Genomic DNA, 57,671 nt, shown 5'->3' with positions numbered 1-57,671 from the left:
TTTTATGCTTGACGATATGTTTGCCTTTAAAGCTGACATCGCAGTATTATTAAATATTACACCCGACCATTTGGATCGTTATGATTACAAAATGGAAAATTATGCCGCATCAAAGATGCGTATTGTTCAAAATCAACAGGCAAGTGATTATTTTATCTATTGTGCCGATGATGAAGAAACTTTAAATGCTTTAAAACTCATCACCATAGAAGCTACTTCTTATCCTTTTTCCATCCAACAAACGGTCGAAAAAGGTGCGTATCTAAAAGGGGAGGAGATGATGATTAATATTAACCCAGAAAACCCATTTACCATGTCAATTACAGAATTAGCCCTTCAAGGCAAGCATAATATCTACAATTCCATGGCATCTGGAATTGTAGCCAGAATTCTCGATATACGCAACCTGACCATTAGGGAGAGCATGCGTGATATGCTCAACATTGAGCACCGTTTAGAACATGTAGCAAGAATCTCGGGTGTGGAGTATATCAATGATTCTAAGGCAACCAATGTCAATTCTACCTGGTATGCTTTAGAAAGCATGAGTACCCCGGTGGTGTTAATTTTAGGGGGTGTTGATAAGGGCAATGATTATAATATGCTAAAAGACCTGGTACATAATAAAGTAAAAGCAATTGTTTGCTTAGGCAAAAATAACAAAGCCATTCATGAGGCCTTTGAAAATGATGTTGATCTGATTGTTAATACATTTTCCGCTCAGGAGGCGGTGCAAGTTGCTTATCACCTGGCAAAAAAAGGAGACACGGTATTATTATCACCAGCCTGCGCAAGTTTCGACCTGTTTAGCAGTTATGAAGATCGGGGAAATCAATTTAAAATGGCCGTAAAAGAATTATAATCAGTTATGACAGCGATAAATGCACTTCTGGAAAAAACTAAAGGCGACAGATGGATCTGGTTGATCATTATTCTGCTGTCTTTAATTTCTATCCTTGCCGTTTATAGTGCAACAGGTACGCTGGCTTATAAACACGGAGAGGCGGTAGAGAAATTATTGCTGACCAAACATGTCATTTTTGTGATCATGGGGATCGGTATGATTTATGTATCGCATTTACTGGATTATAAGTATTATGCTGGGATTTCTAAAGTCCTCATGATTGTCACCATCCCTTTATTGTTATATACCTTGCTTTTTGGTGCCAGCTTAAATGAGGCTTCGAGATGGGTGAAAATCCCGATCATAGGCTTAACCTTTCAAACTTCTGATTTAGCGAAATTAGCGCTCATTACTTTTTTAGCGCGGATGCTAACACGGAAACAAGAGCATATTAAAGACGTGAAGAGTGCTTTCGTACCCATAATGGGTTCTGTGCTTGCCGTATTTATTCTCATTGCACTGGCTAACTTATCTACTGCATTGATGCTTTTTGGCGTTAGTATTCTTTTGTTAATCATCGGCAGGATTAGCATCAAACAAATTGCCATAGTTTGTGCAGGAGGCTTTGTGTTGTTGTTACTTGTGGTATTCTTGGGTCCGCGTCGAGACACTTATAAGTCGAGGATCAATTCCTTTCTGCACCCAGAATTGCAACATTCCGATAAAACTTATCAGGCAGATCAGGCAAAAATTGCCTTGGCCTCAGGTGGCGTGTTTGGACAGGGGCCAGGAAACAGCATACAGCGTAACTTTTTACCACATCCTTATTCCGACTTTATTTTCGCGATTATCGTGGAAGAATATGGCTTAGTAGGGGCACTGGTCATCATCATATTGTACCTGGTGTTGCTCTATCGATGCGTCAGGATCGTTACTCAAAGTCCAAAAGCCTTTGGCGCCCTGCTGGCGGCAGGATTAAGCTTTAGTTTAACCATACAGGCGTTTGCTAATATGGCCGTAGCCGTAGGCTTAGGGCCGGTAACTGGTGTTCCATTACCCTTAGTGAGTATGGGTGGAACCTCAATGATTTTTACCAGTATTGCTTTTGGTATTATATTAAGTGTAAGTCGTGATGTAGAAGAAAACAGTAAAAAAGTGATTATAGGAGAAATACCTGTTAACGCATAATTATAGAACTATGAGATCAACAAGAGTTATCATTTCCGGAGGCGGTACTGGTGGGCATATTTTCCCGGCCATTGCCATTGCTAACGCTTTAAAGCGCAGGGAGCCGACGTGTGAAATTTTATTTGTTGGTGCTACAGGCAGAATGGAGATGGAAAAGGTTCCTGCTGCAGGCTACCAAATTGTTGGTTTAAACATTAGTGGTATACAAAGAGGTTCAATAGTAAAAAACCTTGCTTTACCGTTTAAAGTGCTATCGAGTGTTCGAAAAGCGAGTGCCTTGATCAGCCAGTTCCGGCCAGATGTAGTAGTTGGTGTAGGTGGTTATGCATCAGGACCCTTACTGTACGCGGCTTCGCTAAAAAATATCCCTTACCTTATTCAGGAGCAAAATTCATATGCCGGTATCACCAACAAGTGGTTAGGTAAAAAAGCAGCTAAAATATGTGTGGCTTTTGACAATATGGATCAGTTTTTTCCTGCCGATCGCATTCTTAAAACAGGAAACCCGGTAAGGAAAGACGTGGTGGAAGTAGAAAATAAGCACTTTGCAGGTGCCGAGTTGTTGAAACTCGATCCCTTAAAGAAAACCATTTTAATAACAGGTGGTAGTTTGGGGGCTGGCACCTTAAATAAAAGTATTGAAAAACACCTTGATTCCATACTTGCACAAGACGTACAAGTGGTATGGCAAACTGGAAAATATTACTACCAGGGGATTGTGGATAGGCTTGGTGTAGATTACCATCCCAATGTGCGTATTCTGGAATTTTTGCATCGAATGGATCTGGCCTATGCCGCTGCAGATGTCATTATTTCCAGGGCAGGTGCAGGCACTATTGCAGAGCTTTGCCTGATTAAAAAACCTGTTATTCTGGTGCCTTCGCCTAATGTTGCCGAAGACCACCAGACTAAAAATGCCCTGGCTCTGGCTAAAAACGATGCCGCATTAATGATTGCCGACCGCTCGGCTGAAGATACATTGGTTGAAAGTGCGTTAAACCTGTTGAAGGATACAGCACGATGCGAAACGCTTTCGGCTAATATTGGTAAGATGGGTCTTCCGCAAGCGGATGAGCTGATCGCTACAGAAGTGTTTAATTTAGCAGATAAGGTAAGGATATAATGGAACTGGAAGCAATAAAAAAGGTTTATTTCATTGGTATCGGTGGTATCGGTATGAGTGCACTTGCCCGTTATTTTGCAAAGCGTGGATGCCTTGTTTCTGGCTATGATAAAACACAGACACATTTAACACTGGCTTTAGCAGCAGAAGGTATTACTATTACTTATCTCGACGAGGTTTCGGCTATACATCTTGAGTTTCTGGAGCCAGCTGCCGATTTACTTGTTGTTTATACCCCAGCCATTCCTCAACAGGCTCAGATCCTAAATTATTTTAGGAACGATGGATACAATTTAAAAAAACGGTCTGAAGTTTTAGGCATTATCAGTAAAGGGCAGTTTTGCATTGCTGTGGCTGGAACCCATGGTAAAACAACCACCTCTTCAATTATTGCACATCTGCTTACACACAGTGGTTATGGCTGTACCGCTTTTTTAGGTGGTATTGCCAGCAATTACAACAGTAACTTCCTTTTAGGTGATAATCAGGTTGTCGTAGTTGAAGCTGATGAGTACGATCGTTCCTTTCTCACCCTGCACCCTTCCATTTCGATAATCACGTCAATGGACGCCGATCATTTAGATATATATGGAGATGCAGAACAATTAACGGAGTCATTCCAGCTTTTTGCCAGACAATTGAAAGTTGATGGCACTTTGTTTGTTAAGGCAGGGTTACCTGTACTACATAGTTTATCTTATGGGCTGCAAAGTGATGCGCAGTACCAGGCTAAAAACATCAGGGTAGTAGATGCAAACTTTGTTTTTGACTACGAGGATGCACATAAAGAAATTAAAGACCTTTGCTTGCTATTACCCGGTAAGCATAATATAGAAAACGCTGTTGCCGCTATTGCAGTGGCTTTAACACTTGGTATTTCTACAGAAAAAATAAAAGAGGCAGTAGCTACTTTTAAAGGTATAAAGAGAAGGTTTGAATACCAGGTAAAAACGGCAGAACACATCTATATCGATGATTATGCCCACCATCCGGAAGAATTAAAAGCTTGTTTTGATGCCGTCCGTCAACTGTATCCTGATAAGACACTCACGGTTATTTTTCAACCTCATTTGTATACACGGACAAGAGATTTTGCAACAGGTTTTGCAGAGGTGCTCAGTACGGTTGATGAATTATTATTGCTCGATATTTATCCTGCAAGAGAATTGCCACTGGAAGGCATAGATTCAGCCTTTTTGCTGGCCAAAATAACGTTAAAAAATGCTGCGGTATTCAGTAAGGAAGCCGCATTGGAAAACATAAAAAATAAAAAGCCTGCCTTGTTATTAACAGTGGGGGCTGGAGATATAGACACATTGGTACAACCGCTAAAACAACTTTTAGGTCATGCTTAAAGAGATCAACTGGAAATTTGTGATGAAGACCGCCGCCTGGTTATGCAGCCTGGTTGGTGTTGTTGTGCTCATGAGTTTCATCAGTGTGAACAAACAGGCAACTAAATGTACGGAAATCAAAATATTGATTCCAGGTGCGGATAATTTTGTGGAACGTGAAGAAGTAGATGCCATGCTGAAGCTGCACCATGGACAGCTGGTTGGCCGTAATCTTAAGGATATTAATCTGAACGAATTGGAAGATAAAATTCGCGCAAATCCCTATATAGAGGAAGCAAAAATTTATGCAGATATGAATGGTGAGATCCATATTGAGATCAGTCAGCGGAAACCCATTTTAAGGGTGATCAATGCTGGACAACAGGATTTCTATATCGACAGTAAAGGCTTTAAAATGCCTGTTTCTACTAATTTTACTGCCAATGTTTTGGTGGCAAATGGAAGCATAAGGGAGCCATTTAACGGTCGCCTGGACACCCTAAGCACTAAAATGGGTAGGGATTTGTTTAAAACGGCAAGTTTTATTAAAGCGGATACGTTGTGGACGGCACAAATTGAACAGATGTATGTGAATGACCGCCTGGATATTGAATTGGTGCCCCGGGTTGGTAACCAGCGAATTGTTTTAGGAAATGCCGATTCACTGGAAGTTAAAATGTATAACTTACTTACTTTTTACAAAAAGGCGATGCCTAAAGTAGGATGGGATACTTACAAGACAATAAATATTAAATACACAAACCAGATTGTTTGTGAAAGAACTAAACCGGACTCTATCCTTGTCTACGGATATATGGAAGCACTTCCGGTACCAGTTTCCAGTGCAGGGGACATCTACAAAAAAGTGGATACTTTTGCGCGGGATGCAAATAAACACGACTTAGAAAATTAAAAATATACTCAATATCAACAATATAGTTATGGGCAAAGAAAAATCTACCGTTCAGTCTCCAATCGTAGTTGGACTGGATATCGGCACTACAAAGATCTGTGTCATTGTGGGGCGCAGAACAACACATGGTAAGATTGAAGTTTTAGGCATAGGAAAAGCGGAATCTGCAGGGGTAACCCGTGGAGTAGTTTCCAACATTCAAAAAACCGTTCAAGGTATTACCCAAGCCGTGGAGGTAGCCAGCGGACAATCTAATGTGGAGATCCGTGTGGTTAATGTAGGTATCGCCGGTCAGCACATCAAAAGCTTGCAACACCGCGGAATACTTACCCGCAGGGAGCTTACCCACGAAATTGGTAAAAAAGACATTGACAAATTAATTGATGATATGTTCAAACTGGTTATGCCCCCAGGAGAAGAAATCATCCATGTTTTGCCGCAGGAATTTACCATTGATAATGAACCAGGTGTTAAAGATCCGATCGGTATGGCGGGTGTTCGTTTAGAAGCGAATTTCCACATTATCTCTGGTCAGGTTACTGCTGTTAAAAACATCATGAGGTGTGTAACGCATGCTGGTTTAACCACGCAAGAATTAATTTTAGAACCCCTGGCTTCTTCAGAATCTGTATTGAGTGATGAAGAGAAAGAAGCAGGTATCGCTTTAGTTGATATAGGTGGTGGTACAACAGATATTGCAATTTTCCATGAAGGTATTATTCGCCATACGGCTGTTATTCCTTTTGGTGGTAACAGTGTAACTGAAGATATCCGCGAAGGTTGTTCTGTGATGAGAAACCAGGCGGAGTTGTTAAAAACCAGATTCGGTTCAGCACTTGCCGAAGAAAATAAAGAAAACGAAATCATTTGTGTACCTGGCTTAAGAGGCAGGGAACCGAAAGAGATTTCTGTAAAAAACCTAGCTTATGTGATCCAGGCCCGTATGGAAGAAATCATTGAGCATGTTTATTACGAAATCAAATCATCTGGTTATGAAAAAAAATTGATCGGTGGTGTAGTAATTACCGGGGGTGGCGCGTTATTAAAACATTTGGCCCAATTAGTGGAGTATGTTACTGGATTAGATTGCCGCGTGGGTTATCCTAATGAACATTTGTCAAAATACGAAGATATGCCTAAAACCATATACGACGATTTGAAAAGCCCAATGTATGCAACCAGTGTAGGATTGTTAATTAAAGGAATCCAAAAAGCTGAAGAGCTTGCTGAAGAAATGAAACAACCTGGTGTTTATGTTGAAAAACCACAGGAGGTAAAGGAAAAAGCAAAACGTAGCGGTACAGGTTTGTTTGATAAGTTATTGGCAAAAACGAAAGACTTTATCAAAGACGACATGAATGTTAGTGACGAAGATTATATAAAACCGTAATATTTATTCACAATAAGCAACTTTTCCACATTCTCAACAAATGTTGAAAACTATTGTTGAAAATTGGTAATATTACATTGAGTAGATGAACAGCTAAGGCAAATTTATAAACAACTGATTCATAAAGATATGCAGTTCGAAATGTTAAAAGATAAGTCATCCATCATCAAGGTAATTGGTGTTGGTGGCGGTGGAGGTAATGCGGTTAACCATATGTACCGACAAGGAATTACCGGGGTAGACTTTATTATTTGTAATACAGATGCTCAGGCATTGGAGTTCAGTCCTATTCCTAATAAAGTACAATTGGGCGCAAGCTTAACTGAAGGGATGGGCGCTGGCTCTATACCGGAAGTAGGTAAAAACTCTGCTATAGAAAATATAGACGACATCAAACAGATGTTGGGTAGTACCACAAAAATGTTGTTCATCACTGCAGGGATGGGTGGAGGTACCGGAACCGGTGCCAGTCCAATTATCGCGCAGGCAGCTAAAGAATTAGATATCCTTACTGTTGCTATTATTACTACGCCATTCTCTTTCGAGGGAAAACGTCGTAAAATGCAAGCTGAGGATGGTCTTGATGAATTAAAAAAATACGTTGATTCTTATCTGGTGATTTCTAATGATAGATTACGTGAGATTTTTGGTAACCTGACTTTAGGTTCGGCATTTGCTCAGGCAGATGACATTTTGACTACTGCAGCTAAAGGCATTGCAGAAATTATTACTGTGCCAGGTTACATCAACGTGGATTTTAAAGATGTGCGCACGGTTATGAAAGACAGCGGTGTCTGCATCATGGGAAGTTTTGCCTGTGATGGCGAAGACAGGGCGCTGAATGCTGTAGAGGGTGCACTAGCTTCTCCATTATTAAAAGATAACGAAATTGAAGGTGCCCGTTACATTTTACTAAACATCAGCTCAGGCTTACGTGAAGTAACTATGGATGAGGTAACCATCATTACAGATTACATACAGGATAAAGCAGGTTTGTCTGCAGATTTGATCTGGGGTAATTGCATTGACGAAAATCTAGAAGATAAATTATCAGTAACCATTATTGCTACGGGTTTCCAAACTATGGAACAAAGGGTTCACGAGAAAAAGAATGTGAAGAAAATTTCACTCTTAACTCCGGAAGAAGCTCCATTAGTAAAACCAATTGAAGCAGTAAATTCTTTTATTCAAACCAAACCAGAGGTTTATACCAATGAACCGGTGATGAAATCGAACGAAGGTAAAAAACAGTCTGATTTATTTGCTGACTTGTCTAACGGAAGCAAATCCCGCCGTACTGAAGACGCTGAAAATAATATTATCCGCCATACTTTAGTTGAAGAGGAAATACAACCCGAATCCACTAATGAAAAAGGTTTTGAGTTTGAAATTAAATTGGCGGAAACAGACTACGTTTTTGATACTCCTAAGACCAGTTTTAATTCCGCTCCTGTAGATCAACAGCCAGCTGAGCCGCAACAAGAGATTGGGTTAGACGATGATAAAAATGATGATTCTATTGAAGATCAACTTAAAAAATCTAAAGAAAGAATTTTAAGATTGAAAGATTTAAGCATGAAACTGCGCACCACCAATGGTTTGCAAGAGCTTGAAAACGAACCTGCTTACAAACGCAAACAAATGCAATTGCAACAGGTGCAACATTCTTCAGAATCGCAGGTGTCCAGATTTACGTTAAGCAACGATGAAGACGGAACAACTGAAATTAGACCAAATAATTCATTTCTACACGATAATGTGGACTAATCTAATATAATGTGATATAAAAGCCTTAGCAATACTTGTTGCTAAGGCTTTTGTCATACTAGAACATTTGCGTTTTATAACATAATCAGGTATTCTTCCTTATTGGATATCAGTCATAAAACCTTAAATTTGCACAAAATAAGTTAACTTAATAACATATAAAATTGGATATTTTTGAAAAGATAGCAACGCATATGGGCCCACTTGGGCAGCATCAAAAATGGTCTCATGGCTATTTTTCTTTCCCAAAATTAGAAGGTGAGATTGCACCTCACATGAACTTCCGTGGGAAAGAGCATTTGGTATGGAGTCTGAATAATTACCTGGGTTTAGCTAATCACCCTGAAGTAAGAAAAGCAGATGAGGCCGGTGCCGCAGAATTTGGCATGGCCTACCCGATGGGTGCAAGAATGATGTCTGGTAATACAAAATACCATGAACAACTAGAACAAGAACTGGCTTCCTTTGTAGGTAAGCCAGATGCATTTCTATTAAATTATGGATACCAAGGTATGGTATCTATTATCGATTGCCTGGTGGACCGTAATGACGTGATAGTTTATGATGGTGAATGTCATGCCTGTATCATTGATGGTTTGCGCCTACACATGGGTAAACGTTTCGTCTATAAACATAATGACATTGAAAGTGCCCGTAAACAACTGGAACGCGCCTCTAAACTGGTTGAACAAAGTGGTGGTGGAATCTTATTGATTACTGAAGGAGTTTTTGGTATGTCGGGTGCACAGGGAAAATTAAAAGAACTGGTAGACCTAAAAAAAGACTTTAATTTCAGGTTGCTGATTGATGATGCACATGGTTTTGGAACCATGGGTGCAACAGGAGCAGGTACTCACGAAGCCCAGGGTTGTATTGAAGGGGTGGATATTTATTTTGGTACCTTCGCAAAAGCTATGGCTGGCATTGGTGCTTTCGTAGCGTCTACAGAACAGATCACTAATTTCTTTCGTTATAACATGCGTTCACAAACTTTTGCCAAGGCTTTACCTATGCCAATGGTAATTGGGTTGCTTAAACGCCTGGAATTGCTTATTGGTAAACCTGAGCTAAGAGAGAACCTTTGGAAGATTGCCACCGCTTTACAAACAGGTTTGAAAGCACGTGGATTTGATATAGGCATTACCGATACGGTGGTTACCCCAGTGTTTTTAAAGGGTGAATTGCTTGAAGCAACAGCATTGACCATGGATCTTCGTGAGAACTACAGTATCTTTTGTTCTATTGTGGTGTATCCGGTTATTCCTAAGGGCTTAATAGAGTTAAGGTTAATTCCTACTGCTGTGCATACAATTGCCGATGTTGAACGTACACTAGAGGCATTCAGCGCAATTGCTGAACGTTTAGACAGTGGTTATTATAAAGAAAATAAATCCGAAGTACAAGCTTAGGTTCATTACCTAAAAAACGCCCTTCAAACACGTTTGAAGGGCGTTTTTGTTTTAAAGATTTTAATTAACTGTCTGAAACACAAATAAATGCTTCAAATATTAGTGTGGTGTGATGTGAATAACCACTGTTTTGTTGAGAAAAACCACTCTAAAGGCGTTTTTTTATTCGCCTAAAAATTTTTTTATTAAAATAAACATCCTACTTTAGTAATAGTATTAACCAAACTCTAAAACCCTAAAGAATTTTAAAATGGCAAAGATCGAGAAATTCAATGAATTAAAAGACTTAATCAATGGTCTGGAAGCAGATGCTGACAAGTTTTACAACAAAGCAAACAGCGCTGCTGGTACCCGTGTAAGAAAAGGGTTACAAGATGTTAAAAACCTTGCCCAGGCGATCCGTTTAGAAATCCAGGCCGCTAAAAACAAAGAAGCTTAGTAACCGCATGTTTCATAAAAAAAGACCGTCAATTTTGAGGGTCTTTTTTTATGCTTTATCTTCTGCATAGGCGTTCGGTCCATTTCATTTCTGTAATTCAGGCTTTACAGGTTCTGATCTTATTCCAACTGCTTATCACTAGTTATTTTGACTAAGGCGATGTTGCTAGGCATCAGCGAAAAAAACTAGTTTAAGCTTTTTACCTGTTCAATGATTTGTGTCTCCAGTTCGGTAGATACCGATACCAATGGTAGCCTCACCGCATCGCCGCAAACCCCGAGTTGTTTTAAAGCGGCTTTTACGCCTGCAGGGTTTCCTTCAGCAAAGATCATTCTGGTCAGTTCTACTAAATTAAGATGTAAAGGAGCTGCGGTAGTATAATCACCCTTTAAACATAACCTGATCATGTCAGAAAATTTTTGAGGTAGCGCATTTCCGATCACAGAAATCACACCCACGGCACCTAAGGCAATCATAGGTAGCGCTGCAGGGTCATCACCCGAGATCAAAAGAAAGTCTGCTGGTTTATCACGTAGAATTTCATTAAACTGATCGAAATTAGCTGAAGCTTCTTTGATAGCGATAATGTTTTCGAAATCTGTAGCTAATCGGCAGGTGGTTGCAGCTGTCATATTGCTTGCGGTCCTGCCGGGTACGTTATATAAGATAACCGGTAATGCACTGGCTTCACTTACTGCTTTATAGTGCTGATAAATGCCTTCCTGTGTTGGTTTATTGTAATATGGACTTGCCGATAGGATAGCGTCGTAACCATTGTTTTCAAAGGCTTTAATTTCTGCTACTAATTCAGCAGTGTTGTTGCCTCCGAGGCCTGCAACTAAAGGTACCCTTCCATTATTAATCTCTGCTGTATAGGCCCAAATCTTCTTCTTTTCTTCCTTATTGAGTGTTGATGCTTCGCCTGTTGTACCTAATGACACGAGGTATTCTACCTGTCCATTAATCTGGTAGTTAATCAGGTTTTTTAACCCGTCATAATCTACTGATCCATCTGCATTAAAAGGCGTAACAAGTGCTACACCGGTTCCATGAAATTTTTTCATTTTAAATTTTTATTTCAACATCTCTAATAAATCATCCGCTGAGATCAGAGGAATATTCAATTTTTTCGCTTTCTCCAATTTAGCCGGACCCATGTTATCGCCTGCAACCAGGTAACCTAATTTTGCAGATATACTGCTCAATAATTTACCACCATTACTTTCGATAAGCTCTTTTAAATCTTCTCTATTGAATTGTTCAAAAACGCCCGAAATTACAAATGTTTTTCCAGTTAACTTATCACTTTCCAGTGTAATTGCAATTTCTTTTGCCATAAACTGCAGACCATACGCTTTTAGGCGTTCAATTTGATGTAAATGTTCCGGCTTGCTGAAATATTCGCGGATACTCTCCGCGATACGTTGCCCAATTTCATCAATTGTGGTGAGTTCTTCTACAGTTGCTGTTGCCAGGCGATCTATACTGCCGGTGCCATAGGCAAGTTTACGTGCAACGGTTTCACCAACGTAACGGATACCGAGGCCAAATAACACTTTTTCAAAAGGCATCTGCTTGGATAGTTCTATGCCTTTAAGCATATTTTCGATAGATTTTTCGCCAAAACGATCGATGGTTTTTAAAGCCTCGGCTTGGTTTTTTAAGGTATATAGGTCACTTATGTGACGAATGAGACCCCGCTGATAAAATGTTTCTATGGTTTCGTCGCCTAAGCCATCGATGTTCATCGCCTTGCGGCTGATAAAGTGCTGGATTTTACCGACAATTTGTGGTGGGCAACCCTCATCGTTAGGACAGTAAAAGGCAACTTCTCCTTCTTTACGGATTAAATTGGTATTGCACTCCGGACAAGTAAGAGGATAAATAACAGGCAGCGCGTCAGTTTTCCTTTTTTCCAGGTTAACGTTGATAATCTTAGGGATTATTTCACCGCCTTTTTCAACAAATACCGTGTCGCCCAGGTGCAGGTCAAGGCGTTCAATTTCGTTGGCATTGTGCAGGGTGGCTCTTTTGACCGTCGTGCCAGCTAATTGTACCGGTTTTAAATTTGCAACAGGCGTTACTGCTCCTGTACGACCAACCTGGTAAGTTACTTTTTCAAGTACAGTTTCGACCTCCTGAGCTTTATATTTATAAGATATCGCCCAGCGTGGTGATTTGGAGGTGAAACCTAATTCCTGCTGTTGCGAATAACTATTTACTTTAATTACGATACCATCAATATCATAACTTAATTTATAACGTTCATTCTCCCAGTGTTTAATAAAGGCAAATACCTCGTCCATTGAAGAGGCCAGGATATTGTGCTCACTGATGTGGAAGCCCCAGGTTATTAGGGTCTGCAAACTTTCCCAATGGGTTTTAAATAATGTCTTGTCGGTATTTAGCGCATATAAAAAGCAATCGAGGGGGCGTTTGGCCACTTCTCTGGAATCCTGCATTTTTACAGTGCCGGCGGCGAAGTTCCGAGGGTTGGCGTAGGTAATTTCCCCAATTTCTTCACGTTCCCTATTCAACTTTTCAAAAGCAGCACGATGCATTAATATTTCACCGCGTATCTCAAAGAGTTCAGGTGCAGCGTTAGTTCTCAGGTGATGGGGAATATTATTAATTGTTTTCACATTGCTGGTTACATCATCACCTTTGCGGCCATCGCCACGTGTAACTGCACGAACTAGCTTATTGTGTTCATAGGTGAGGCTGATGGACAACCCATCAAACTTCAATTCACAAACATATTCAAAATTGTCGCCCAGCGCTTTACGCACGCGATCGTCAAAATCACGAAGGTCCTGCTCATTGTAGGTGTTACCCAAAGACAGCATAGGCCACTTGTGGTTAACCGTTTTAAACGTTTTGGTAATGTCGCCACCAACCTTTAAGGTAGGGGAGTCCGGATCGGCAAACTCAGGGTATTCCTTTTCAAGTTTGGCAAGTGCTTCTAGTTTTTTATCAAACTCGTAATCTGCAATGGTGGGCATTGCAAGTACATAATAGTTGTACGTATGCTGATTAAGTTCGATAACCAGGGCATCCATCGTGTCTTTAATAGCAGATTTTGACATAACAGCGAAGATACAAAAAGATGCTGATCTTGTTTAACAGGTACGGATAGGTAAGGCCAAACTGCCCTCAATTTCTCTGAAAATATCAAGGTAATCCTTCTCGATGGTATTTTTATAAGAGATTAGACCGGCAGTGAGAAGCTGTAACTGTGCGTCTGTAAAAGGATCATTCCACAGTCGCATGCAAATGCGGTTTAATGCGTAGGTGATATTTTCAATTTTCTGGTAGCTCAATAAATACCTGCTGGTAATAAAGCTGTTAAGGAATTGAAGAAAATGATCGAGGTCGAGGATACCGGCTTTCGTCAAAAATGATTGCAGCGCCTCACTGTTAGCCTGCTGAAGCTGTTCATAAAACCGGTTTATGTTAATAAGTCCGTGTACAGTGAGCAAGTGATCCAATACCAATTCCAGTCCGATGTGGGCTAAAAAGAAAGGTTTAACTGGGCCAGAATGCATGGCCGGCATGATGAATTGTTTAAGTATGGCTGTTTGAGAATTAAAGAAATTAGAACAGTGAAACAAACGATCTACTTCCAGATGTCTGTTCCAGCCCCGTAAAATAGACGACTCTTCTGGATGGTCTACAAATAAATGTTCTTCTTTTTGCGGGTTAAGATTCCAGTCCTTATGTGCGTTTTTAATAAAATCAGGCAAAACAATCCCTATGACCAGATGGCTATCCAGCTCTTTTCTCTCGAAGTAATAATGGGATAAGAAGTTCATCGGATTAAAAATACTGAAAATGTTTCGAAAGTAAAGCTATCAGTTATTGAATTTAAAGGAAAAGCGAAGTTCAACCAGCTTTTTCTATCTTTGCCACAAAAGCAGTAAAAATGACCAATTTTGTAGAGGAGTTACGTTGGAGGGGCATGTTACACGATATCATGCCTAATACCGAAGAGAAATTAAATGAAGGCATGACATCGGGTTATATTGGATTCGATCCAACGGCAGATTCACTCCATGTAGGTCATTTAACCCAGATCATGACGCTTATCCATTTTCAGCGTGCAGGACATAAGCCTTATGCTTTAGTCGGTGGAGCAACTGGTATGGTTGGCGACCCATCGGGTAAATCTGCGGAGCGTAATTTGTTAACTACAGAATCTTTAGCACACAATTTATCAGGGATTAAGGCACAGTTGAGTAAGTTTTTAACTTTCGGAGAAGCAAGTAACGATGCGGTGATGGTTAATAATGCTGATTGGTTTCAGCATTTTAGTTTCCTTGATTTCATTAGAGATGTGGGTAAACACATTACCGTTAACTATATGATGGCCAAAGACAGCGTAAAAAAACGGCTGGATGGCGAAGGTGGTGCAGGTTTATCTTTCACCGAGTTTAGTTACCAGCTGATTCAGGGATATGATTTCTACTATTTGTGGAAGAACCACAATTGCATGGTGCAAATGGGTGGATCGGATCAATGGGGAAACATTGTTACAGGAACGGAGTTAATACGCCGGAAGGAAAGTGGTACGGCCTATGCCATTACTACCCAATTGATTAAAAAAGCGGATGGTACTAAGTTTGGAAAAACAGAAAGTGGCGCAGTGTGGCTGGATGCCGTGAAAACATCACCGTATAAATATTATCAGTTCTGGTTGAATGCGACAGATGATGATGTTAAAAAATGGATCAGAATTTTTACCTTAAAAACCAGGGAAGAAATTGAAGCATTAGAGGCTGCGCATGAGCAGGCACCACATTTACGTGTGTTGCAGAAAGCGCTTGCTGAAGATATTACAGTAAGGACGCACTCAGAAGCAGCGTTGGAAACAGCCATTAAAACATCGGAATTTTTGTTCGGTAATGGTTCCTTAGCTTTCTTTTCCACCTTGACAAACGAGCAGGTGTTGGAAATTTTTGAGGGCATTCCACAATTTAAAATCGACAAAACAGAACTGGCCGCTGGAATTGATGCATCGACCTTGTTGGCTGAAAAAACCAATGTATTTGCTTCTAAAGGTGAAGCTAAAAAGTTAATTCTAGGAGGGGGTGTTTCTTTAAATAAAGAAAAAATAGCTGCACCAACTACAATATATAATACAGGTAGTCTGTTGAATAATAAGTACCTGATTGTTCAGAAAGGTAAGAAGAATTACTTCCTGATCGAAGCAGAATAATTTTGAACATACTAAAATGCGCTTAAATTCATTTTAGTGTGTTTTATTCTCATTATTGCTTGTTAATCATTCCCCATTTGCGTACAATGCTGTTTACGTTCTGTATTTCACCATACGCATCAGCAAGTTTCATACAACTTATCAGGCACTTAATACCTTAGTTTCTCTATTAAAGTCCTTTACTCTGTCGACTAGCTTGACTTAAGTATGAAGAAAGCTAAATAGCTTTTGAATTATTTTATCTCACAAAGCAATAATTTGTAAACTTTCATTATTTAATAAAATATTTATCAAAATTCATGATTGCATTTGGTTAATTACATGTAAATTTGGTATTAAGATAATGTTATTTAATAATTGGTAAAATAATTTCTATTTTATTGTTTAAGGACTGCTAATATGAAGTAAATGATTAAACACTACATGTATGAGAAACAAAATACTAATTGTCGAAAAAGAAGTACTGATGCTTTATTTTTTAAAACATCGGTTAAGAAAAGAAGACTTTGATGTGGATATCGCGGTTGATGGACGAGAAGCGATGTTATTGATTAGTCAAAATCAATATGATGCCGTCATTGTCGATTTAACATTGCCTTTCATGTCTGGATTTGAACTGATTTTTAAAATCCGGACAAGTGAGAATAATTTTGCCACACCTATATTAGTTTTGTCGGCATTAAGTGATGAAAACGCTATTGTAGATGCCATGGGTGTTGGGGCAAATGAGTTTCTTAAAAAGCCATTTGCTACAAAAGTATTATTAGCTGTGGTAAATAAAATGGTATCAGGGTATAATTTAATGCCCCAGGTTTATGGCAACTGAAATATCGTTATTAGAACAGCTCCACGAGCGTTATCTTCATTATCCTTATTTTATCCAGATCGCTGTAGTGGGGATTCACCTGTTTATCATTTTTATTGTATTGATACAGCTAGTTTTGCTCTTCAAACGGTTGTTTAACTCCTCTTTTGAACAACGTAAAAACAATTACCTGGAACAGATTATCCAGGAGCTTGTTGGTAATTTAATGATACAAGACGTAGTTGCCGAGCAGGATGTGCAGGCAATTGTGGGGCGCTTGAAATATATGGCCAAAAAGGATCCACTATATAACCAACTGCTTATTGATACCCTGGTTTATTATCACCGCAATATGACAGGAACAACTGCAACGTTGTTATCTGCAATTTACCAGAGAATGGATCTAGAAAAAAGTTCAGTGGCTAAACTGCAAAATAACCCATGGTATATTCAAGTTAACGGACTTCAGGAACTTCAGGAAATGACACCGTCTTTTAAATCTCTTAACTATATACATGGATTTTTAGACAGTGAAAATAATGATTTGCGTATTGTAGCACAGGCTGCTCATATCAATTTGAATCAGGAACACCCTTTTAGTTTTCTGGAAAAGGCACAGCAACCGCTTTTAGATTGGCATCAGGTATTATTGTTTGACCTTATTTGCAATAATGATAAGTTACAGGTTCCTGACTTTAGTGCGAACTTAAAGTCAAGAAACCAATCTGTTATCATTTTTAGTATTAAACTGATAGAATATTATCAGCAACTGCATGCAATCCCTACACTTATGGAAATCATGGATCATCCGGAACCAAAAATTAAGGAAGCTGTTATTGGTGCTTTGGGGAAGCTAGATGCGGAAGATGGTGAGCAAAAGATGATAGCCATCTATTCACAACAGTGCTTATCTGTTAAGCTTAAGATTCTGAAAGCTGTTGGAGATATCGCAAGTGGCAAAAGCTTGACATTTCTATATGTTCAATTTTTAAAGGCTAATAACTACCATTTAATGAAAACTGCAGGAAGAGCTTTAGCCAGATACCCTGCGTTTGATCGGGAAGCTTTTCTGAATAGATCTGATGATATATTACCTTTTCGGAAGAAAATTATTCTGCATTATTCCAATACGCTAATCAGAAATTAAACGGTAAATAATTAATCTATGAGAGAGTTTTACGAAATTTTTATTTTTTATTATGCCTCCATTTTAATGCTCTCGTACTCTTTATTGATTATATTTTCAATTATTGAGATTCGACAGTATATGTTGAGAAAAAGCAACAAAGATTTGCGGTCGCTATTGACCTCTCCTCATGCGCCCGGCATAACAGTGATCGCACCGGCTTTTAATGAAGCAAAAACGATCATCGACAACGTATATTCTTTATTATCCCTTAATTATCCAAAGTTTGAAGTGGTGATTGTTAATGACGGCAGTTCTGATCATACGCTTGAGAAAATGGTACTGGAGTTTGACTTGGTGAAAACCGATTATGCTTACCATGAACACATAAAAACGAGTATAATCAGGGGTATTTATCGCTCTTTAAATCCTGCTTTTTTTAATCTTTTGGTTGTCGATAAGGTAAATCGTAAGAGCAAGGCTGATGCCTCAAATGCCGGAATAAATGTTTCCTCTTACCCCTATTTTTTAGCTACTGATGTTGATTGTGTACTTCATAAAGACACTTTATTGAAACTAATTAAGCCCATAATTGATGATAAAAACAAAGTCATTGCTACTGGGGCTGCTATTCGTCTGGCCAACTCCTGTGATATAGAAAATGGGTTTTTAATAAAGGCGAAGGTGCCTCAAAAAATTTTACCCCTATTTCAAGAATTGGAATACATTCGGTCTTTTTTAATCGGCAGGATGGCGCTGAGTAAAATTCATGGATTAACCTTAGTATCGGGTGCATTGGGGATGTTTGACAAAGATATCGCAATTAAAGCCGGTGCATATGATCCCCTTTCTTTAGGTGAAGATATGGAATTAGTAACCCGGATGAGGATATATATGCATGATATCAACACTAAGTATAAAGTAAAATATATACCAGAATCATTGTGCTGGACGGAGGCACCCGCAACTTTAAAAGTGTATAGTCAACAACGCACAAGATGGGCTGGTGGATTAGCCCAAAATTTATGGCGACACAAGCGTATTATGTTTAATGTAAAATACGGGGTATTCGGGATGATTTCTTTTCCGTATTTATTTTTTTCTGAATGGCTTGCACCCATTATCGAATTACTTGGCATTATGTTTTACATCTATTGCATAATAACTGGGCGTGTAAATTGGGAATATGCACTTATTCTACTGGTCTATGTTTACAGTTTCTGTGTTACGATGAGCATTTTTTCAGTTTTATGGGATGAGATTATATTTCGACAATACAGTTCTAAATGGGCAATTGTACAATTATGTCTTACCGCATTCCTGGAGCCCATATTTTATCATCCATTAGTCATCACTTTTGCTTTAAAAGGGGTGATTTATTCCTTAACAGGTATACAGCTTTCCTGGGGGAACATGAAGCGCGAAGGTTTCAGAAATATTTCTACGACATCAACGTCTACCCTAAATAATTAATGACATGAATGGTAAAAGGTATATGCTTTACTTGTTATTACTGGTGTCATCTTTCAACACTAAGGCTCAACAGGTTGATGTAGATGAACTCTTCAAACAGGCAATTCACGAAACGAATGCGGTAGGAAATTATAAAAATGCTATGATGCTCGTTAAAAAAGGGCTGGAGATCAGTCCTGAATATTTAGATATCAGGGTACTACTTGGTAGACTTTATTGGCTTAGTGGCGAAAATGATAGTGCCCGTATAGAATTTAATCGCGTGCTCCGCACGTCGCCAGGTCAGATTGATGCTTTAGGTTATCTGGAAAGGATGGCCAGGGAAGAAAAAGCCATAAAGATAAGTGGCTTACGCAACCGTTTCACATTAGTGGCTAATCCAACTTACTTTGACCGAAGGGGTAAAGAAAACTGGAAGTTATTGAATGCTTCCTTAGGAAGAAAATTTAAATTCGGAACGGTGATTGCCCGTCTTAATTATGCAGACCGTGCTTATGCAACAGGTTACCAGTTTGAAATAGAAGCCTACCCTAAACTTACAGAAGGGCTTTATTCATTTGTTAATGTGGCGTATTCAGGAGCTTCCATTTTTCAAACCCTACGGTCGGCCTATTCCTTTCACAGCAGTTTTCCAAAAGGGTGGGAAGGTGAGGTTGGTATGCGCTATATGTATAGCTCAAGTTCGATGTTCAGTTTTGGAGGATCTGTGGGTAAATATTTAGGCAGTTATTGGTTTAACCTCAAGGTTTTCCTCACCCCACAATCTGGAGTGGTTTCTCATTCTTATGCCTTAACCACCAGGTATTTTCTAAATACTGGTGATGATTATATTACTTTAATTGCTGCTACTGGGGTATCACCAGATGACCGCACAAGGGATTTTCAATTTGAAGAACGGGTTAACCTGAATTCTGGGCGTATAGCTTTTGGGTATCAACGCTTGGTAAGGTCTAGAAATGTTGTTGGAATTTTGGCCACATGGAGCAGAGAAGAATATATAGTCAATAGTCCGGAAAATGAACTTGATTTTTCACTGACTTTCCAACATCGCTTTTAAAAGGAGGACGTTATGGCATCGATCAATCATCTACATTGGATTTTTTGTTCATTGGTTTTCACGCTGCTGCGAGAAGAACCTGTGGTATTGGTTTCAGAAGGGAAATCTGAATATAAAATTGTGATTGCTTCTGCACCAACGGAAATTGACAAACTAGCAGCCAGCGTTTTTCAAAAGTACATTAGGCAAATGTCTGGTGCTGAGCTTCAAATTGTTCCTGATAGTACAAAAATATCTGAATTTGAAGTGCAAATAGGCAAATCCAATAGAACGGCAAAAGAAGATGTAGAAGATTTAACCCCTGATGGGCTCCTGATAAAAACTCGAAATAGGTCGCTCATTCTAACCGGGGGGACAGCAAAAGGGGTATTATTCAGTGTTTATGCTTTTTTAGAAAAATACTTAGGTTGTAGAAAGTATGATATCGGATTACCCTATATTCCTGAACGGTCGTCGATCACACTTGCCAAAAACCTGGAGCTGAAAGAAAATCCGACCTTGCAATACCGGGACGTTTTTTATCCGCAGACCCTGGATGTGGAATATCGGAATTGGCATAAGCTTCATACTTTAGATGACTCCTGGGGCTTATGGGGGCATACGTTTAACCTGCTTGTACCTGCAATCGAGTATTTCGCTAACCATCCCGAATATTATGCATGGGTTGACGGAGAAAGAAAACCAACACAACTTTGTTTAAGTAATTCTGAAGTATTTGCTATTTTAACAGCTAATCTACGCCTTAAGATAGAGAACAACCCCGGGTTAACCTATTGGTCTGTGAGTCAGAATGATGGTGTTGGATATTGTGAATGTAAACAATGCGCGCGCGTAGATAAAAGACAAGGCGGACCGCAAGGGTCCATTATAAAATTTGTAAATAAGGTAGCTGCTGATTTTCCAGACAAGATCATATCAACACTTGCGTATGGTTATTCGCAAAAAGCACCTAAACACCTAAAGCCGGTTTCAAATGTAAACGTTTTATTTAGCAGCATAGTGAGTAACCGCAATGAGCCCATTGCAACAGACCCACGTTCTGAATCGTTTCGAAAAGATCTGAAAGATTGGACACGACTAACCAAAAACCTTATCATTTGGGATTATGTGATACAATTCACAAACCAGGTAAGCCCTTTCCCTAACCTCAGGGTGTTGAAGCCAAATATGGAGTTATTCAAAAATGCAGGAGTTTATGGTGTCTTCAGTCAAGGAAGTGGTTATGGAGAGGCTGAATTCTCTGTATTAAGGTCTTACTTACTTGCTAAATTGAGCTGGGATTCACAATTGAATGCTACCGAGATCGTTGACGATTTTGTAGGTAATTATTATGGTGAGGCAGCGCCATTTATCCATTCTTACATAGACCTGATACACCAGGAACAAAAAATGTCTAGCAGGGTGTTAGGTATTTATGGCAGTCCGGTGCGAGAGCATCTTTCCTATCTGCGTCCGGAGCTTATTGCCTTATATAATAAAATATTCGATGAAGGAGAAGCTGTTGTAGCAACGAATGCTATTTTATTAGAAAGAGTACGTATTGCACGTCTTCCATTACAATATGCAGAATTGCAGCTGTCGAAATTTTATGGAATTGGTGAACATGGTGTTTTCTTGATGGAAGGTAACAGGTGGGAGGTTAAGCCTGGGTACCAAGAGAAAGTTAACCACTTTACCAACTTGGCCATCCGGGCAAATATTAAAGAAATTTCAGAATCAGGGTTAAGTCCGGCCAACTATCAGAAAGAATGGAAACAGGTTTTTAAAGACGGGCCGAAATTGCATCAGGCCCTACACGCAGAGGTGAAAGCCGTTATACCTTTCAGCGACGAATATGTGAATAAAGGAACAGCAACATTAACGGACGGAAGCAGGGGGTATGGCGACCACGAATACAATTGGCTGGGCTGGGTTGGGGGCAATATGGAAGTGGTGGTTAATTTAGGGAAAGAAATGGTGATTAATCAGGTTGGATTAAGTTTTCTTGACGACCAGCGGCACTTGGCTTTTGTTCCAGAAGTTATAGAAGTCAGCTTTTCTATTGATGGTCAGCACTTCCAGGATCTTAAAACGGTACATACCGCACTGGAGGAGCATCCAATAAAATCTATTAAGGATATTAATATCGCTTTACCGGAAAGGACTAAAGCTAGATTTGTTAAAGTTTTCGCTAAAAATGTTGACAGAATACCTTCATGGATAGTAAACAATGGGAGAAGTGCCTGGATTTTTATTGATGAAATTATGGTTAATTAATATCGAGTTATGTATAGTACTTTAAGTGAAAAACTACTCCGTTCATCCACTCTGTATTTCAGGTGGCTAACCGCATTAGTCATTACGTTTTTGGCCATGCGGGTTGTTGAAATGTTTTTGGCGATCGACATAGACAACATGCCCGATAATATTCTGCTCATATTAAAGTATGCAATGCTATCAGATTTGCTTTTTATTTTAAAAATGCAGCCAGCTCTGTTTTTGATTTTCTTTTTTTTATCAGGCTTAAAATCATCTTATTGGTATTATGGTTTTTTCGGATCCATATTGATCTTGGCTTATGGAATTTTACTCAAGTATTTTCAAACTGCTATGGTGCCGCTTGGCGCCGACATGTTTGGCTACTCTGTAACAACTTTAGAAGAAATCGTGACTAGCAGTGTTCAGTTAGACTATACATTGTTCATGTTCTTTATGTTTCCTTTATTGGTTTACTGGAGTTTATATAAAGTTTTCTTTTTTTATCAATGGGGGCAACCAATTGATACAGCTGTAATATTTAGTATTGGTATTGCTTTGCTCTGGTCGGGCCAGTCTATAACTCCGAAAGCGAACGATCTAAAAAATGAGTTTTTATACCAGATGACACAAAATAAGGCAGCTTTTTTCATAAGCGAAGTAAACAAATACCTGTATTCTAAAGCCATTGATTATTTCGGGGTAGAAAGCGGTCATCAGATTATTGTCGCTGAACCTGAAACAGGCTTTCAATATGTAAATGCCGAGTATCCGTTTTTACGAAAGGAAGAGGCAACTGATGTACTTGGCAATTTCTTTTATTCCGATCCGAAAGTATTGCCAAACCTCGTATTTATTCAGGTAGAAGGTTTAGGTAGGGCGTTTAGTGGACCTCAATCCTATCTAGGTAGCTTTACTCCTTTTTTAGATAGTCTCGCTGAAAAAAGCTTATACTTTTCTAATTTTCTTTCTGCGCAGGGAAGAACCTTCAGTTCTTTAGCGTCCATTTTGGCATCTTTGCCTTTCGCTGAAACAGGTTTTAATGACCTAAGCGCTAAAATGCCTAAGTTTTATTCATTGGTAAATATCTTGAGTAACTATGGATATTCAAGCGCGTATTATGGCGGTTTTGAAATGAATTTTGATTTTCAGGGTGAGTTTATGAAAAACGCGGGTGTTCATTCCATTGTAAGCGCCGACGATTTTGATGCTAAAATAACAATGGCTTCCTCCATCGGACATGCAGATGAGGAACTCATCAATGTGGTTTTGAATGATCCACGACCTCCTTCTCCACCTCACATTAAATATATTCAAACTTTAAGTATGCACAACCCTTATACCATTCCAAACCAGGCATATTACCTTAACCTATTTGAAACGCATATGGAGAAGTTGGGTTTTAGCGAAAAGAAGAAAAAAGAATACAGAGGATATCAGGACATCTATGCAACGATCCTATATACAGATAAAGCCATTGAACGCTTTTTTAAAGAATCTATGAATCGTCCTGAATTTAAGCATACCATATTTGTGATTACTGGCGATCACCGATTGCCTGAGATACCACTATCCACAAATATAGACCGATATCATGTTCCTCTTCTTATTTATTCGCCAATGCTTAAGCGGGTTACTCAAATCAAGTCAATATCTTCTCATTTAGATATTGCCCCCTCATTAGTTGCATATTTAAGAACTAACTATCATTTAAAAACGCCAGAACATGTTACTTGGGTAGGCTCAGGTCTGGATACCGTAATAACCTTTAGAAACACTCATAGTTATCCTTTAAAACAAGGTAAGACCGTTTTACATACGTATATCTCAGGATTAAGCTTTCTTGATAATGGAAAGTTGTTTACACTTAGTGATAATATGAATGTTGACCCCTCTGAAGATGAACTCCTCTTGAAGGATGTAAACAAACAATTTTTGAGCTATAAAGAAAAAAACAACAATTTTGTAAAAACCCTAAAACTTGTGCCAGATAGTAATTTTATTAGCTTTAATAACAGTTTATTAGGACAAAACCTGGATTAATTTATTGCACTAACAGGTTACATCCTCTGATGTCGGCCTGGTCGAATCGGCCTAATACTTCAAATGAATTATCTGGATATTTCTTGCCTAGATCTTGAGTGGCAATAAAGGAACAAGAATTCACATTGGCCAGATCAATCACGTTGATTCCACCGGTTTGAGTAGTACTAATCAGACTTAAGGGGTCATTGGTATCCCTTAATACAATTTTCATCCATGGAGGGCAATTAAAAATTCCCTCGCCATAAGAATAAGCTTGTGATAATAATTCGGTCATGCCATACTCGCTATGGATGGACGAAACTCCAAAGCCTGCTTTTAGTACCATATGCAATTCTTCTCTAACCATTTCCTTCCGTTTTCCTTTCATTCCACCGGTTTCCATGACCACTAATTCCGGGTAATGGAGTTGATGAGCTTCTATAAAATCAAGTAAGGCATAGGTTACACCAATAAGGACCGTCTTTTGTTTAGCAACCTGTAATTTCTTTAATATGTTAAACAACTCATCGTGGTTATGAAGGAAATAACCGCTCAAAGGATGCTGACTCTGGGCGATTAGTTCATCTACCATATAAATCAATGAAGAGCCATCTCTTTCTAAATAGGAAGGCAACAAAGCCAATAAACAAGTATCGGCGATATTGCCATAAAACTGTTGGTAAGCCAGTTTAAAGCTATCCTGATATAAGTTTACATCTGTAACAAAATGCCTGCTTTGTGCCATGCCCGTCGTACCGGAACTGCTGAATACTATTTCAGGTTGCCTTGAATCGGCAATGACCTCATGACTTTTAAAAAATGCAATAGGCAGATAAGGGATATCCGCTGTCTGTTTAACCTGTGCAGGATCTATGCCCAAGTGGTACAGATAGGTCTGGTATACAGCACAGTGGGTTGATTGGTGTTTGAATATAGCTAAAGCATGTTCTTCAAAAGCTTTATCGCTGTTGATGGAAAAGATAGGATGATGTGCGTTCACCCCACAAAAATACGTAACAAGATTTAGTTTATGCGTTACTTTTATCAACTCGTAAAACTTCACTGGGATTGAGCTGCGGTTTCCTGGTATGATCAGCTTGCATGGACTTGCGGAAATGATAACCGCAAAATCCGCTGATGGCGGAAACAAAGCCTCCAAGAATACCCGTCAGAAATAAAATTGGTAACCATGACTTTACCATGAGCATCTCCCCAACCCGATTTGCCAGTAAGTGGTCGTTAGGGATGGACTTAAATAAAGCCATGCCGAACCAAAGTAATAATATGGCCAGGAAAGGATGCCAAATAGCAATTTTACCAGTTTTAGCCCATAATGCGCAAGTCACAAAAGATATAAGTCCAACGATCCACCAGGGGGCAAAAAGTTGTAAAAAAAACGATACGAGGAGAATGATCAGGAATACCATAGTTATTTGTTGGTGATTTTTAAGTTAGCAATTATTTTAGCAGAAGCATCTTTAGGTGATTGCATGTAATACAGGTCGTAAAGTTCACCCTTGGCCCAGGTGGCTGTCATATTATCATAAAATGGACTACCCGGGTTTCCTGATTGTCCGCCTGGAAAAACACCGTGACCTTTTGGGGTTTTCCCGAGCTCGATCACCATTCTCCAGCTAGGTCCATTGGTTTCGCTTAACGCATTGATGGTGCTTCTAGCGCCACCAACCCTTAATGTTTTTGTGCCGAAGCCAGGTATTTTAGCCAAATGAGGAATATGAGTGCTTTTTAAATTTGCCCAAGCCCATTTTTCACCAATAGAACCATATTTTCTTTCCAAACTATCACAAGCGTATTTAAATGATTCGTTGACCAGCCCTGCTAAATCTTCTTTCGCAGGGGTATTCACATTATCAAACCATGTTGAACCTGGTTCTTTTAGAATAAGCTGTATGGTGCGGTCGCGAGAAGGGTAGCGCATGGGTACCGTTGCCACAGTAAAATCATCATTCCAGATGTTGAAAAACAATCGTTTTGACCATAAATCAAATACACTGGCTGCAATTTCATCTGCCTCAAAATACTTATTCCATTTTTTGACCAGGTTAAGGGCTTCTTTTTGTGTAGCATTTAAATTTGCAGTATTAACATGTGGCAGTATACCCGGAAGTAGGTTCTCTGCAAAAAGGCTGTAACTATCCATCAGCATCACTTTCATGCTATCAACGGAAACCTTAGACATGCCTCCAAGTAAATCATTTATGCGTTTACCACGTTCATATGAGCTGAACTCCCAGTTAATGTAATAAGGATAAGTTTGATCTGTTGAGCTTTGGTTGGCTGAACTCACAAAATTACGAGGTGGATTCTTAAGAGTTGGATTATGATCTGCTGGAATCCAGCCCTGCCAGTCACTTTTTGAGTCTGTACCATCCAATAAAAATTTACCTTGATTTTTCCATTTTAGCGGGAATTTACCATTCGGTGTTATGGCTATATCGTTGTCGACAGATGCAAATACAAAGTTTTGTGCAGGGGCAGTATAGTAGGTCAGGGCTTTACGGTAATCATCATAGTTTTTCCCCCGGTTTAAATGATAGAAAGTCATCAGTTCATTAGATTGGTCGTGCGCAATCCAGCGAAGGGCATGTCCCACGGGCACATTGTTCGCCATTCGTAATTTCTCCGGTTTCTGAAAGTACACCACTGGCCCATGGTGTGTGTAAACCACGGTGTCGGTATAGGTTTTACCACCACGTACTTTAATAATTTCTAGTCTCTTGTTGGTTTTTTTCCATTGGTTGTCATGCCAGTAAAGTTTACGATCGTTATGCTGGAACTTAATCTGATAATAATCCAAAACGTCGGCTGCCACATTGGTTACACCCCAGGCAATATGTTGGTTAAAACCAATGGTAATTCCCGGCGCACCAGGTAATGATACTCCGTATGCATTTATACCTGGGGCATGTAGTTGAATCTGGTACCAGATTGACGGTAAAGTTAAATCTAAATGTGGGTCATTGGCCAGTATCGGAAAACCCGACGCCGTTTTTTCACCTGAAATTGCCCAATTATTACTGCCTATGCCATCATCTTTTTGTTTAGTTGCTATATTTCCAGTGACCATTTGGTTGAAGCCAAGTGGGGCAGGAGGTATTGGCAAAGGTTTAAAATTCCATGCAGTGCCTTTCGGAATAATTGGGTCTTCAAGCGTAGGGTAATCAGGGAAGAGGTTTTTAGTAGTTTCAGGACCAAATTTCTTCAAGATATTGCTCATGTAAAATTCATCGGAGCCCATGGCAAGTACAGCAGACATTTGTTTAAGTAGCAAGGCACATTTCAAAGGCGTCCAGTCTTCAGGACTGAAATCAAGGATTTTATACTCAATGGGTAAAGAGGCTTTGGTAAGGGAGTGGATATAAGCATTAATCCCTGCAGTATACGCCATAATCATTTCTTTCGATTTAGGATCCTGCATCATACCTTCCAGAGACTTCTCAGCACCAAACAGCATACCCATCCTTCGTTGATGCTGGTCAATGGTGATGGCCTGCTCGCCTACTACCTCTGCAATGCGACCAGCCGCAAAGCGGGTTTGAAAATCCATTTGCCATAAACGGTGCATTGCGGTTACATAACCCTGCGCATAATATACATCGTGGTCATTTTGAGCGAACACATGAGGTATCATACGGTCGTCGAATACGATATCAACATTTTCCTTTGTGCCTTTTAACACAAGCTGGCGATTTAATGGTAAAGATGAAGATTCTGCATTTTGCCAAAACCCAGTGAAGGGATTAAGGAATTTAAGTACAGGAGGTGTCTGTCCAAATTTTGTATTAAAAACATAAATAAGTAACAAAGGTATAAGGACACAGAGGAGGGCTTTAATTTTATTCATTGTAATAGGATATAATTAAAAGGAGGTGTGTGTTTGATGATAACAAGATATAAATTTTGTTTTAAAACAGATGTGACAAATACTATTTGCTGGTTTGATTTATTGTATTAAATTTATAAGAGTAAACCAAATAGAAATTAACGTATGATAAAAAAAATTACTAATGCAGTTTTGGTGCTGGTCATGTTTTGTGCAACAATTTTATCTGCACAGGCTCAAAGCACAATTGTTAGTGGAACAGTTATCGATAAACTAACTAGAGAGCCTATACCAGGTGTAGGCATTACTGTAAAAGGCACGACTTCCGGTACCGCCACAGATCAGAATGGGCGATATACATTTAGCACGACAGAAAAAACGCCATTTACCATTGTTGCTTCCTATGTTGGCCATACATCCCTGGAAAGGGTAATTTCAGGAAACAACGCGCAGGCAGACTTTGAGTTAGAAGGAACTGCTATACTCGGACAGGAAGTAGTCATTTCTGCATCCAGAACACCTGAGCGAATTTTGGAGTCGCCGGTAACAATTGAGCGGATGAGTGCTGCCTCTATCCGGGAAACACCTGCAGCATCCTTTTACGATGCCATCAATAATATGAAAGGTGTGGAAATGAGTACACAAAGTTTAACTTTTAAATCAATTAATACCAGGGGATTTAACTCTAATGGAAATACCCGCTTCAATCAGTTTGTGGATGGTATGGATAACCAGGCACCCGGTTTAAATTTTTCTGTAGGAAATATCGTAGGCTTATCTGAACTGGATGTTGACAATGTAGAACTTTTACCAGGTGCTTCTTCTGCACTTTATGGTGCTGGAGGCATTAATGGAACACTATTAATGACTTCAAAAAATCCATATGATTTCCAGGGCGTAAGTTTTCAGTATAAAACTGGTATTAACCATGTGAACGATGATAACAGTTCGGTACAACCCTTTAATCAAATGGACGTCCGGGTGGCAAAAGCATGGAATAATAAGTTTGGTTTTAAAACCTCCTTCTCCTTTTTGCAGGCAAAAGACTGGTTTGCTAATGACGACCGTAATTTTGACCGGACGGCCCGGCAGTTGAAAGGTGGCGACAGGAATTCAGACCCCAATTATGATGGTGTGAATGTATATGGTGATGAGATTAGTCAAAATATGATTAATGTAAGTCAAAGTGTAGCCTCACAAACGGTTGCTGGAATCCTAGCTGCAACAGGTGGCGCATTAAACATTAGAGATGTGCTTAACAATACTTTCGGCTCAGGGCCGGGATTACCTTCCGCAGCACAGCAAGCGGCATTTTTAGGTGGATTACCAGCTGCCTTACGTCCAACAGTTCAAAATTACCTTCCCTTTTATTTCGGCTTAAAAAATAACCTGATACCTAATCAATTTGTGTCAAGAACTGGATACGCAGAGCGCGATTTAGTAGATTATGATACTAAATCTCTTAAAACCTCTACCTCCATAAATTACCGTTTTTCCAAAACACTGGAAGCCATCGCACAAGTGAACTGGGGAACTGGAACATCAGTTTATACGGGTACAGATCGTTACTCACTTCGAAATTTCAGTATTGGGCAATATAAACTGGAATTAAAAGGACAGGATTTCTTTGTAAGGGCTTATACCACTCAGGAACGTTCTGGAGAAGCTTACAATGCAACGATTTTAGGAACTTTTATTAATGAGGCCTGGAAGCCATCTACTACATGGTTCCCACAATACATCGCTAATTATCTCGGCGCCCGCGTAGCAGGACAGCCAGATGAGGCGGCACAGGTTTTCGCGCGCTCACAAGCAGATGTAGGCCGGTTGTTACCGGGTTCTGCCGGATTTGAAACGGCTAAGGAGGTGATTACTTCCAAACCTATTGGTCCACAGAATGGTGCTAAATTCAATGATAAAACGAACTTGTACCATTATGAGGGCATGTATAACTTGAGTAACGCCTTTAACAATATAGTAGAATTTCAGGTAGGAGCCTCTTATCGTAACTACTTCTTACATTCTGACGGGACAATTTTTGATGATGCTACAAGAGATATTGTTATCAATGAATATGGTGCTTTTGCACAATTAGGAAAACGCATGTTTGATGACAAGTTTAAATTAACGGTTGCAGGCAGATATGATAAAAGTGAAAACTTTGAAGGACGATTTACCCCAAGAGTAACTGGAGTACTTACCGTAGCGCCAAATAATAATGTCAGGGTATCTTATCAAACAGGTTACCGCAATCCGACAACACAAGATCAGTATATTGATTTAGCAGTAGGTGGGGGCTCTACCCGTTTAATTGGTGGTTTGCCAGAGTTGGTGGAAAAATATGGCTTATTAACTAACAGGCCAGTAACCAGTCCTAGTTACCGCGCATTTTTGGCGTCGGCCGCAGCGGGCGCACCGAATCCGGCTTTATTAGAAACATATAATCTTGATCCAAGGGGTATCAGGCCAGAAAGTGTGCAGTCTTTTGAATTAGGTTATAAAGGATTGCTTGGATCAAAATTATTAATTGATACTTATGGTTATTATAGTATTTACAAGGACTTTATTGGCGGAATCGATTTATACCAAAATCCTATTCCTAATGCAACTGCAACCCCGCCTACAACCACAACGAAATATAGCGTACCCATTAACCTGGCCGATCAGTTGAAATCCTATGGTGCCGCTTTTGGATTAGATTACCTGTTTGGTAAATTTAATGCAAGTGGCAACATTTCCTGGAATAAAATTGGCGACCTACCAGAAAACTTCATTAATAGCTTTAACACGCCTGAGATTAGGTATAATCTAGGGCTTGGCAGTAAAGAGATTATAAAGAACTTTGGCTTTAATGTACAATATCGCTGGCAGGATAAGTTTATGTGGAATTCTACCTTTTCCAGTGGGGAAGTACCTGCTTACAGTACCTTCGATGCACAAGTTAATTTGAAAATTCCATCTGTGAATTCAATTTTTAAATTAGGAGGATCAAACGTACTGAATAAGTATTATAGCACCTCTTTTGGAAACCCCGAGGTAGGAGCAATTTACTATGTGGCTTTTGCTTTCAACCCATAATTAAAAGAACTTCATCATATGGCCGGACATCGCAAGGTGAACCGGCCATTTTTTTTGTGGTATTAAACTAATATAGTGGGTCATTTCTTTAATGAACCGTTGAGGTTTTTACAAAGATTAAAGTTTGAAAATGAGTAATACCTGTTAAATTTGCCATATGATCATTAGAGAAAAAGAGCATTGGATTAGCATGATTTTCATATGGAAAGGCTCTGTTTTACCAAAATTGCTTTTTCGATTAATATTATTGTTTTTGATGGCCATTGCGATTATGGTCTTTAATGGTGCTATTTTCGACATTAAGATACAGCTGAATCCTGCTCCTTTTACATTGTTTGGTATCGCTTTAGCCATATTTTTAGGCTTTAAAAATAGCACCAGCTACGATCGTTTTTGGGAAGCCCGTAAATTGTGGGGAGCCCTGGTTTTTACCGCCCGATCCTTAACAAGGCAGGTGCAGAGCTTAAGTTATTACGACAAAAATAGTAAAGAGGTAATCCATTTCGCAGACCTTATCATTGTGTTCGCCTATGTTTTTAAGCATCAGTTAAGGTTTACTGATCCTTATCAGGATATTGAAAAACGTTTAGGAACGGAACTGGCCGATCAGCTTAAACCGGTCATCTATAAGCCGGTCATGTTATTAAAAGAAATGGGAAACTGGATTAAAACAGCCAGATTAGAAGGTAAGCTGGATTCAATTTCTGCTGCTAACATTGATGCCAACCTTAATGAACTATCACATATTCTTACCGGTTGTGAACGGATAGCCAATACACCCATTCCATATACCTACAAAGTCTTGCTACACAGAACTGTCTATATTTATTGTTTTTTATTGCCATTTGGCTTCGTCGACAGCCTTGGCTGGATGATGCCGTTAATTATTACGTTTATTGCTTATACCTTCGTCGCACTGGAAGCAGTAGCTGATGAACTAGAAGATCCCTTTGGATTGGAACCCAATGACCTGGCTTTAAATTCTATGTGCCATGTGATTGAAGATTCGCTTCTGGAATTAACAGATCGTGAAGTTGTCGTGAGGCTTCCTCCAGTTGGTTACATCAGGGATTAATAAAAGTATCTGCGTTTTTTTGGCTATTATCTACTTATCTTTTGCTATTTCTATTATATTTAACACATTAGCTGTATAATTACACGATCTCCACATTGCTAAAATTTATCTACAGGATTTCATGGAAGAAGAAAACGAAAAAGAATTAATAGGTCAGGAAAATATTCAGGAAATAGTTGAAGATACCATCCAGCACTTAAATAACCCAGTTAACATTCTAAAACCGATTGTAAAGCGTTATTTATCTGCCGTAACTAAATATGAAAAAGAGGGTAATAAATTTTACTTTTCTGATGGGGAAGCTCGCGTTGAAATACGCGTAGTGAGTGATGAAATCATCAGGGTAAGACTTGCACCACATGGGGTGTTTTTAGATGACTTTTCTTATGCCGTACCGGTAATTGACCAAAAAGTAAGCACCTTCAACCTAGCCGAACAGGAAGATAGTTACGCTATCTCTACCAACACCATCACTTGTAACATCAGGAAGAAAGATTTTCACATCTCCTTCGTGGAGAATAACACCCACATGGTGATGAGTGAGGATGACGCACCTATGCATTGGGAAGAAAATAAGGACTTCGGGGGTTATCATGTGTTCGCTACAAAAAGGTGCATGCCAGACGAGAATTTTTACGGACTAGGTGATAAATCGGGCAATTTAAACCTGCGTGGCCGACGATTCCAGAATTGGAACACTGATGCTTATTCCTTTGGCTGGGACCAGGATCCTTTGTATAGAACCATCCCGTTTTATACGGGCCTGCATCAAGAGTCAGCGTATGGAATATTCTTTGATAATACTTTCCGTTCCCATTTCGATTTTGGAAAAGAAGATCATACTAAAACTAGCTTTTGGTCTGATGGCGGCGAATTGCAATATTATTATATCCACGGGCCACATGTCATGGACGTGGTTAAACGTTACCAAAGTTTAACAGGTACCCATCCGATGCCCCCTAAATGGGCTTTGGGCTATCACCAGTGTCGATGGAGCTATTATCCGGAAAGCAAAGTAAAAGAAATTGCAGAAGGTTTCCGATCCAGGAATATCCCTTGTGATGCCATTTACCTGGATATCGATTATATGGATGGTTACCGCTGTTTTACCTGGAACAAAAAACATTTCCCAGATCCAAAACGGATGATCCGCGAGTTATCTGCCATTGGTTTTAAAACGGTGGTCATGATTGACCCAGGAATAAAGGTTGACGATAATTACTGGGTGTTTAAAGAAGGTAAAGAGAATAATTATTTCTGTCGCCGTAGCGATGATTATTATATGGAAGGCCATGTATGGCCTGGAAGATGCCAGTTCCCCGATTTCACCAATCCTAAAGTAAGGGAATGGTGGGGTGGCCTGTACAAAGAGCTAGTAGATATGGGTGTTGCAGGTGTTTGGAACGACATGAACGAGCCTGCGGTATTTGGCTCTGGCACATTCCCTAATGATGTACGTCATCATTTTGACGGCCGCCGTGGATCTCATCGCAAGGCACACAATGTATATGGCATGCAAATGATGCGGTCAACCTACGATGGCCTAAAAAAACTGATGCGTAATAAAAGACCATTTACCATAACCAGGGCAGGTTACGCCGGTATGCAGCGTTATGGCAGCGTATGGACCGGCGATAATGTGGCTACTTGGGAACATTTAAGAATGGGTAATATACAATGTCAACGCATGGCCATGTCGGGCGTTCCTTTTTGTGGAACAGATATTGGTGGATTTAGTGGCGAGCCTGATGGGGAGTTATTTACCCGCTGGATACAATTAGGTACATTCTCACCTTTTATGCGGGCACATTCTGCAGGTGATACTGCTGCCCGGGAACCCTGGAGCTTTGATGAACCATTTACCAGCATTAACCGTACATTCATCGAGCTGCGGTACCGTCTATTACCTTACTTATACTCTGTTTTTTGGGAACACCATCGTTATGGCTTTCCAATCCTGCGTCCAATGGTGATGCTGGAACAACATGAGTTGAAAAACCATTACCGTGAAGATGAGTTTACTTTTGGCGATAAGATATTGGTATGTCCAGTATTAGAACAAGGTGCCATTTCAAGAATGGTATACCTGCCGGTTGGTCAATGGTATAACTACTGGACCAATGAACTATTATCAGGTGGTAGTGAACAACATATCGAAGCGTCGATAGAAACCATGCCTTTATTTATTAAAGCCGGTTCTGTTATCCCTGAATATCCGGTGATGCAGTATGTAGGCGAGAAAAATATACAAGAGGTCATGTTAAACGTATATTATGCTGATTATGAAGTAAACTCTTTCTTCTTCGAAGATCATGGAGATACCTATGCTTTTGAGCAGGGAATTTACTCTGAAAAGAAATTCATCGTTAAAGGTGATGCACATTCGCTTTTAATTGAACAAAGTACTGAAGGATTGTATACTAACACTTATGATTGGTATCAGCATAAGGTTATTGGTATACCTTTTCAAGTAAGAAAAATCACAATTGATGAACGGGAAGTTCCAGAATTTCGTGTAGATGAAATGGGTATACTCTATTTCAAAACCAGCAGAAGCTTCAACGAAATCCGAATTTATGCCAGTTAAATAACCTGTTTTATTTATTAACCCCCTAAACCTGAAAACGCACATGCCTAAACAAGTTCTATTTGAAAAACAACATGCTGCTGTGTGGGTACACAGTTTGTTCACAGACTTTGATACCTCCTTGTTTATTTCAGGAAAGCACTTCCGTTTATACGAAAAATTGGGTGCAAAGCTCATGAAGGTAAATCAAACGGAAGGTGCATTTTTTGGCGTTTGGGCGCCTAATGCCCTACAGGTTTCTGTTGTTGGTGATTTTAACGCATGGGATAAAAATGCCCATGTTTTGTACAAACGCCTGGATGAATCAGGTATTTGGGAAGGTTTTGTTCCTAAATTAACAAAAGGAGAGGTATATAAATATGCAATAATAGGTTTTGACGGAAGTGAAATCGAAAAGGGCGATCCTTTCGCCCGTAAATGGGAACATCCGCCGCAAACAGCTTCAATTATTTGGGATACGGATTACGACTGGAAAGATAAAGCCTGGCTTAAGAAAAGACCAAAAGTAAATGCTGTTAATCAACCTGTATCGGTTTATGAGCTGCACCTGGGTTCTTGGCAGCGTGATCCTAGCAATCCTGAAAGGGTACTCACGTATAAGGAAATTGCAAATTCACTTGTTCCTTATGTACTTGAAATGGGCTTTACCCATGTGGAGTTCATGCCCATCATGGAGTATCCTTACTTCCCTTCCTGGGGTTACCAGATTACGGGTTATTTTGCGGCCAGCTCCAGACATGGTACACCACAGGAGTTGATGTACTTAATTGAGCAATTGCATAAAAGCAATATTGCAGTAATTTTAGATTGGGTGCCTTCACATTTCCCTGGTGATGCTCACGGACTTTATAAATTTGACGGAACACATTTATTTGAGCATGCTGATATGCGCAAAGGTTTTCATCCTGATTGGAAATCTTATATCTTTAATTACGACAGAAACGAAGTACGTTCATTTTTGGTAAGTAATGCTTTGTATTGGCTAGATCTGTTTCATGCTGATGGGCTAAGGGTTGATGCCGTAGCCTCCATGTTATACTTCGATTTTTCCCGCAGAACAGAAGATGCAGGAACAAATGCTTATGGTGGCAGAGAGAATCTTGGTGCCATACAATTTCTTAAAGACCTTAATACAGCCATTCAGGAAAACTTTGATGGGGTGCTCACCATTGCCGAAGAAAGTAGTACTTACCCGGGTGTAACCCATCCGGTAAAAGACGGCGGACTTGGTTTTAGCATGAAATGGATGATGGGCTGGATGAACGACACCCTGAAATATTTCAAGCATGATCCTATCGACCGTAAGCATTATCATCATCAGCTCACCTTTAGTATTACCTATGCTTTTACGGAGCATTTTATGATGCCATTTTCGCACGACGAAGTGGTACATGGTAAATCCTCGATGATTTATAAAATGCCTGGAGATGAATGGCAGAAGTTTGCTAATTTAAGGGTATTGTATACTTATCTGTTTACGCAGCCCGGAAGCAAACTGCTCTTTATGGGTAATGAAATTGCTCAAAATGGCGAATGGAACTTTACCCGGTCACTAGACTGGGACTTGCTAAAATATCCCTCACACAAAGGGTTGCAGACGACCGTAAAGGCTTTAAATCATTTATACAAGACAGAGCCTGCCTTATATGCTAATAATTATTCTTATGAAAGCTTTGAATGGATCAATGCTGACGATGAGCAACATTCTATTTACATTTACATCAGAAGGGGATTAAAAGCTAAGGATACCTTAATAGTAGTCTTAAACCTTACTCCAGTTTACCGCGAAAATTACCGTGTGGGCCTTCCTTTCAAAGCGAAATGGAAAGAAATCTTTAATACTGATGCTACCCTATTTTATGGTAGTGGAAAGGTCAACGACAATGCTTATGTAACTGAGCAGGAGGCTTGTCATTACCGTGAATACTCCATTAATATGAACATCCCACCATTGGGGGCTGTGGTACTGAAAACAAGTTAGTTTTAGAACACAATTAAACCAAATGTTATGAAAAAATTGCTTTTAGGAATTATAGTTTCCTTGTTTTATTTTAACGCAGCTGCACAAACGCCGGCCACGTTAATGCCGGGCTTTAAATTCTACACCGAAAATAACGCTGGGTTCACTAAAGCCGATATTCCAGCTGGACGTCAGAACCTGATCATCTTTTTTGATGGTACCTGTGGCCATTGTCAAACCACCATGACCATGTTATCAAAACGAAGCAAAGAGATGCAGCATATTAACATCTATTTGATCTCGCTAGATGAATTTCGCACCATAAACTATTTTGTAGATCGCTATGGCAAGCCTTTCCTGAGTATGAAAAATGTAAAATTGCTGCAGGATAAAGACCGTATTTTTATTCCCTTATTTAAACCCATAAAATATCCATCCATATTCCTTTATTCTGCAGATAAAAGGCTTAAAATATACTCTTCTGATGAGCAGGATATTCCAAAAATTATGAGCTTGCTAAAAAAATAGCTGTTGTTTATTTAGTTATATTGTGTTATCTTTAAGAATCAAGTCCCATAACGGCTTGATTTTTTTTATTAATGGAAAATTTAAGGAAATATTATTTAGCTAGTTTGTTTCGCTTTGCGTTTAAGTCGCAACGTGCATACTTGTCGTATAATACTACGAATAAGGACCATTCGAGATTTGGATTTTCATTTCAAACGACCAGCAAGGACTTTCTAGTTTAAGCCCCATTCCACATCGCTCCAGGTTTGGGGCTACAGATCATCATTTTCTTTTATTGTTTAGTAATACGGGTAGGACTATAAGCTTTCGTATAAAACTTATTTCTATAGCGCTAAAAATAGCAGGAAATGGCCTCCAACACAGCCGGAATCTTCATAAATATTAAACTTAATTTATTTTAAAAACATGGAAAACACTCAGTTAATAATTCCACAAAAAGAGTATGATCTACTCATGAATCATTTAAAACTCAGCAGTAAACTTTCTGATTTCAATAAGAAAAAGCTGAATAATGAATTAAAAACCGCAAAGATTGTTAAGAGAGACACTTTGCCAGATGATGTTATTGTAATTGATTCGCTAGTCACCATACAGGACGTAAAAAGCGGACAGGAGTTTTCATTCCACTTGGTACAACCTGAAGAAGCAAACATGAAAGTACATAAACTATCTGTTTTAGCACCTATTGGTATTGCTTTATTAGGCTATTCGAGTGATGCCTTAGTGGATTGGGAAATGCCGGATGGCGTTAAACAATTCAAAGTTAAACAAGTGACCAGACATCAGAATGACAGCAAAGTCACTAGCTAATTATGCCTATAAAAAGAAAGGGATGCCGCATCCACGCACATCCCTTTTCTAACCAAATATAAACCTGTATGAACGGGTTTTACTTTAAATTTGCATAGTATTCTACGAATTTCACTAAAGCTGAAGAATAGCCCCATTCGTTGTCATACCAAGAAACCACTTTTACGAAGTTATCATTTAAAGCAATACCTGCTTCTGCATCAAATATCGATGCATGATCATCTCCAATAAAGTCAGAAGAAACTACTGCATCTTCCGTATATCCTAATACACCTTTCAAGTACCCTTCTGAGGCATCTTTCATGGCTTTTTTAATCTCTTCATAAGTAGCCGCTTTTTCTAAGCGAACTGTTAAATCAACAACAGACACGTCAGCAACCGGAACACGGAAAGCCATACCTGTTAACTTACCTTTCAACTCAGGAATAACTTTCGTTACTGCTTTTGCAGCTCCTGTAGAAGAAGGGATAATGTTTGAGAAACCACCACGGCCACCTCTCCAGTCTTTTGCAGACGGGCTATCAACTGTTTTCTGAGTTGCAGTAACGGCGTGAACAGTACTCATCAGACCTTCAACAATTCCAAAGTTATCATGTAAAACTTTAGCAATTGGTGCTAAACAATTTGTGGTACATGAAGCATTAGAAACAATTTTTTGATCTACTGTCAATTTATCATGATTTACACCCATAACGTAAGTAGGAATCGAATCATCTTTTGCCGGAGCAGAAAGAACAACTTTTTTCGCACCTGCAGTTAAATGTTTTGCAGCATCCGCTTCTGTAAGGAATAAACCTGTTGATTCAATAACAAGTTCTACGCCAACTTCATCCCATTTCAAGTTTGCAGGATCTCTTTCTGCTGTAATGCGGATGGTTTTTCCGTTAACTACTAAATGTCCGTTTTCAACTTCTACAGTACCATCGAAACGACCGTGAGTCGAGTCGTATTTTAACATATAAGCCATATAGTCTGGCTCAACAAGGTCGTTTATAGCAACAATATCTAAACCTTTTTTCAATGCAGCTCTAAAAACAAGTCTGCCGATACGGCCAAAGCCGTTTATTCCAATTTTGCTCATATTATTAATATATTATTAATTTGAATAGTAATTAAGTAAATTATATATTGGTTCTTTAGTTATCGTTGTTATTTTGAATCCGTGTTTTTCGGCTATACTCCTTAGTCTATCTTGAAAATGCCCGGCTACTATACCCACAAAGTGTATTTCTTTGCCAGGATGTAATTTTATAGTCGGTAACAGATAAAGTTGCGTATATATTTCAAACGCTTCATCAACCATTTTTTGTATAAAACTGTGTGTCCGATTCTCAATAAAGAAATCGAAAAACGAACTTAGGTATTGCTGCGCCAGTGGCTTTTTATAAATTCTGTCCAGAATAGCAGGCCGGTCAAGGTTATGTTTTGTTTCCAGCTGTGCACGTAAATCAAGTGGAAGCTTCTCTGTTAAAAAATACGTCAACAGTTTTTTCCCCAGGTAATTCGAAGATCCTTCATCGCCAAGGATAAAGCCCAGTCCGAAATTATTGTCTTCCATTTGTTTGCCATCAAAGTAAGCACAATGTGCTCCACTTCCCAATATGCCTACAATTCCTTTATCAGTATAACAGGCTGAAATTGCTGCGCCATACAAATCATCGTTAACAATAATTTTACTGTTTTTAAAAAATAAGGACAAAGTAGCTGCCAGTTCTTCTTTTTTACCTGGTGTACTAGCTCCAGCAGCAAAAACGTACATCTTTTTGATGCTCTCTGCATGATTAATCAAGACCGTCTTTTTGTTAAGCATATGCAAAATAGACTTCTGATCATTAAAATAAGGGTTTATACCAGGCATGCTGCATTCTGCGATGTTTTTACCATCTTTTGCCAATTTCCAAAATGCAGTTTTAGAACCGCTGTATACGACCGCTATCATAAATTATATCGACAATACTTTTGTCATTTCTAAAAGATCACTTTCTAATTTGAAGTTATGGTTATTTAACGCATCTTCAATGGGCATCGACTTAATTTCATTTCCGCGAAGACCTACCATTTGGCGGGTGTTTCCTTTTAACAATTCGTTTACTGCTGCATAGCCTAAACGACTTCCTAAAATGCGGTCAAAGCTACTTGGACTACCACCACGTTGTAAGTGTCCAAGAATAGTCACTTTAGTATCGTAATGATCAAAACGTTCTTTTACCTGTTTGGCAATATCATATGCACCACCAGCTTTATGTCCTTCTGATACAATCACAATACTGGAAGATTTTTTGGTGCTGGCCCCTAACATTAACTGTGCAATTAACTCGTCAGTGCTGGTAAATCGTTCTGGTAACAATACCGCTTCAGCACCACTAGCTACAGCACTTCTCAATGCAATACAACCAGAATCGCGGCCCATTACTTCAATGAAAAATAACCTGTCGTGCGAATCTGCAGTATCTCTGATTTTATCAATCGCCTCAATAACGGTGTTAATGGCTGTATCGTAGCCTAAAGTAAAATCTGAACCATAAAGATCATTGTCTATGGTTCCGGGTATACCCATTACTTTTATGTCATATTTACGCGAAAAATTGCGGGCGCCGGTAAAAGTACCATCACCACCAATTACAATTAATCCATCAATATCTCTAGCCTTTAAATTTTGGAAAGCAGTTTCCATGCCTTCTTCTGTCTTGAATTCCAGACAGCGGGCTGTTTTTAATATTGTACCTCCTAAGTGTATAATATTACTCACTGAACGAGGACCCATTGGGATAATGTTGTCGTTGATAAGTCCTTGGTAGCCTTGTAGTACGCCAAACATATTAATCCCATTGTAAATGCCGGTGCGAACTACAGCTCTAATGCATGCATTCATTCCTGGAGCATCTCCTCCAGAAGTAAGTACAGCTATATTTTTTATATTTGGTTTCATGTTTATGATACGAATATAGTGTGTATTACTTACACTAAGTAATTTATTTGTGTTTTTTTTACGTAATATTGCATTAATCCTATTTTATCGCCTCAAATTTAAATGTTTAACGACTTGGAAGAACATCTACCACATTTTAATTCAACCTTCTCCATTGATTGTGTTGTTTTTGGTTTCGATGAAGGAGAATTAAAGATTCTTCTCATAGAAAGAAACGAAGAGCCATTCAAGGACTGGTATGCTTTGCCTGGAAATATTGTCGGACCTGACGAAAGTTTAGATCAGTCTGCCACCAGGATTCTTAAAGAGCTCACTGGTTTGGGCGATATCTTTATGGAACAATATTATACCTTTGGTGATGTAAACCGACATCCACAGGGTAGGGTAGTGAGTATCGCTTACTATGCCTTGTTACGCTTAGGTGGCGATAAAGCATTAAAACCTTTAACCAGTTATGCAAAAAAAGCATTCTGGAAAAATGTTAATGACTTACCTAAACTTGCTTTCGATCATCAACAGATTTTTGATAAAGGTCTGGAGAAAATCAAACGGCGAATCAAACACCAGCCTATAGCTTTCGAACTCTTGCCAGAAAAATTTACCCTTACCCAACTTCAAAATGTATATGAGTTAATTTTAGGAAAAAAGCTTGACAAGCGGAATTTTAGAAAGAAGATGCTCAGTTTTGGCGTACTTAAAGAACTTGATGAGAAGCAAAAAGGGGTGTCCTTTCGTGCGGCTATGTTATACAAGTTTGATAAAAGAAAATACGCCAAGTTGTTTGGTAAAGAAATATCGTTTTAATCTTTCTAAAACTTGAAACTATAAAAAAGCCGAAAACCATTCGTTTTCGGCTTTTTCTATTTTAGGTAATTTTGCAGCTTATTTTCTTGATTTTTTAAGGTGATAATCAACCAGGTCATCTATAGGAGAGCGGATCAATTTACCAACTCCCATTTCATAACGATCGGCAACAATACTTAGAATGTCCCTGTAGCTATAACCTACCGAGCCCACAACGTTAAGCGTATAATTTTTGTAGTTAGGGTAGTGAACAACCAGGTTATCAAAAAACGCGGTAAAAGCATATTCAATGGTGCTGAAAGTATAATCTTCGTAACTGTCTTTATAATCATATAAAAACTTACTGAAACTTGCACAAAAACGGTTGGGTAAGGGTTTGTTATAGATATGATCGAATATATCTTCGTTTGTTAAAGCAAAATTGTCATAAAAGCTTTCTCTCAGGCCTTTAGGCATGTAACCTTTCATGTAATCACTTAGTATGCGTTTCCCGATATAACATCCGCTACCTTCATCACCTAGGAAATAACCCAGAGAATCGATGTTCAAAGTAATGTCTTTTCCATCATACAAACAACTGTTGGTTCCTGTACCTAAAATCGCTGCAAACCCAGGCTCATCGCCTAACAGTGCACGGCAGGATGCCAATAAATCATGACCAATGTTAATGACTGCATTAGGAAAAACCTGTTGCATGGCATCTTCTACAATCTTTCTTTTTGAATCGGTAGAGCAACCCGCTCCGTAATAATGCACTTCTAAAAGTTTATCAGCCTCAATATGATCAGGAAGCGTCTTTTTAAGCGAGCCTACGATATAACTAGTATCCGAAAAGTAGGGATTATATCCTTCTGTATTAAAATGAATCTTTCTACCTGCTTCATTAATTAAACACCAATTGGTTTTGGTTGAACCACCATCTGCAATAACTATCATCTTAATTTGTTTTTTTCGGGATAAATGTAAATAATATTAACCCTTTTGAGTTGTTATTTTTCATAAATATTTAATATTTTAATTAAGCTAATCTTGATTCATACCGTCCATGGACGTCTGAAACCTGATCATTTTTAGGTTCAAATTCAACCCTTTTAGGGTTATTGTTAATTAAACACTAAGCCTAAATTACATTTGTTATTTTAAAATCCAAATTTTACAAATTTATTTATTGTGGACTTACTTACCCAAATAGGCATATACCAAAGCGGTTTTCGGTTTTTATTGCCTATTGAGCCTTTGGAGAGGGGTTTTAATTAAAATAAAGTAAGTGTGCAGTCACTTTTTATTTTTTGTAATAATTTAGCAGACCTTTCCTGATTGCCTATAAAAAAGCTAATATTTGTAATTATAACCTCAAATTTATGCTTATAAATATAGACCTAAGAAGTGATACCGTAACCAGGCCCACAGCTGGTATGCTCGATGCCATGATGACTGCAAAAGTTGGTGATGATGTTTTCGGCGAAGACGAGACGGTTCATGCATTGGAAACAAAACTTGCTCACTTGTTAAATATGGAGGCAGGCTTATTTTGTCCCTCCGGAACCATGACCAACCAGCTTGCCATTAAATGTTTCACTCAGCCGATGGACGAAGTGATTTGCGACCAAACCGCACATGTTTATCGTTATGAAGGTGGTGGTATTGCCTATCATTCCCTGGCCTCTGTACGCTTGTTGCATGGCCAGCGCGGCATTTTAACAGCAGACATGATCGAGGAGGAGATCAACGAAGAAAACATTCATTACCCTCACACTAGTTTAGTGGTTCTTGAAAATACAGTAAACAAGGGTGGAGGTGCCTGTTACACACTCGATCAGATAGAGCCCATTCATACCTTATGTAACATTAAAGGGCTAAAACTGCACCTTGATGGTGCCAGGTTATTTAATGCACTTGTGGCAACAGGCGATGAGGCCAAACACTATGGCCAATACTTCGACGGTATTTCCATCTGTTTATCAAAAGGTCTAGGTGCACCCGTAGGGTCAGTCTTGCTTGGTTCCAAAGAAACTATCCGAAAAGCCAGGAAACTGCGTAAAGTGTTTGGCGGCGGCATGAGGCAGGCCGGATTTCTGGCTGCTGCGGGGATCTACGCACTCGATCACCATGTAGAACGCCTGGCACAAGACCACCAGCATGCCAGAGCCATCGCTGAAGTATTAAATCGTGTATCTTATGTAAATTTGGTAATGCCCGTAGAAACCAATATTATTGTGTTTGAGGTGGCAGCTGGTTTTACTGCCCAGAACATCACTGATGCGCTTTGTAAAAAAGGCATTTTATGTAGTCCAACCGGGCCAAAAACTGTTAGATTTGTTACGCATTTGGATGTTTCTCCAGAAATGATCGATCGTGCGATCGAAATATTGATCCATTTACAGCCTTAATACCAGTTCATCATGCCTGATCTGAGGATCAAGTGAGGAACAATATAAAACAATGTGCATAAGCATGAAAAAAATATTAATCGCAAATCGAGGTGAAATTGCTTTACGCATTATGCGCTCGGCAAAAGAAATGGGTATTAAAACGGTTGCCGTTTATTCTGAAGCTGATCGTGAAGCGCTACATGTTCGTTATGCCGATGAAGCAATTTACATTGGCCCGGCACCTTCCAGCCAAAGTTACCTAATGGGCGAAAACATTATTGCCGCCTGTATAGCTACAGGAGCCGAAGCTATTCACCCTGGATATGGGTTTCTATCAGAAAATGCTGCATTTGCTAAACAGGTACAAGCGGCCGGTTTAATCCTGATCGGACCAACACCTGAGGCCATGGAAATCATGGGGAATAAATTATCAGCGAAAGCTGCAGCTTTAAAACACAAAATTCCCATGGTACCTGGTACCGAAGAGGCCATTACTGATGTGGAAGAAGCTAAACGCCGTGCAGTAGAAGTAGGTTTCCCTATTTTAATCAAAGCAGCGGCTGGTGGTGGTGGTAAGGGCATGCGCATTGTGAATCGGGTAGAAGAGTTTATGGAGCAAATGGAACTTGCCGTAAGCGAAGCCATATCTGCCTTTGGAGATGGTGCCGTATTTATCGAGCGCTACGTTTCTTCACCAAGGCACATCGAAATCCAGGTACTTGGCGATACCCACGGCAATATTGTACACCTGTTCGAAAGAGAATGTTCTATTCAGCGTCGTCACCAAAAGGTGATCGAGGAAGCGCCTTCCAGCATATTAACCGAAGAAATCAGGAAAGAAATGGGGGCCTGCGCCGTAGCCGTTGCCCGTGCAGTTAACTATGTAGGTGCAGGAACAGTCGAATTTATTCTTGATGAAAACCTGAATTTCTTTTTCCTGGAAATGAATACCCGCTTGCAAGTGGAGCATCCGGTTACCGAATTAATTACCGGACTGGATTTAGTAAAGGAGCAAATTAAAATTGCCAGGGGTGAGGCATTAGCCTATACCCAGGACGACCTGAAAATTAATGGCCATGCCATGGAATTAAGGGTGTATGCCGAAGACCCTTTAAACAACTTTCTGCCAGATATTGGTACCCTGCAAACCTATAAAACGCCTAAAGGTAACGGCGTGCGTGTAGACGATGGTTTTGAGCAGGGAATGGAAATACCAATTTATTACGATCCCATGATTGCCAAACTGATTACCTTTGGTAAAGACCGGGATGAGGCCATTGCCAGAATGGTAAGGGCTATTGATGAATATGAAATTACAGGTATCCAGACAACACTGGGATTTGGCAAATTTGTGATGACACATGATGTGTTTATTTCCGGGCAATTTGATACACATTTCGTCAGCAAATACTTTCACAGCGACAGCCTCGAAAGCGGAACAGATGAGGAAGCCTTAATTGCTGCTTTAGCGGCCATAATAGCTTTAAAAAAACCAAAAACAATTTCCAGTGCAAGCGATCAACAGCTGAAAAACACTGCCTGGAGAAAAAATAGAACGCAACTTTCCTAAAAATATGTTTACAGGTATTATCGAAACCCTGGGCTTGGTTACCAACCTTCAACACGAAGGAACCAATGTTCATTTCACCATTCAATCGGCCATTAGCAACGATTTAAAAATAGACCAGAGTGTAGCCCATAACGGCGTATGTTTAACAGTGGTTAAACTAGATGATCAGTCGCACACGGTAACGGCCATTCAGGAGACCCTGGAGAAATCTAACCTGGCTAGTCTGCAAGTTGGCCGTCGTGTTAACCTGGAGCGTTGTATGCTCCCTACGGGGCGCCTGGATGGGCACATTGTGCAGGGGCATGTAGATCAGACTGCTGTTTGTGTGAAAAGGGAAGCACTTGACGGCAGTTGGGAGTATCGCTTTAAATATGATACCACCCCTGGGAACGTCACTGTAGAAAAGGGCTCCATTTGTGTAAACGGAATCAGTTTAACGGTAGTTCACTCTACCAATGACGAGTTTTCGGTATTTATCATCCCTTATACATTTGAATATACTAACCTGCAGGAGGTAGAACCTGGCGATACAGTAAACCTGGAATTCGATATCATCGGCAAATATGTTGCCCGGCTTATGAATAGGTAAACTACCGTTTTAACTCTTCTATTTTATTTTTAATAAAACCTGCCAGTTTAGGGTTTTTACTCATCTCTGTAAAGTGCTTTAAGTAGAGGTTATAATTGGCAATGGCATTCTTTTTATCCTGCAACCCTTTTTCATACACCATGGCAATGTTGTAATAAAGACTGCCATTGTTTTCAAACAACAAACCTCTTTTATAAGCGGCCAGGGCTTCCTGATATTTATCAGTCTGCTCATAGGAATCGCCAAGCAAGCCGTAATAAGTGGCTGTTTTGTCAGAAATGGCCTCATTTATCGTTTTATCCAGGTAGACACCTGCATTCTTATAATCTTTTAGTCCCCGGTAACTTAAAGCAATATTATAAAACAGCCCTTCGTTTTCCATTGCTTTATCTTTAACCTGCAGAAAATACTTCAGGGCATTTCTGTAGTCCAGTAATAAAAAATGGCTTTTCGCCAGGTTGTTCATCACAAAGGTGGAGCTATCTCCATAGCTCAATAATTTCTCGCCAGTTTTAATTGCTTCTTTATACTTCTTATTGGCTATACTCATCGGCATTTTCAGTTTTAACAACTGCAGGTTAGCGGTATCGGCTTTTAGGGCGGGGGTTAACACGGCATTGGCCTTGCTGTAATTGCCCTGGTTAAAATAAAGTTCACAAAGGTCAAAAGCAACATCCGGGTCAACCTGATTCAGCCTATTTGCTTTGTTTAAGTAAGTCAGGTAATCTTTTGCGTTAACACCTTTACTCAGGCTGGCCAACTGTTTATAAGCGGCCAGGTTACTGCTGTCTAAAGCTACAATGCTTTTATAATAATTTGCTGCTTTGATTTGCTGACCTCTCTTTACTTGTAGCGAAGCCAGGTTAAACAATACGGGTATATTGCTGCTATCCGCTTCATATAATTTAAGGTAAATTTTTTCTGCTTCTGGAAGTTTGCCGGCCATCAGGTTCAGGTAACCTAATTGTTCCAGTGTTTTTAAGTCGCTGTTATCGTCCTGAACATAACCCTGCAAGTATTGTAATGCATCATGATAACGTTGCGTTTGATAAAATTGCAGCAGCGTATCCGCGTCTTGTCCTTTTACACCTAATGTTCCGGCAAGTAACATACACACCACGAAAATCGATTTTAGTTGATTCATAGGATCTATTTTAGCTTTCAACAACTAAGTTATTAGTTATTTTGTGGTATCCAAAGAATAAAGTAAAACGCTTCTTCAAAAACTTTTCATTTTCTTACAAATTGGCCGGGTAATTGGTAATGATTAATTGTAATTATTGATTATAACATTAAAAACTAAGCATATGAATACGTTAGCGAAATTTGAATTAATGGAGAAAATTGTTAGAGAGTTAGTTGATTTGCAACATTCTCAGCAAGCCATAATTCAAAAAATTGGGAAGATTGAAGTAGATAACATTGAACTTGGTGATAAAAAATTAGATAAAGACTTACCAGATATGCACCAGCGTGTAGCTGATAACTTGGATACTATTGTTAGCATTTTAGCTTATTTCGAAGATAAAACAAACACTTTTGGTGATAAAAACAATGTGGAAGCATTGAAAGATCAACAAACTATTGATAACGCAGGCCAATAAGGTTTCCGTTAAATTTTATTAAACATGTCTAAGGGTATCGTGAAAACGATGCCCTTTTTGACAGCCTTATAACTTTAAGGCTAAACAAAAGCAGTAATAACTGGGCTTTTTGTTGAGGAATATAACTATTTTTACCCAATATACTATAGAATCGAAAACGTCTACTAATTTAAATGATTATGAAAAAGATAATTTTATCTGCATTATTCATGCTTTCCGGTGCATTGGCATACGGACAACTGCTACCAAATTTTCAATTTGGTGTAAAAGCAGGAGCAAATCTTACAAAATTTCAAACGGAAAACACCTTTAGCAGCGATAACCGTGCAGGTTATTTTGCCGGAGTATGGACTAGGTTAGGTGCAGCGGGCATACATTTACAACCTGAACTTTACCTAACCGGTAAAAACACCACCCTAGTTTCAAGTACGGGCGAGGAAAATGAGGTTAAATTTACCAGCTTAGACGTTCCTGTATTGATTGGAACTAAATTTGGTGCAGCTGGTGTAGGTCTGCGTATCAACACAGGTCCGGTGTTCTCTTTTATTCTGGACGATGAGCAGAAATTTGGTCAGGCTGCTAGTGATGTATTTGATGGCGACTTTAAAGGTCAAAACATGTCATGGCAATTTGGTGCAGGTTTAGATTTTGGATCTTTAGGTATTGATTTAAGGTACGAAAAAGGCCTTTCCAAAGTAAACAAATCGAATTATGATGATACAAAACTTGATTTATTTACATTAGGTCTTTCCTACAGAATTTTCTAAAATATAAACTTTTCAACATTTGTGTAAAAGGGTAAACTTAAGCAGTTTACCCTTTTCTTTTGGCTTCATAATTGACGCTGAGTTAGTCCACCGCTAACCAAACCACTTATGACTATTAAAGAATCCTTACTCAACGGGAACAGCTTCATACAGCTGATGAAAGAGTTTGCTGTACAGGCAGAAAATATCAAAATTCAAGATGAGGAAATATTGTTCAAAGTGTTTCCTTTTTACCATCGCGATTGCTTAAAAGAATACATCTGTATTGAGGGAAGGAATGATCAGGGGGTAATTAATTTCTTTGGCACCTTACATTATAACTTGTTGAATAAACTTGCCGTTTTTGAAATGCAGGGTTTCGAAAAGATTAATCAGGTTTGCTAATCACCTCCTTAATTTCATACTTAAACGCACCTTTAATAGGTCTGATGGGCGTGTTATGCGCTTCGCTTAACACCTTCACAAAGCAGGCACCAAAGTAAAAAATAAAGGAAGAATAAAATACAAACAACATAATTAGAATAATCGAGCCAGATGCCCCATATATATTCCCAATATTGCTTAATGGGAGCATAATGCGCAGAATGAATTTACCAACGGTAAATAAGATGCCAGTGAAAATACCACCCCTAATGGCATTACGCCAGGTTGGTCGGCCGCTGGTTAAAAAGCGGAATAAGACCGTAAACCAGGTTGTAACAATGGCAATAAACAATATTTGATTTAGCACCATCAGAAAAAATTTACCAAATATTGGTGCCGATGGGTTTAGGTACTCGCCAATAAGGGCCTGTATACCGTCGGTAAGTAAGCCTACAAAGAACAAGATGCCAGCCAGCAAAATAATCACCATAGATCGGCCCCTTAGCTTCAGTTTGAAGAAAAATGAGGAATGAGCCTTGATGCCGATGCTCCAAATTTGATCCATTGAATTCTTGATGACATTAAAAAGGGTAGTCGCCACAAATAGGAAGAACACAAAACTGATCAGTGTAGCATACCAATGGTCGTCGATGCCACCGATATTTCGAAGCGTATCCCTAATTTGTGTTGTCCCGCGTTCATCAAACAACTCTCCCAATCGTTCAAAAAGCCCCTGAGCAAATAACTTTCGGTCTACAAAGTAGCCAAAAAGCTTAATTAAGATGAGTAAAATGGGGGGTAAAGCAAAATTTGCGAAAAAAGCTGTTGCTCCCGCTAAACGTAATGGATCATTCTTTTTAAACAACATAAATGCTGCCTTAAAATGAACGAAGAAGCGCTTTGTTTCGTGTAATAGTTGTTTTAACATTCCCCTTGAACGGCTTAAATGACCCGAAAATAGTTAATTTTTATGAATGTGGGTGCTTTAATATCTCTTTAAACACCTTGGCATTGTAGACGGCATTGGTGTTAATGTCGTTGTTGAAAAAAATATAACCCTCTCTAATTTCCTTTCCGCTCATTATTTCATTCGCAAAATCATGTAGTTGTTTGTCGCTATAACGCGATGCATACAACTGTTCCTCACCGTGTAAACGAAAGTAAAATAAGGAGGTGTTTTTAACAATGTCTTTAGGCAAGTCAGGGTGACTCATGCCACAAAAGCTGATGTTATGTTTAGCTAATTCCTGATAAACCACCTCCTGCCACCAGCTTTCATGCCTGAATTCCATCACATTATTAAAATCCTTATGTAGGCTACTGATGATCTTCTCCAGCCTCTCCCCACTATAATAATAGTTTGGAGGGAGCTGGAACAGGCAACAACCACACTTTTCTTTCAAGCCCAGGTCTACCGTTCGGTAAAAATCGTCCATTAACCTATCTGTATCTATAAATTTCTTGTAATGGGTGATTAGCCTGGGCGCTTTGACCGCAAAGCGGAAGTTCGCAGCACTTTTTTCATACCAGGTAGTTAATAGCGGAACGGTGGGAAAGCGGTAAAAGGTAACGTTGAGTTCCAGTGTGTCGAAATGTTCTGTGTAATAACTGAACCAGTTTTTTACGGCGAGTTTTTCTGGGTAGAACGTGCCCCGCCAATGTTTATAGTGAAATCCTGAACAGCCAACATGCCATTTTTCCATACGCCTTTATTGCATAACAGGCGAGGATTTGCTTTGTTCCCGTGATTATGATTTTACTCAAGCAAATAATAAAGCCGATTAGCCGGTGAACGAAAGAGGATTTTATGTATGCCTTCCAGGTAAATGGCTTTTATATTGCCGTTAAGAGGGGGTTACAAGGGTATTTAGACGGCTGTAGCCGTTCATAGGCCCTTCAAAGGCCCTTCTAACCCCCTTCTAAGGCCCTTATACCTAGGGTATGCTGTAGAAATTAAAATCTATTCCTAATATTGGTTTACATTAACTAAAACCAGAAGCTGCCCTTTACCATTAAACTGGGTTTTTGCCACAAAAAAAGCCGTAACCTAATTCAGGCTACGGCTTCTGAGGCACTAACAACTATACTTCTACAAGTTGCCCCTTAATTCCTGTTCTCTTTCCAGCGATTCAAATAAGGCTTTAAAGTTTCCGGCGCCAAATGACTGTGCTCCTTTACGTTGTATAATTTCAAAAAACAAAGTTGGGCGGTCTTCTACAGGTTTAGTAAAGATCTGTAACAGGTACCCTTCTTCATCACAATCCACCAGAATACCCAATTCTTTTAGTTGTGCTATTTCCTCATCAATATGGCCTACACGGTTGGGCATCATGTTGTAATAAGCTTCTGGCGGCGGACTTAAAAATTCCACACCGCGCGATTTCAATTCCTTCACCGTTCTTAGGATATCGTGGGTAGCTACTGCAATGTGTTGTACCCCTTCACCCTCATAATACTCCAGGTATTCTTCAATTTGCGATTTCTTCTTGCCTTCGGCAGGTTCGTTAATTGGGAATTTGGAAAAACCATTTCCATTGCTCATCACCTTACTCATCAATGCTGAGTATTCTGTGTTGATCTGTTTATCATCAAAGGACAAGATGTTCACAAATCCCATCACATCTTCATACCACTGTACGGTTTCGTTCATGCGGTTCCAGCCTACGTTTCCAACACAGTGGTCAATATATAATAAACCGGCGTCTGTGGGGTTATATTCGCTTGTCCAGGCACGATAGCCAGGTAAGAATAAGCCATTGTAATTTTTTCTTTCCACAAATAAGTGAACCGTTTCTCCGTAAGTGTAAATGCCCGACATGCGCACTTCGCCAGATTCATCGGTGTGAGTAACGGGTTCCAGGTAAGGTTTAGCACCACGTTTGGTGGTTTCCTCGAAAGCACTATAGGCATCGTCAACCCATAATGCCAATACTTTAACGCCGTCTCCATGTATTTTAACATGCTCGGTAATCGGGCTGTCCGACTTTAAAGCAGTGGTTAAAACCAAGCGGATTTTGCCTTGTTTTAAAACATAAGAAGCACGGTCGCGAATCCCTGTTTCTGGTCCGGCATAAGCCAGCGATTGGAAACCAAAGGCTGTTTTATAATAATGTGCAGCCTGTTTAGCATTGCCCACATAAAATTCTATATAATCAGTGCCATTAATGGGCAGAAAGTCCTGCGCCTTGGCGATCTTTTCTGCAAAAGTTTGTGTTGACATGGTTTTTTAATTGAATAATAAGTTAGTTTTTTGTGTTTGATCAGTTTTTTTAGGTGACTGTTTTTGTTTTTGATCAGCTTTTGTGTGATCAATTGTATAATCAGTTTTTTTTTATGGTATAGCCGGTACTATTCAATATTGATTTGCCAGCTTTTATGGTAGTTTTCATCTTCTATCTGGATGGCATCTTCGGTGAGCATCAGTGGACGGAAAGGATCGATCATGACTGCCAGCTCTTCTGTGCTTTCTTTGCCGATGGATTTCTCTACGGTGCCAGGGTGCGGTCCATGTGGGATACCCCCTGGATGTAAAGTAATCTGTCCTTTCACCACACTTTTTCTACTCATAAAATCGCCATCCACATAATAAAGTACTTCATCACTGTCTACATTACTGTGGTTATAGGGGGCAGGGATCGATAGGGGGTGGTAATCGTATTTTCGGGGTACGAATGAGCAGATGACAAAGTTATGCCCTTCGAAAGTTTGGTGTACGGGTGGTGGCTGATGTAAACGGCCGGTAATAGGCTCAAAATCGTGGATAGAGAAGGCCCAGGGGTAGTGGAAACCATCCCAACCTACAAAATCAAAAGGATGGGTGCCATAAGTATAAGGGTAAATGATGTCTTGTTTTTTGATAAGTACCTTAAAGTCGCCAAAGGCATCAATGGTTTCCAGGTCGGCAGGGCGTCTGATATCACGTTCACAATAGGGGGCATGTTCCATCAGTTGGCCATATTCATTGCGGTAACGCTTGGGGGTTCTAATCGGACTAAAACTCTCCGTAATAAACAGGCGGTTGTTTTCGTCGTTAAATTCCAGCTGGTAGATGGTTCCCCGGGGGATTACCAGGTAATCGCCATAGGCAAACTTGATTTTACCAAAGCCGGTTTTTAATGTTCCGCTGCCTACGTGGATAAAAATCACCTCGTCCGCCTGGCTGTTCTTGTAAAAGTAGTCCGTCATTGACTTTCTTGGTGCGGCCAGGGAAATGTGGAGGTCACTATTGACCAGCACGGCTTTGCGGCTTTCCAGGTAATCATCTTCCGGTTTAATGTTAAACCCAATCAGGCTGGTATGGCGCAGGTGTTTTTCGCGGGCTATCTTAGGGGCAACGGAATAAGGTGTGCCTAAAGATTTGACCATCGTTGGCGGGTGACAATGATACACCAGGGAATAGAGACTGGAAAAACCTTCTGTTGACACCAATTCTTCGGCATAAAGGTTTCCGTCGGGCTTTCTGAATACCGTATGGCGTTTTGCTGGAATGGATCCTAAAGTATGGTAAATTGGCATATCCTTAATTATTTGGTTAGAACAAGGGAATCAATAGGTATACCTGAAACTGGGGAATATGTTTTCAGGTGGGGGCGTAGAATACGCGGGGACTATAAGGAATATTGAGCAAAAATAATTTTTGAGAGCATGGCATAGCGAAAAGCTTCCAGGATTTCTCTGGACATGATTTTCTGATAGCTATCGTTTTTTCTCTTCATGTTTTGCGATACTAAGTAACGAATTTATCTTCATGGAAGCAAGATTTATAATGCCTAATAAAAGTGATGCGATTTTTAATTTGGTTTGGGTTAAATTTTTCTAGCTTTGACTAGCTAGGTAAAACCAATTAATTTGCAGGGTCAAAAACTGATGCTGCTTGTACTTAAAACAGAGAATTATGAAATTAGTATCTTATCAAACAGAAGACAGCGCGCATCTAGGTGTTTTTGTAAACGGGAATATTTATAATCTAAATTCTTGCGACAAGCTGTTGCCAGATGATATGAATGCCTTTTTGCAAGGTGGCGAAGTGCTAATGGAGCGTGCCTTGAAAATAGATGCACAGATTAAGTCGGGCGAAATGACGCCAAAAATGGAAGTTTTCTTTCAATTACTGGCTCCGGTACCCCGCCCAACTTCCTGCCGTGATGCCTATGCCTTTCGGCAGCATGTGGCTGCCGCGCGTAGAAACCGTAAGGTTGACATGATTGACGCTTTTGATGAGTATCCGATATTTTATTTTACCAACCATAATGCCATACAGGGGCCTGGCGAAATTGAATGTATGCCCGATCATTTTCAGAAGTTAGATTTTGAACTGGAAGTTGCTGTGGTGATTGGTAAGAAAGGACGCAATTTTACTGCTGCGGAGGCCGACGACTATATTGCAGGTTTCATGATCATGAATGACATGAGTGCCCGCCAATTACAAATGGAAGAGATGCTGTTAAACCTGGGACCAGCAAAAGGAAAAGACTTTTCTACGGTGATTGGACCATGGTTAGTAACTCCCGATGAATTAGAGGCCTATAAAACAGCCCCAAAGCCTGGTCACACAGGTAATGCCTATAACCTGAACATGACGTGTACGGTAAATGGCGTACAGGTATCTTCGGGTAATGTTGCCGATATGGACTGGACTTTTGCAGAAATTATTGAACGTTGCGCCTATGGTGTTGATGTATTACCTGGTGATGTGATTGGCTCTGGTACAGTGGGTACCGGTTGCTTTTTAGAATTGAATGGTACCGGTTTACTAAATGATGCCAATTACCAGCCACAATGGTTGCAGGATGGCGATGAGGTGGAAATGGAGATCACCGGTTTAGGCCGACTGATTAACATCATCAAAAAAGCAGATTCAGATTTTTCTATTTTGGCGCTTAAAAAGTAATGGTGACTATCAATACGGCAGATTTAAGTCCGGCGCAATTGCAAAACTATATGCAGTATGCCATTGCACCGCGACCTATTTGTTTTGCAACAACCATAGACTCGGCCGGGAATATTAACCTAAGTCCGTTTAGCTTTTTCAACATGTTTAGTACCAACCCGCCCATGGTGATTTTTTCTCCAGCACGGCGGGTACGTGATAACACCACTAAACATACCCTGGAAAATATATTGGAAGTAAAAGAATGCGTGGTCAACATGGTGAACTATGCGATGGTGCAGCAAACCAGTCTGGCCAGCACAGAATATGCAAAAGGAATCAACGAGTTTGAAAAAGCCGGTTTTACTATGCAGGCTTCGGTATTGGTTAAACCCCCTCGTGTAGCCGAGGCGCCAGTTCAACTAGAGTGCCTGGTCAAAGAAGTGATACACCTTGGCGATGGGCCAGGTGCAGGAAACCTGGTTTTGGCGGAAGTAAAACTGATACACATCAAAGAAGAAATTTTAGATGAAGAAGGTAAAATAGACCAGGCTAAAATAGACCTGGTGGCTAGGTTAGGTGGCGACTGGTACTGCAGGGTAACTCCGGAAAGCCTGTTTAAAGTGGCCAAACCTTTAACTACATTAGGAATAGGCGTTGATGCTTTGCCAAAGGCAGTACGCCATTCGTATGTGCTTAGCGGTAACGATCTGGGGAAACTCGGTAATGTAGAAGTTTTGCCTGATGCAGAAGAGGTGGAGCAATTGCGCTTTGATCCGGCAGTGAAAGATATATTAGATGCCACCATTGGCGATGCCAATAACCGCCAGCGCGAACTGCATGAGCTGGCTAAAACCTTGCTTGAGGAAGGCAGGGTAGCTAAAGCCCTGAAAGTAGTACTGCTGGAAGGTTAAAGCGATTAGATAATACTTACCGCTTTAATAAACCTGCTTTTATAATATTTATCCATTTCGGTGATGACAACACCTTTGGCTTTGCCAGAACTGGAATGGATAAATTTAATCTCCTCGCCATCGATAGAATAAACGATGCCCACATGTCCAATCGATCGTACTTTAGGGTTTGAGCCCGTAAAAAGTAACACATCACCTACTTTTGCATTTTGCAGGGTAACCGCTTTGCCGGCCTTAGGAAACTCCCTGGATGAACGTGGTACCTTTACACCTAAGTTTTGGAACACGTAGTTGACGAAACCAGAACAATCGAAGCCACGCTGTGGACTGCTGGATGCATAACGATAGGGAACGCCGATTAAAGTCTTCGCAAAATTGATCAGTTTGACCGCCGGTTCCTGAACCGCCTCCTTAAAATAAGCAGGCGATTTAGACTGTGATTTTCCTGTTAAAGTGAATAAGAACACTAAACAAAATAAAGCAAGGGTTTTCTTCATGTATCGGCAAAATAATAAAAATAAAACGAAAAAATGCGTTATGGCGTTGTAACGGCCACAGGGATGATTTTTCCGTTAAAATATTTCTGTCCGCTACTGGCAAAGTCGGCTATGTACTTGCCCATTTCAAAAGCCATGACCGGCGATTGGTAACCAGGAAAAGCCTGTTCGAGCATCTCGGTTTGTGCCGAACCTAAAGCAAGGCAGTTGACCTTAATGCCGCGGTCGGCCAGTTCAAAAGCAAGGCATTCAGTTAAGGTATGCAAGGCCCCTTTGCTGGCAGAGTAAGCTGCTAAACCCGGGAATTTAACGCTGCCCTGGAAACCACCCATGCTGCCGATATTAACAATATGTGAACCACTACCCATAAAAGGTAATATGTGTTGGATCATGTTAAAGTGACCGATGACATTAGTTTGCAACAGTTCTCCAAATTCTTGTGGACTGGTTTCCGTAAAAGGTTTATTTAGGAGAATGCCGGCGTTGTTAATCAGAATATCCACATGGCCTAAACGCTGTTGTATAAAAGGCGTAAGGGCGGCATAATCATCATTAACGATATCGAATTCTACGGGTAATAAGGTGCAATCAGGATTTATGCCTTTGGCAATTTCTAAAAGCTTCCTTAATTTATCTGCGGACCGTGCAATACAAACAATTTTATTGTCGTTTTTCAAGGCAAATTCTAGAGCGGCTTCAAAGCCTACGCCACTGCTGGCACCGGTAAGTATAATATTCATTTATTGTTCTTCTTCTGTAATCAATTGTGTAACCGGGTTCGCAATAACATGTAAACCATCTTTTATTAGTTTTTGGTGCGAGGGATCCTGTTCCATCTTATCGCTTAAATAAACGCGTATTTCGGCTTCCAATTGTGGAAACAGCTGTTTATGAAAAGTAATCTCCAAAATTTCCAGAGGCGCAAGCCAGTCGGCAGGGTACTGTGTTTTAAGCGTGGCAAAGATAGCAGGTAATTCGTCTGCTTCAAGTTCTTCTTCCCTGATCATGCGTACTTTTGCATAAAGTTGGTGTAGGGTTTGTGTAGCATCATTATAAACAACCTTAACTGTAGGTTTAGCGCTCATGGGTGTTATTTCCTCAAAAGCATCTTTATCGGCGGCACCATTAAATACCGATATGATCTTTTCGCCGATAGCCATATCAAAGG

General features: G+C 39.7%; 49 protein-coding genes (2 of these 49 cut by a window edge). 31 read left to right on the top strand and 18 right to left on the bottom strand.

Annotated features, from left to right (window positions below; genetic code table 11):
- The 9 genes from murD to IWX76_RS14715 all read left to right on the top strand — a co-directional run.
- Positions 1-862, top strand: partial view of a UDP-N-acetylmuramoyl-L-alanine--D-glutamate ligase gene (gene murD, locus IWX76_RS14755; protein ID WP_196860770.1) — the 3' portion only. The gene continues 479 nt to the left of window position 1, outside the view; only the last 862 of its 1,341 coding nucleotides appear in the window; its start codon lies off the left edge, out of view; the stop codon is at positions 860-862.
- A gap of 6 nt (positions 863-868) precedes the next feature.
- A complete protein-coding gene (locus IWX76_RS14750) occupies positions 869-2,032 on the top strand; it encodes an FtsW/RodA/SpoVE family cell cycle protein (RefSeq protein ID WP_196860769.1) in 1,164 nt (387 codons plus the stop codon).
- 10 nt (positions 2,033-2,042) lie between these two features.
- Positions 2,043-3,155, top strand: a complete 1,113-nt coding sequence (gene murG, locus IWX76_RS14745; RefSeq protein ID WP_196860768.1) for an undecaprenyldiphospho-muramoylpentapeptide beta-N-acetylglucosaminyltransferase — start codon at positions 2,043-2,045, stop codon at positions 3,153-3,155.
- Complete coding sequence (murC, locus tag IWX76_RS14740) at positions 3,155-4,510, top strand: UDP-N-acetylmuramate--L-alanine ligase (protein WP_196860767.1); 1,356 nt, start codon at positions 3,155-3,157, stop codon at positions 4,508-4,510. Before murG ends, murC begins: the two co-directional genes overlap by 1 nt.
- Positions 4,503-5,402 carry a cell division protein FtsQ/DivIB gene (locus tag IWX76_RS14735; protein WP_196860766.1) on the top strand — a complete coding sequence of 300 codons (900 nt, stop codon included), beginning with the start codon at positions 4,503-4,505 and terminating at the stop codon, positions 5,400-5,402. Before murC ends, IWX76_RS14735 begins: the two co-directional genes overlap by 8 nt.
- A gap of 28 nt (positions 5,403-5,430) precedes the next feature.
- Positions 5,431-6,792, top strand: a complete 1,362-nt coding sequence (gene ftsA, locus IWX76_RS14730) for a cell division protein FtsA (RefSeq protein WP_196860765.1) — start codon at positions 5,431-5,433, stop codon at positions 6,790-6,792.
- Positions 6,793-6,921: 129 nt separating this feature from the next.
- Positions 6,922-8,559: a cell division protein FtsZ gene (gene ftsZ / locus IWX76_RS14725; RefSeq protein WP_196860764.1), complete on the top strand. Its 1,638-nt coding sequence runs from the start codon at positions 6,922-6,924 to the stop codon at positions 8,557-8,559.
- Positions 8,560-8,723: 164 nt separating this feature from the next.
- Positions 8,724-9,968 carry an aminotransferase class I/II-fold pyridoxal phosphate-dependent enzyme gene (locus IWX76_RS14720; protein ID WP_196860763.1) on the top strand — a complete coding sequence of 415 codons (1,245 nt, stop codon included), beginning with the start codon at positions 8,724-8,726 and terminating at the stop codon, positions 9,966-9,968.
- A 250-nt stretch (positions 9,969-10,218) separates the two neighbouring features.
- Positions 10,219-10,407 carry a histone H1 gene (locus tag IWX76_RS14715; protein ID WP_108555803.1) on the top strand — a complete coding sequence of 63 codons (189 nt, stop codon included), beginning with the start codon at positions 10,219-10,221 and terminating at the stop codon, positions 10,405-10,407.
- Between the two features lie 185 nt (positions 10,408-10,592).
- Here the strand turns inward: IWX76_RS14715 and dapA are convergent, their stop codons facing one another.
- Genes dapA through IWX76_RS14700 form a run of 3 tightly spaced genes read right to left on the bottom strand, consistent with a single transcriptional unit; the run spans position 10,593 to position 14,219 of the window.
- On the bottom strand, positions 10,593-11,471 hold the full coding sequence (gene dapA / locus IWX76_RS14710) for a 4-hydroxy-tetrahydrodipicolinate synthase (RefSeq protein WP_196860762.1): 879 nt from the start codon (positions 11,469-11,471) through the stop codon (positions 10,593-10,595).
- Between the two features lie 9 nt (positions 11,472-11,480).
- A complete protein-coding gene (gene ligA / locus IWX76_RS14705; RefSeq protein WP_196860761.1) occupies positions 11,481-13,493 on the bottom strand; it encodes an NAD-dependent DNA ligase LigA in 2,013 nt (670 codons plus the stop codon).
- Between the two features lie 33 nt (positions 13,494-13,526).
- Positions 13,527-14,219 (bottom strand): ACP phosphodiesterase, encoded by a 693-nt coding sequence (locus IWX76_RS14700; protein WP_196860760.1) that lies wholly within the window; start codon positions 14,217-14,219, stop codon positions 13,527-13,529.
- A 110-nt stretch (positions 14,220-14,329) separates the two neighbouring features.
- On the opposite strand from IWX76_RS14700, the gene tyrS reads away from it, so the two are divergent.
- The 7 genes from tyrS (at position 14,330) to IWX76_RS14665 (ending at position 24,361) form a co-directional block, all read left to right on the top strand.
- Positions 14,330-15,622: a tyrosine--tRNA ligase gene (tyrS, locus tag IWX76_RS14695; RefSeq protein WP_196860759.1), complete on the top strand. Its 1,293-nt coding sequence runs from the start codon at positions 14,330-14,332 to the stop codon at positions 15,620-15,622.
- Positions 15,623-16,049: 427 nt separating this feature from the next.
- Positions 16,050-16,448 (top strand): response regulator transcription factor, encoded by a 399-nt coding sequence (locus IWX76_RS14690; protein WP_196860758.1) that lies wholly within the window; start codon positions 16,050-16,052, stop codon positions 16,446-16,448.
- The gene (locus tag IWX76_RS14685; protein ID WP_196860757.1) at positions 16,438-17,574 is read left to right on the top strand and encodes a HEAT repeat domain-containing protein; all 1,137 of its coding nucleotides are present in this window, start codon (positions 16,438-16,440) and stop codon (positions 17,572-17,574) included. Before IWX76_RS14690 ends, IWX76_RS14685 begins: the two co-directional genes overlap by 11 nt.
- An 18-nt stretch (positions 17,575-17,592) precedes the next feature.
- Entirely contained in the window at positions 17,593-19,026 is a 1,434-nt protein-coding gene (locus IWX76_RS14680) for a glycosyltransferase family 2 protein (RefSeq protein ID WP_196860756.1), read from the top strand.
- Positions 19,027-19,030: 4 nt separating this feature from the next.
- Complete coding sequence (locus IWX76_RS14675) at positions 19,031-20,083, top strand: YaiO family outer membrane beta-barrel protein (RefSeq protein WP_196860755.1); 1,053 nt, start codon at positions 19,031-19,033, stop codon at positions 20,081-20,083.
- 12 nt (positions 20,084-20,095) lie between these two features.
- Positions 20,096-22,339: a DUF4838 domain-containing protein gene (locus tag IWX76_RS14670; RefSeq protein ID WP_196860754.1), complete on the top strand. Its 2,244-nt coding sequence runs from the start codon at positions 20,096-20,098 to the stop codon at positions 22,337-22,339.
- 138 nt (positions 22,340-22,477) lie between these two features.
- A complete protein-coding gene (locus IWX76_RS14665) occupies positions 22,478-24,361 on the top strand; it encodes an LTA synthase family protein (protein WP_196860753.1) in 1,884 nt (627 codons plus the stop codon).
- A 1-nt stretch (position 24,362) separates the two neighbouring features.
- Here IWX76_RS14665 and IWX76_RS14660 read toward each other — a convergent pair whose 3' ends face one another.
- Genes IWX76_RS14660 through IWX76_RS14650 form a run of 3 tightly spaced genes read right to left on the bottom strand, consistent with a single transcriptional unit; the run spans position 24,363 to position 28,208 of the window.
- A complete protein-coding gene (locus tag IWX76_RS14660; RefSeq protein ID WP_196860752.1) occupies positions 24,363-25,343 on the bottom strand; it encodes an acyl transferase in 981 nt (326 codons plus the stop codon).
- A 28-nt stretch (positions 25,344-25,371) separates the two neighbouring features.
- The gene (locus tag IWX76_RS14655; RefSeq protein ID WP_196860751.1) at positions 25,372-25,770 is read right to left on the bottom strand and encodes a hypothetical protein; all 399 of its coding nucleotides are present in this window, start codon (positions 25,768-25,770) and stop codon (positions 25,372-25,374) included.
- Between the two features lie 2 nt (positions 25,771-25,772).
- Positions 25,773-28,208, bottom strand: a complete 2,436-nt coding sequence (locus tag IWX76_RS14650) for a penicillin acylase family protein (RefSeq protein WP_196860750.1) — start codon at positions 28,206-28,208, stop codon at positions 25,773-25,775.
- A 144-nt stretch (positions 28,209-28,352) separates the two neighbouring features.
- Here IWX76_RS14650 and IWX76_RS14645 point away from each other — a divergent pair, with 144 nt between their 5' ends.
- The 6 genes from IWX76_RS14645 to IWX76_RS14620 all read left to right on the top strand — a co-directional run bounded on the left by IWX76_RS14645 (position 28,353) and on the right by IWX76_RS14620 (position 38,225).
- Positions 28,353-31,265 (top strand): TonB-dependent receptor domain-containing protein, encoded by a 2,913-nt coding sequence (locus tag IWX76_RS14645; protein WP_196860749.1) that lies wholly within the window; start codon positions 28,353-28,355, stop codon positions 31,263-31,265.
- A gap of 157 nt (positions 31,266-31,422) precedes the next feature.
- A complete protein-coding gene (locus tag IWX76_RS14640; protein ID WP_196860748.1) occupies positions 31,423-32,340 on the top strand; it encodes a bestrophin family protein in 918 nt (305 codons plus the stop codon).
- A gap of 121 nt (positions 32,341-32,461) precedes the next feature.
- Positions 32,462-34,927 (top strand): glycoside hydrolase family 31 protein, encoded by a 2,466-nt coding sequence (locus IWX76_RS14635; RefSeq protein ID WP_196860747.1) that lies wholly within the window; start codon positions 32,462-32,464, stop codon positions 34,925-34,927.
- A gap of 43 nt (positions 34,928-34,970) precedes the next feature.
- Complete coding sequence (gene glgB / locus IWX76_RS14630) at positions 34,971-36,908, top strand: 1,4-alpha-glucan branching protein GlgB (RefSeq protein WP_196860746.1); 1,938 nt, start codon at positions 34,971-34,973, stop codon at positions 36,906-36,908.
- A gap of 27 nt (positions 36,909-36,935) precedes the next feature.
- Positions 36,936-37,415, top strand: a complete 480-nt coding sequence (locus IWX76_RS14625) for a TlpA family protein disulfide reductase (protein WP_196860745.1) — start codon at positions 36,936-36,938, stop codon at positions 37,413-37,415.
- Positions 37,416-37,820: 405 nt separating this feature from the next.
- Positions 37,821-38,225 (top strand): GreA/GreB family elongation factor, encoded by a 405-nt coding sequence (locus IWX76_RS14620; protein WP_196860744.1) that lies wholly within the window; start codon positions 37,821-37,823, stop codon positions 38,223-38,225.
- Between the two features lie 79 nt (positions 38,226-38,304).
- On the opposite strand, the gene gap is transcribed toward IWX76_RS14620, so the two are convergent.
- Genes gap through pfkA form a run of 3 tightly spaced genes read right to left on the bottom strand, consistent with a single transcriptional unit; the run spans position 38,305 to position 41,154 of the window.
- A complete protein-coding gene (gap, locus tag IWX76_RS14615) occupies positions 38,305-39,306 on the bottom strand; it encodes a type I glyceraldehyde-3-phosphate dehydrogenase (RefSeq protein WP_196860743.1) in 1,002 nt (333 codons plus the stop codon).
- Between the two features lie 15 nt (positions 39,307-39,321).
- A complete protein-coding gene (locus IWX76_RS14610) occupies positions 39,322-40,164 on the bottom strand; it encodes a hypothetical protein (RefSeq protein ID WP_196860742.1) in 843 nt (280 codons plus the stop codon).
- A gap of 3 nt (positions 40,165-40,167) precedes the next feature.
- Positions 40,168-41,154: a 6-phosphofructokinase gene (gene pfkA / locus IWX76_RS14605; RefSeq protein WP_196860741.1), complete on the bottom strand. Its 987-nt coding sequence runs from the start codon at positions 41,152-41,154 to the stop codon at positions 40,168-40,170.
- 114 nt (positions 41,155-41,268) lie between these two features.
- Here pfkA and IWX76_RS14600 point away from each other — a divergent pair, with 114 nt between their 5' ends.
- Entirely contained in the window at positions 41,269-41,958 is a 690-nt protein-coding gene (locus IWX76_RS14600) for an NUDIX hydrolase (RefSeq protein WP_196860740.1), read from the top strand.
- 78 nt (positions 41,959-42,036) lie between these two features.
- On the opposite strand, the gene IWX76_RS14595 is transcribed toward IWX76_RS14600, so the two are convergent.
- A complete protein-coding gene (locus tag IWX76_RS14595; RefSeq protein ID WP_196860739.1) occupies positions 42,037-42,894 on the bottom strand; it encodes an N-acetylglucosamine kinase in 858 nt (285 codons plus the stop codon).
- A gap of 425 nt (positions 42,895-43,319) precedes the next feature.
- Between IWX76_RS14595 and IWX76_RS14590 the strand changes: the two genes are divergently transcribed.
- The 3 genes from IWX76_RS14590 to IWX76_RS14580 all read left to right on the top strand — a co-directional run bounded on the left by IWX76_RS14590 (position 43,320) and on the right by IWX76_RS14580 (position 46,489).
- Complete coding sequence (locus IWX76_RS14590) at positions 43,320-44,348, top strand: threonine aldolase family protein (RefSeq protein ID WP_196860738.1); 1,029 nt, start codon at positions 43,320-43,322, stop codon at positions 44,346-44,348.
- A gap of 64 nt (positions 44,349-44,412) precedes the next feature.
- On the top strand, positions 44,413-45,900 hold the full coding sequence (accC, locus tag IWX76_RS14585) for an acetyl-CoA carboxylase biotin carboxylase subunit (RefSeq protein WP_196860737.1): 1,488 nt from the start codon (positions 44,413-44,415) through the stop codon (positions 45,898-45,900).
- Between the two features lie 4 nt (positions 45,901-45,904).
- Positions 45,905-46,489 (top strand): riboflavin synthase, encoded by a 585-nt coding sequence (locus tag IWX76_RS14580; RefSeq protein ID WP_196860736.1) that lies wholly within the window; start codon positions 45,905-45,907, stop codon positions 46,487-46,489.
- Position 46,490: 1 nt separating this feature from the next.
- On the opposite strand, the gene IWX76_RS14575 is transcribed toward IWX76_RS14580, so the two are convergent.
- Positions 46,491-47,633, bottom strand: coding sequence for a tetratricopeptide repeat protein (locus tag IWX76_RS14575; protein WP_196860735.1), 1,143 nt, complete (start codon positions 47,631-47,633; stop codon positions 46,491-46,493).
- A gap of 163 nt (positions 47,634-47,796) precedes the next feature.
- Between IWX76_RS14575 and IWX76_RS14570 the strand changes: the two genes are divergently transcribed.
- The 3 genes from IWX76_RS14570 to IWX76_RS14560 all read left to right on the top strand — a co-directional run bounded on the left by IWX76_RS14570 (position 47,797) and on the right by IWX76_RS14560 (position 49,244).
- Positions 47,797-48,093 carry a hypothetical protein gene (locus IWX76_RS14570; protein ID WP_196860734.1) on the top strand — a complete coding sequence of 99 codons (297 nt, stop codon included), beginning with the start codon at positions 47,797-47,799 and terminating at the stop codon, positions 48,091-48,093.
- Positions 48,094-48,272: 179 nt separating this feature from the next.
- Complete coding sequence (locus tag IWX76_RS14565; RefSeq protein WP_196860733.1) at positions 48,273-48,860, top strand: porin family protein; 588 nt, start codon at positions 48,273-48,275, stop codon at positions 48,858-48,860.
- Between the two features lie 108 nt (positions 48,861-48,968).
- Complete coding sequence (locus IWX76_RS14560) at positions 48,969-49,244, top strand: hypothetical protein (protein ID WP_196860732.1); 276 nt, start codon at positions 48,969-48,971, stop codon at positions 49,242-49,244.
- Here IWX76_RS14560 and IWX76_RS14555 read toward each other — a convergent pair.
- The 4 genes from IWX76_RS14555 to IWX76_RS14540 form a co-directional block, all read right to left on the bottom strand.
- Positions 49,228-50,151, bottom strand: coding sequence for a YihY/virulence factor BrkB family protein (locus tag IWX76_RS14555; RefSeq protein ID WP_196860731.1), 924 nt, complete (start codon positions 50,149-50,151; stop codon positions 49,228-49,230). The two genes, IWX76_RS14560 and IWX76_RS14555, sit on opposite strands and share 17 nt — an antisense overlap.
- 40 nt (positions 50,152-50,191) lie before the next feature.
- A complete protein-coding gene (locus IWX76_RS14550; RefSeq protein ID WP_196860730.1) occupies positions 50,192-50,926 on the bottom strand; it encodes a DUF72 domain-containing protein in 735 nt (244 codons plus the stop codon).
- A gap of 386 nt (positions 50,927-51,312) precedes the next feature.
- On the bottom strand, positions 51,313-52,443 hold the full coding sequence (gene hppD / locus IWX76_RS14545) for a 4-hydroxyphenylpyruvate dioxygenase (RefSeq protein WP_196860729.1): 1,131 nt from the start codon (positions 52,441-52,443) through the stop codon (positions 51,313-51,315).
- A gap of 128 nt (positions 52,444-52,571) precedes the next feature.
- On the bottom strand, positions 52,572-53,738 hold the full coding sequence (locus IWX76_RS14540; protein ID WP_196860728.1) for a homogentisate 1,2-dioxygenase: 1,167 nt from the start codon (positions 53,736-53,738) through the stop codon (positions 52,572-52,574).
- 379 nt (positions 53,739-54,117) lie between these two features.
- On the opposite strand from IWX76_RS14540, the gene IWX76_RS14535 reads away from it, so the two are divergent.
- On the top strand, positions 54,118-55,113 hold the full coding sequence (locus tag IWX76_RS14535; RefSeq protein WP_196860727.1) for a fumarylacetoacetate hydrolase family protein: 996 nt from the start codon (positions 54,118-54,120) through the stop codon (positions 55,111-55,113).
- A complete protein-coding gene (locus tag IWX76_RS14530) occupies positions 55,113-56,006 on the top strand; it encodes a flavin reductase family protein (protein WP_196860726.1) in 894 nt (297 codons plus the stop codon). The genes IWX76_RS14535 and IWX76_RS14530 overlap by 1 nt, the downstream gene beginning before the upstream one ends.
- 5 nt (positions 56,007-56,011) lie before the next feature.
- Here the strand turns inward: IWX76_RS14530 and IWX76_RS14525 are convergent, their stop codons facing one another.
- The 3 genes in view from IWX76_RS14525 to IWX76_RS14515 are tightly spaced (at most 38 nt apart) and all read right to left on the bottom strand, a layout consistent with a single transcriptional unit that may run on beyond the window.
- Positions 56,012-56,503: a C40 family peptidase gene (locus IWX76_RS14525; protein ID WP_196860725.1), complete on the bottom strand. Its 492-nt coding sequence runs from the start codon at positions 56,501-56,503 to the stop codon at positions 56,012-56,014.
- 38 nt (positions 56,504-56,541) lie between these two features.
- Positions 56,542-57,243, bottom strand: coding sequence for an SDR family oxidoreductase (locus IWX76_RS14520; protein ID WP_196860724.1), 702 nt, complete (start codon positions 57,241-57,243; stop codon positions 56,542-56,544).
- On the bottom strand, positions 57,244-57,671 hold the end of the coding sequence (locus IWX76_RS14515; protein WP_196860723.1) for an aromatic amino acid hydroxylase. 1,360 nt of this gene lie beyond the right edge of the window; the window shows 428 of its 1,788 coding nt (coding positions 1,361-1,788); its start codon lies beyond the right edge, outside the window; the stop codon is at positions 57,244-57,246.

The sequence above is a fragment of the Pedobacter sp. CAN_A7 genome (genome assembly GCF_015752175.1).
In the GTDB taxonomy this organism is placed as follows: domain Bacteria; phylum Bacteroidota; class Bacteroidia; order Sphingobacteriales; family Sphingobacteriaceae; genus Pedobacter.
Note: the sequence above shows the minus strand (reverse complement) of the source record. Positions and strands in the feature narration are given on the sequence as shown.

What these genes read in the sequence shown, in the direction of transcription:
- IWX76_RS14750 (WP_196860769.1), top strand. Translation starts at nt 869, where the DNA reads ATGACAGCGATAAATGCACTTCTGGAAAAAACTAAAGGCGACAGATGG.
- murG (WP_196860768.1), top strand. Translation starts at nt 2,043, where the DNA reads ATGAGATCAACAAGAGTTATCATTTCCGGAGGCGGTACTGGTGGGCAT.
- murC (WP_196860767.1), top strand. Translation starts at nt 3,155, where the DNA reads ATGGAACTGGAAGCAATAAAAAAGGTTTATTTCATTGGTATCGGTGGT.
- IWX76_RS14735 (WP_196860766.1), top strand. Translation starts at nt 4,503, where the DNA reads ATGCTTAAAGAGATCAACTGGAAATTTGTGATGAAGACCGCCGCCTGG.
- ftsA (WP_196860765.1), top strand. Translation starts at nt 5,431, where the DNA reads ATGGGCAAAGAAAAATCTACCGTTCAGTCTCCAATCGTAGTTGGACTG.
- ftsZ (WP_196860764.1), top strand. Translation starts at nt 6,922, where the DNA reads ATGCAGTTCGAAATGTTAAAAGATAAGTCATCCATCATCAAGGTAATT.
- IWX76_RS14715 (WP_108555803.1), top strand. Translation starts at nt 10,219, where the DNA reads ATGGCAAAGATCGAGAAATTCAATGAATTAAAAGACTTAATCAATGGT.
- dapA (WP_196860762.1), bottom strand. Translation starts at nt 11,471, where the DNA reads ATGAAAAAATTTCATGGAACCGGTGTAGCACTTGTTACGCCTTTTAAT.
- ligA (WP_196860761.1), bottom strand. Translation starts at nt 13,493, where the DNA reads ATGTCAAAATCTGCTATTAAAGACACGATGGATGCCCTGGTTATCGAA.
- IWX76_RS14700 (WP_196860760.1), bottom strand. Translation starts at nt 14,219, where the DNA reads ATGAACTTCTTATCCCATTATTACTTCGAGAGAAAAGAGCTGGATAGC.
- tyrS (WP_196860759.1), top strand. Translation starts at nt 14,330, where the DNA reads ATGACCAATTTTGTAGAGGAGTTACGTTGGAGGGGCATGTTACACGAT.
- IWX76_RS14690 (WP_196860758.1), top strand. Translation starts at nt 16,050, where the DNA reads ATGAGAAACAAAATACTAATTGTCGAAAAAGAAGTACTGATGCTTTAT.
- IWX76_RS14685 (WP_196860757.1), top strand. Translation starts at nt 16,438, where the DNA reads ATGGCAACTGAAATATCGTTATTAGAACAGCTCCACGAGCGTTATCTT.
- IWX76_RS14680 (WP_196860756.1), top strand. Translation starts at nt 17,593, where the DNA reads ATGAGAGAGTTTTACGAAATTTTTATTTTTTATTATGCCTCCATTTTA.
- IWX76_RS14675 (WP_196860755.1), top strand. Translation starts at nt 19,031, where the DNA reads ATGAATGGTAAAAGGTATATGCTTTACTTGTTATTACTGGTGTCATCT.
- IWX76_RS14670 (WP_196860754.1), top strand. Translation starts at nt 20,096, where the DNA reads ATGGCATCGATCAATCATCTACATTGGATTTTTTGTTCATTGGTTTTC.
- IWX76_RS14665 (WP_196860753.1), top strand. Translation starts at nt 22,478, where the DNA reads ATGCCCGATAATATTCTGCTCATATTAAAGTATGCAATGCTATCAGAT.
- IWX76_RS14655 (WP_196860751.1), bottom strand. Translation starts at nt 25,770, where the DNA reads ATGGTATTCCTGATCATTCTCCTCGTATCGTTTTTTTTACAACTTTTT.
- IWX76_RS14650 (WP_196860750.1), bottom strand. Translation starts at nt 28,208, where the DNA reads ATGAATAAAATTAAAGCCCTCCTCTGTGTCCTTATACCTTTGTTACTT.
- IWX76_RS14645 (WP_196860749.1), top strand. Translation starts at nt 28,353, where the DNA reads ATGATAAAAAAAATTACTAATGCAGTTTTGGTGCTGGTCATGTTTTGT.
- IWX76_RS14640 (WP_196860748.1), top strand. Translation starts at nt 31,423, where the DNA reads ATGATCATTAGAGAAAAAGAGCATTGGATTAGCATGATTTTCATATGG.
- IWX76_RS14635 (WP_196860747.1), top strand. Translation starts at nt 32,462, where the DNA reads ATGGAAGAAGAAAACGAAAAAGAATTAATAGGTCAGGAAAATATTCAG.
- glgB (WP_196860746.1), top strand. Translation starts at nt 34,971, where the DNA reads ATGCCTAAACAAGTTCTATTTGAAAAACAACATGCTGCTGTGTGGGTA.
- IWX76_RS14625 (WP_196860745.1), top strand. Translation starts at nt 36,936, where the DNA reads ATGAAAAAATTGCTTTTAGGAATTATAGTTTCCTTGTTTTATTTTAAC.
- IWX76_RS14620 (WP_196860744.1), top strand. Translation starts at nt 37,821, where the DNA reads ATGGAAAACACTCAGTTAATAATTCCACAAAAAGAGTATGATCTACTC.
- gap (WP_196860743.1), bottom strand. Translation starts at nt 39,306, where the DNA reads ATGAGCAAAATTGGAATAAACGGCTTTGGCCGTATCGGCAGACTTGTT.
- IWX76_RS14610 (WP_196860742.1), bottom strand. Translation starts at nt 40,164, where the DNA reads ATGATAGCGGTCGTATACAGCGGTTCTAAAACTGCATTTTGGAAATTG.
- pfkA (WP_196860741.1), bottom strand. Translation starts at nt 41,154, where the DNA reads ATGAAACCAAATATAAAAAATATAGCTGTACTTACTTCTGGAGGAGAT.
- IWX76_RS14595 (WP_196860739.1), bottom strand. Translation starts at nt 42,894, where the DNA reads ATGATAGTTATTGCAGATGGTGGTTCAACCAAAACCAATTGGTGTTTA.
- IWX76_RS14590 (WP_196860738.1), top strand. Translation starts at nt 43,320, where the DNA reads ATGCTTATAAATATAGACCTAAGAAGTGATACCGTAACCAGGCCCACA.
- accC (WP_196860737.1), top strand. Translation starts at nt 44,413, where the DNA reads ATGAAAAAAATATTAATCGCAAATCGAGGTGAAATTGCTTTACGCATT.
- IWX76_RS14580 (WP_196860736.1), top strand. Translation starts at nt 45,905, where the DNA reads ATGTTTACAGGTATTATCGAAACCCTGGGCTTGGTTACCAACCTTCAA.
- IWX76_RS14575 (WP_196860735.1), bottom strand. Translation starts at nt 47,633, where the DNA reads ATGAATCAACTAAAATCGATTTTCGTGGTGTGTATGTTACTTGCCGGA.
- IWX76_RS14570 (WP_196860734.1), top strand. Translation starts at nt 47,797, where the DNA reads ATGAATACGTTAGCGAAATTTGAATTAATGGAGAAAATTGTTAGAGAG.
- IWX76_RS14565 (WP_196860733.1), top strand. Translation starts at nt 48,273, where the DNA reads ATGAAAAAGATAATTTTATCTGCATTATTCATGCTTTCCGGTGCATTG.
- IWX76_RS14560 (WP_196860732.1), top strand. Translation starts at nt 48,969, where the DNA reads ATGACTATTAAAGAATCCTTACTCAACGGGAACAGCTTCATACAGCTG.
- IWX76_RS14555 (WP_196860731.1), bottom strand. Translation starts at nt 50,151, where the DNA reads ATGTTAAAACAACTATTACACGAAACAAAGCGCTTCTTCGTTCATTTT.
- IWX76_RS14550 (WP_196860730.1), bottom strand. Translation starts at nt 50,926, where the DNA reads ATGGAAAAATGGCATGTTGGCTGTTCAGGATTTCACTATAAACATTGG.
- hppD (WP_196860729.1), bottom strand. Translation starts at nt 52,443, where the DNA reads ATGTCAACACAAACTTTTGCAGAAAAGATCGCCAAGGCGCAGGACTTT.
- IWX76_RS14540 (WP_196860728.1), bottom strand. Translation starts at nt 53,738, where the DNA reads ATGCCAATTTACCATACTTTAGGATCCATTCCAGCAAAACGCCATACG.
- IWX76_RS14535 (WP_196860727.1), top strand. Translation starts at nt 54,118, where the DNA reads ATGAAATTAGTATCTTATCAAACAGAAGACAGCGCGCATCTAGGTGTT.
- IWX76_RS14530 (WP_196860726.1), top strand. Translation starts at nt 55,113, where the DNA reads ATGGTGACTATCAATACGGCAGATTTAAGTCCGGCGCAATTGCAAAAC.
- IWX76_RS14525 (WP_196860725.1), bottom strand. Translation starts at nt 56,503, where the DNA reads ATGAAGAAAACCCTTGCTTTATTTTGTTTAGTGTTCTTATTCACTTTA.
- IWX76_RS14520 (WP_196860724.1), bottom strand. Translation starts at nt 57,243, where the DNA reads ATGAATATTATACTTACCGGTGCCAGCAGTGGCGTAGGCTTTGAAGCC.